This is a genomic window from Serratia sp. HMSC15F11, assembly GCF_001808215.1.
GTDB classification, from domain to species: domain Bacteria; phylum Pseudomonadota; class Gammaproteobacteria; order Enterobacterales; family Enterobacteriaceae; genus Serratia; species Serratia nevei.
The window spans coordinates 1-41,753 of record NZ_KV792491.1 but is presented as its reverse complement, the minus strand read 5'-3'; the positions used below and the strand labels follow the sequence as shown (position 1 = coordinate 41,753).

The 41,753-nt window shown below is 62.3% G+C and carries 38 protein-coding genes; 25 read left to right on the top strand and 13 right to left on the bottom strand.

The annotated features are described in order from the left end of the window. Nucleotides 1–60 precede the first annotated feature (60 nt). The 4 genes from HMPREF3138_RS18125 to HMPREF3138_RS18110 form a co-directional block, all read right to left on the bottom strand. Nucleotides 61–879 carry a MetQ/NlpA family ABC transporter substrate-binding protein gene (locus tag HMPREF3138_RS18125; RefSeq protein WP_038880058.1) on the bottom strand — a complete coding sequence of 273 codons (819 nt, stop codon included), beginning with the start codon at nucleotides 877–879 and terminating at the stop codon, nucleotides 61–63. Between the two features lie 19 nt (nucleotides 880–898). Beyond that, nucleotides 899–1,567, bottom strand: a complete 669-nt coding sequence (locus tag HMPREF3138_RS18120) for a methionine ABC transporter permease (RefSeq protein WP_038880060.1) — start codon at nucleotides 1,565–1,567, stop codon at nucleotides 899–901. Then, the gene (locus HMPREF3138_RS18115) at nucleotides 1,560–2,585 is read right to left on the bottom strand and encodes a methionine ABC transporter ATP-binding protein (RefSeq protein WP_038880063.1); all 1,026 of its coding nucleotides are present in this window, start codon (nucleotides 2,583–2,585) and stop codon (nucleotides 1,560–1,562) included. Before HMPREF3138_RS18115 ends, HMPREF3138_RS18120 begins: the two co-directional genes overlap by 8 nt. A 263-nt stretch (nucleotides 2,586–2,848) precedes the next feature. Beyond that, complete coding sequence (locus tag HMPREF3138_RS18110) at nucleotides 2,849–3,292, bottom strand: acetyltransferase (protein ID WP_038880066.1); 444 nt, start codon at nucleotides 3,290–3,292, stop codon at nucleotides 2,849–2,851. A 241-nt stretch (nucleotides 3,293–3,533) separates the two neighbouring features. Here HMPREF3138_RS18110 and HMPREF3138_RS18105 point away from each other — a divergent pair, with 241 nt between their 5' ends. Together HMPREF3138_RS18105 and HMPREF3138_RS18100 are read left to right on the top strand one after the other, a co-directional pair. After that, nucleotides 3,534–4,406 carry an oxygenase MpaB family protein gene (locus HMPREF3138_RS18105; protein WP_038880069.1) on the top strand — a complete coding sequence of 291 codons (873 nt, stop codon included), beginning with the start codon at nucleotides 3,534–3,536 and terminating at the stop codon, nucleotides 4,404–4,406. 182 nt (nucleotides 4,407–4,588) lie between these two features. Then, nucleotides 4,589–5,692 carry a suppressor of fused domain protein gene (locus tag HMPREF3138_RS18100; protein WP_038880072.1) on the top strand — a complete coding sequence of 368 codons (1,104 nt, stop codon included), beginning with the start codon at nucleotides 4,589–4,591 and terminating at the stop codon, nucleotides 5,690–5,692. Between the two features lie 137 nt (nucleotides 5,693–5,829). Here the strand turns inward: HMPREF3138_RS18100 and HMPREF3138_RS18095 are convergent, their stop codons facing one another. Beyond that, on the bottom strand, nucleotides 5,830–6,705 hold the full coding sequence (locus tag HMPREF3138_RS18095) for an NAD(P)-dependent oxidoreductase (protein ID WP_038880075.1): 876 nt from the start codon (nucleotides 6,703–6,705) through the stop codon (nucleotides 5,830–5,832). Nucleotides 6,706–6,995: 290 nt separating this feature from the next. Here HMPREF3138_RS18095 and trpS point away from each other — a divergent pair, with 290 nt between their 5' ends. The 16 genes from trpS to HMPREF3138_RS18015 all read left to right on the top strand — a co-directional run bounded on the left by trpS (nucleotide 6,996) and on the right by HMPREF3138_RS18015 (nucleotide 28,385). Continuing rightward, nucleotides 6,996–8,003 (top strand): tryptophan--tRNA ligase, encoded by a 1,008-nt coding sequence (trpS, locus tag HMPREF3138_RS18090; protein ID WP_038880078.1) that lies wholly within the window; start codon nucleotides 6,996–6,998, stop codon nucleotides 8,001–8,003. Between the two features lie 117 nt (nucleotides 8,004–8,120). Next, on the top strand, nucleotides 8,121–8,954 hold the full coding sequence (phnC, locus tag HMPREF3138_RS18085; RefSeq protein WP_038880081.1) for a phosphonate ABC transporter ATP-binding protein: 834 nt from the start codon (nucleotides 8,121–8,123) through the stop codon (nucleotides 8,952–8,954). 41 nt (nucleotides 8,955–8,995) lie between these two features. After that, nucleotides 8,996–9,928, top strand: a complete 933-nt coding sequence (gene phnD / locus HMPREF3138_RS18080; protein WP_019454696.1) for a phosphonate ABC transporter substrate-binding protein — start codon at nucleotides 8,996–8,998, stop codon at nucleotides 9,926–9,928. 78 nt (nucleotides 9,929–10,006) lie between these two features. Next, on the top strand, nucleotides 10,007–10,870 hold the full coding sequence (gene phnE, locus HMPREF3138_RS18075; RefSeq protein ID WP_038880085.1) for a phosphonate ABC transporter, permease protein PhnE: 864 nt from the start codon (nucleotides 10,007–10,009) through the stop codon (nucleotides 10,868–10,870). Further along, complete coding sequence (gene phnE, locus HMPREF3138_RS18070) at nucleotides 10,867–11,766, top strand: phosphonate ABC transporter, permease protein PhnE (RefSeq protein WP_038880087.1); 900 nt, start codon at nucleotides 10,867–10,869, stop codon at nucleotides 11,764–11,766. The genes phnE (HMPREF3138_RS18075) and phnE (HMPREF3138_RS18070) overlap by 4 nt, the downstream gene beginning before the upstream one ends. Before the next feature lie 231 nt (nucleotides 11,767–11,997). After that, on the top strand, nucleotides 11,998–12,462 hold the full coding sequence (locus HMPREF3138_RS18065; protein ID WP_004939471.1) for a YehS family protein: 465 nt from the start codon (nucleotides 11,998–12,000) through the stop codon (nucleotides 12,460–12,462). Between the two features lie 187 nt (nucleotides 12,463–12,649). Beyond that, nucleotides 12,650–15,793, top strand: coding sequence for a right-handed parallel beta-helix repeat-containing protein (locus tag HMPREF3138_RS18060; protein WP_038880090.1), 3,144 nt, complete (start codon nucleotides 12,650–12,652; stop codon nucleotides 15,791–15,793). A gap of 253 nt (nucleotides 15,794–16,046) precedes the next feature. After that, the gene (gene atzF / locus HMPREF3138_RS18055) at nucleotides 16,047–17,885 is read left to right on the top strand and encodes an allophanate hydrolase (protein ID WP_038880093.1); all 1,839 of its coding nucleotides are present in this window, start codon (nucleotides 16,047–16,049) and stop codon (nucleotides 17,883–17,885) included. Continuing rightward, nucleotides 17,878–21,498 carry an urea carboxylase gene (gene uca / locus HMPREF3138_RS18050; protein WP_070559207.1) on the top strand — a complete coding sequence of 1,207 codons (3,621 nt, stop codon included), beginning with the start codon at nucleotides 17,878–17,880 and terminating at the stop codon, nucleotides 21,496–21,498. Before atzF ends, uca begins: the two co-directional genes overlap by 8 nt. 14 nt (nucleotides 21,499–21,512) lie before the next feature. Then, on the top strand, nucleotides 21,513–22,232 hold the full coding sequence (locus tag HMPREF3138_RS18045; protein ID WP_038880441.1) for a GntR family transcriptional regulator: 720 nt from the start codon (nucleotides 21,513–21,515) through the stop codon (nucleotides 22,230–22,232). A 26-nt stretch (nucleotides 22,233–22,258) separates the two neighbouring features. After that, complete coding sequence (urtA, locus tag HMPREF3138_RS18040; protein ID WP_038880098.1) at nucleotides 22,259–23,527, top strand: urea ABC transporter substrate-binding protein; 1,269 nt, start codon at nucleotides 22,259–22,261, stop codon at nucleotides 23,525–23,527. A gap of 56 nt (nucleotides 23,528–23,583) precedes the next feature. Then, nucleotides 23,584–25,164, top strand: coding sequence for an urea ABC transporter permease subunit UrtB (gene urtB, locus HMPREF3138_RS18035; protein ID WP_038880099.1), 1,581 nt, complete (start codon nucleotides 23,584–23,586; stop codon nucleotides 25,162–25,164). Continuing rightward, nucleotides 25,164–26,240 carry an urea ABC transporter permease subunit UrtC gene (urtC, locus tag HMPREF3138_RS18030; protein WP_016928582.1) on the top strand — a complete coding sequence of 359 codons (1,077 nt, stop codon included), beginning with the start codon at nucleotides 25,164–25,166 and terminating at the stop codon, nucleotides 26,238–26,240. The genes urtB and urtC overlap by 1 nt, the downstream gene beginning before the upstream one ends. Continuing rightward, nucleotides 26,237–27,043, top strand: a complete 807-nt coding sequence (gene urtD / locus HMPREF3138_RS18025) for an urea ABC transporter ATP-binding protein UrtD (RefSeq protein ID WP_033637599.1) — start codon at nucleotides 26,237–26,239, stop codon at nucleotides 27,041–27,043. The genes urtC and urtD overlap by 4 nt, the downstream gene beginning before the upstream one ends. Nucleotides 27,044–27,055: 12 nt before the next feature. Beyond that, entirely contained in the window at nucleotides 27,056–27,754 is a 699-nt protein-coding gene (urtE, locus tag HMPREF3138_RS18020; RefSeq protein ID WP_038880102.1) for an urea ABC transporter ATP-binding subunit UrtE, read from the top strand. Between the two features lie 118 nt (nucleotides 27,755–27,872). Continuing rightward, nucleotides 27,873–28,385, top strand: coding sequence for a DUF2165 family protein (locus tag HMPREF3138_RS18015; RefSeq protein WP_070559205.1), 513 nt, complete (start codon nucleotides 27,873–27,875; stop codon nucleotides 28,383–28,385). Between the two features lie 22 nt (nucleotides 28,386–28,407). On the opposite strand, the gene HMPREF3138_RS18010 is transcribed toward HMPREF3138_RS18015, so the two are convergent. The 3 genes from HMPREF3138_RS18010 to HMPREF3138_RS18000 all read right to left on the bottom strand — a co-directional run bounded on the left by HMPREF3138_RS18010 (nucleotide 28,408) and on the right by HMPREF3138_RS18000 (nucleotide 30,825). After that, nucleotides 28,408–28,920 carry a GNAT family N-acetyltransferase gene (locus HMPREF3138_RS18010; protein ID WP_038880108.1) on the bottom strand — a complete coding sequence of 171 codons (513 nt, stop codon included), beginning with the start codon at nucleotides 28,918–28,920 and terminating at the stop codon, nucleotides 28,408–28,410. Between the two features lie 41 nt (nucleotides 28,921–28,961). After that, nucleotides 28,962–30,179, bottom strand: a complete 1,218-nt coding sequence (locus HMPREF3138_RS18005) for an FAD-dependent oxidoreductase (protein ID WP_038880111.1) — start codon at nucleotides 30,177–30,179, stop codon at nucleotides 28,962–28,964. Nucleotides 30,180–30,255: 76 nt separating this feature from the next. Then, the gene (locus HMPREF3138_RS18000) at nucleotides 30,256–30,825 is read right to left on the bottom strand and encodes a DUF4865 family protein (RefSeq protein ID WP_038880113.1); all 570 of its coding nucleotides are present in this window, start codon (nucleotides 30,823–30,825) and stop codon (nucleotides 30,256–30,258) included. A 105-nt stretch (nucleotides 30,826–30,930) separates the two neighbouring features. On the opposite strand from HMPREF3138_RS18000, the gene HMPREF3138_RS17995 reads away from it, so the two are divergent. Then, a complete protein-coding gene (locus HMPREF3138_RS17995) occupies nucleotides 30,931–31,806 on the top strand; it encodes a LysR substrate-binding domain-containing protein (RefSeq protein WP_038880116.1) in 876 nt (291 codons plus the stop codon). Here the strand turns inward: HMPREF3138_RS17995 and sseA are convergent. After that, nucleotides 31,796–32,641 (bottom strand): 3-mercaptopyruvate sulfurtransferase, encoded by an 846-nt coding sequence (gene sseA, locus HMPREF3138_RS17990; RefSeq protein ID WP_038880118.1) that lies wholly within the window; start codon nucleotides 32,639–32,641, stop codon nucleotides 31,796–31,798. The two genes, HMPREF3138_RS17995 and sseA, sit on opposite strands and share 11 nt — an antisense overlap. A 106-nt stretch (nucleotides 32,642–32,747) precedes the next feature. Here sseA and HMPREF3138_RS17985 point away from each other — a divergent pair, with 106 nt between their 5' ends. After that, nucleotides 32,748–33,170, top strand: a complete 423-nt coding sequence (locus HMPREF3138_RS17985) for an NUDIX hydrolase (RefSeq protein WP_038880121.1) — start codon at nucleotides 32,748–32,750, stop codon at nucleotides 33,168–33,170. Here HMPREF3138_RS17985 and HMPREF3138_RS17980 read toward each other — a convergent pair. Further along, on the bottom strand, nucleotides 33,158–34,597 hold the full coding sequence (locus tag HMPREF3138_RS17980) for an aminotransferase-like domain-containing protein (RefSeq protein ID WP_038880123.1): 1,440 nt from the start codon (nucleotides 34,595–34,597) through the stop codon (nucleotides 33,158–33,160). The genes HMPREF3138_RS17985 and HMPREF3138_RS17980 overlap by 13 nt on opposite strands. Nucleotides 34,598–34,777: 180 nt before the next feature. Here HMPREF3138_RS17980 and HMPREF3138_RS17975 point away from each other — a divergent pair, with 180 nt between their 5' ends. From HMPREF3138_RS17975 to HMPREF3138_RS17965, 3 genes are all read left to right on the top strand, one after another. Further along, on the top strand, nucleotides 34,778–34,960 hold the full coding sequence (locus HMPREF3138_RS17975) for a DUF1127 domain-containing protein (RefSeq protein WP_038880126.1): 183 nt from the start codon (nucleotides 34,778–34,780) through the stop codon (nucleotides 34,958–34,960). A 9-nt stretch (nucleotides 34,961–34,969) separates the two neighbouring features. Continuing rightward, nucleotides 34,970–35,593, top strand: coding sequence for a glutathione S-transferase family protein (locus HMPREF3138_RS17970; RefSeq protein ID WP_038880129.1), 624 nt, complete (start codon nucleotides 34,970–34,972; stop codon nucleotides 35,591–35,593). Between the two features lie 227 nt (nucleotides 35,594–35,820). Beyond that, a complete protein-coding gene (locus tag HMPREF3138_RS17965) occupies nucleotides 35,821–36,951 on the top strand; it encodes a Gfo/Idh/MocA family protein (RefSeq protein WP_038880132.1) in 1,131 nt (376 codons plus the stop codon). Nucleotides 36,952–37,053: 102 nt separating this feature from the next. Here the strand turns inward: HMPREF3138_RS17965 and HMPREF3138_RS17960 are convergent, their stop codons facing one another. From HMPREF3138_RS17960 to HMPREF3138_RS17950, 3 genes are read right to left on the bottom strand one after another with little or no spacing between them, the layout of a single operon-like run. Then, nucleotides 37,054–38,925 (bottom strand): amidohydrolase, encoded by a 1,872-nt coding sequence (locus HMPREF3138_RS17960; RefSeq protein ID WP_033637616.1) that lies wholly within the window; start codon nucleotides 38,923–38,925, stop codon nucleotides 37,054–37,056. Nucleotides 38,926–38,946: 21 nt separating this feature from the next. Beyond that, nucleotides 38,947–39,492 (bottom strand): antibiotic biosynthesis monooxygenase, encoded by a 546-nt coding sequence (locus HMPREF3138_RS17955; RefSeq protein WP_038880135.1) that lies wholly within the window; start codon nucleotides 39,490–39,492, stop codon nucleotides 38,947–38,949. A 47-nt stretch (nucleotides 39,493–39,539) separates the two neighbouring features. Beyond that, on the bottom strand, nucleotides 39,540–40,184 hold the full coding sequence (locus HMPREF3138_RS17950) for a hydrolase (protein ID WP_004939390.1): 645 nt from the start codon (nucleotides 40,182–40,184) through the stop codon (nucleotides 39,540–39,542). Nucleotides 40,185–40,324: 140 nt separating this feature from the next. Between HMPREF3138_RS17950 and HMPREF3138_RS17945 the strand changes: the two genes are divergently transcribed. Together HMPREF3138_RS17945 and HMPREF3138_RS17940 are read left to right on the top strand one after the other, a co-directional pair. Beyond that, complete coding sequence (locus HMPREF3138_RS17945) at nucleotides 40,325–41,236, top strand: LysR substrate-binding domain-containing protein (RefSeq protein ID WP_033646934.1); 912 nt, start codon at nucleotides 40,325–40,327, stop codon at nucleotides 41,234–41,236. A 44-nt stretch (nucleotides 41,237–41,280) separates the two neighbouring features. After that, a complete protein-coding gene (locus tag HMPREF3138_RS17940; protein ID WP_038880138.1) occupies nucleotides 41,281–41,649 on the top strand; it encodes a cell envelope integrity TolA C-terminal domain-containing protein in 369 nt (122 codons plus the stop codon). Nucleotides 41,650–41,753: the final 104 nt, after the last annotated feature.

Below are 41,753 nucleotides of genomic sequence, written 5' to 3'. Positions count from 1 at the left end.
AAAAATGCCACTCAGGCTTAAGTGAGCGGCATTGCGGTTTTTACCGGGCCGTGTAACCCATTACTGATTGACCGGGATCACCGCGCCCTGGTATTTCTCGCGGATAAAGTCCTGAATCGGTTTGGAGTGCAGTACCTTGACCAGCGCCACGATCTCCGGTTTGTTCACGTCGGCCTTGTGCACGGTGATGATGTTGGCGTACGGGTTGTTTTCGCCGCTTTCGACCGCGATCGGATCTTTGGTCGGATTCAGCCCGGCGTCGATGGCGTAGTTGGCGTTGATCACCACCGCGTCGCCTTCGTCGTTGTTGTACATTTGCGGCAGCAGCGCGCCCTCAACGTTGGCCTGGAACTTCAGGTGTTTCGGGTTTTCCACCACGTCGCTGATGCGCGCGTCCACTTTGCTCACCCCCGGCTTCAGCTTGATCACGCCTTCCCGTTCAAAAATAGACAGGATGCGGCCTTCTTCCGCCACCGCGTCGCGCATGATGATTTTGCCGTTTTCCGGCAGATCTTTCAGGCTCTTGTACTTCTTCGAGTAGATGCCGATAGGCTCAATATGGATCGCGCCGGCGCTGACGAAGTCGTAGCTCTTGTCGTCGGCGTGGTCTTTCAGCACCGAGTTCAGGTAAGGCACGTGCTGGAAGTAGTTGGCGTCGATGTCGTGGCTGGCCAGCGCGGTGTTCGGCAGGATGTAGTCCTGAAAGCGCTTGATCTGCAGATCGATGCCTTCCTTCGCCAGTATCGGCTTGGCCTGTTCGAGGATCTCGGCGTGCGGCACGTTGGAGGCGCCGACCACCAGCTTGGTCGCTGCCGTGGCGCCAAAAGAGGCGAGGGTGGCGACGGAGGCGAAAGCCAACATCAGTAGGTGCTTTTTCATCATCGTTTTCCTTGGTTAATTAACGTTTATCGAGCGTTCTTGTCAGGGTGTCGCCGATGAACTGAATGACGAAAACGATCAGCAGAATCGTCAGCGTCGCCACCAGCGTCACGTCACTGTGGTTGCGTTGGAATCCTTCCAGATAGGCCAGGTTGCCCAGGCCGCCGGCGCCGATCACCCCGGCCATCGCGGTGTAGCTCACCAGCGCGATCAGGGTGACGGTGATGCCGGAAACCAGCGCCGGCGAGCTCTCCGGCAGCAATACGCGGAAAATCAGGGTGCGGTTTTTGGCGCCCATCGAGCGCGCCGCTTCGATCACCCCTTTGTCGACCTCGCGCAGCGCGATCTCTACCAGCCGGGCGTAGAACGGCGCCGCGCCGACGATCAGCGCCGGCAGGGCCGCGTCCGCGCCGAGAATGGTGCCGATAAGCGACTTGGTGAACGGGATCAGCAGCACGATCAGAATGATGAACGGAATGGAGCGGAAGACGTTGACCAGTACGGAGATCAGCGAGTAGACCGCCCGGTTCTGCCACAGCTGGCCCTTCGAGGTTAAAAACAGCAGCACGCCGAGCACGATGCCCAGCACCAGCGTGGCCAAGCCCGCGAAGCCGGTCATGTACAGCGTTTCCCAGGTGGCGTCCCACAGTTGATCCAGACGCAGGTGGGGGAACAGGGATTCAATCATGTTGGATAACCTCGACGGCGATGTCTCTTTCGTGCAGCAGGCTGAGCATGTCGGCGACTTGTTGTTCGTTGCCTTCGGCGTGGATGTACAGTTCGCCGAACGAACCGTTGAGGGTGTGGCTGATCTTGCCGTGCAGAATGTTGATGGTCAGGGCGTAGCGCCGGATCACTTCGGCGATCACCGCCTGGTGAGTTTGCACGCCCACGAAGGTCAGCTTGAAAATCGCCCCCGGCAGATGGGCGGTGAGCAGCGGGTTGAAGCTCTCTTCGGTATCCGCATACTGCGACACTTGTTTGACGAACTGCCGGGTGATCGGTTGCTGTGGCCGGGTGAACACGTCGAGCACCGGGCCTTCTTCGACGATGCGGCCGTTTTCCATCACCGCTACGCGGTGGCAGATTTTGCGCACCACGTGCATCTCGTGGGTGATCAGCACGATGGTCAATTTCAGCTGGCGGTTGATGTCCAGCAGCAGGTCGAGAATGGCGTCGGTGGTCTGCGGATCGAGCGCCGAGGTGGCCTCGTCGCACAGCAGCACGCTCGGGTTATTGGCCAGCGCGCGGGCGATGCCGACGCGCTGTTTCTGGCCGCCGCTGAGCTGCGACGGGTAGGCGTCTTCGCGCCCCTGCAGGCCGACCAGCGCGATCAGTTCCGCCACGCGCGGCGCAATCTGCGCCTTGGGCACGCCGGCGATCTGCATGGAAAAAGCGATGTTTTGGCTGACGGTGCGCGACCACAGCAGGTTGAAGTGCTGAAACACCATGCCGATTTTCAGGCGCGCCTGGCGCAGGTGGCTGCCTTTGGCGCGGTCGATATCGAAGCCGCCTACGTCAATGCGGCCGCTGGTGGGCGTCTCCAGGCCGTTAAGCAGGCGGATGAGCGTGCTTTTGCCGGCGCCGCTGTAGCCGATGATGCCGTAAATTTGCCCGGCCTCTACCGCCAGACTGACGTTGTCTACCGCCACGACGCGGCCCTGTGTGCTGTCAAAAGTTTTGCAAACGTTCGAAAGAACGATCATAGCGAAGCGGATCCTTATCGATACATCACAGCATTCCGTCCAGAGCGTGGTACGCCGGACAGGGATCGTTCGGCTTTTCGGCGGGCACAACCCGGCGGGGAGTGGCGGACGGAATCTCTGTTGCGGGTGAATACCGGGCAATCCTACCGAGGGTTTATAGTGACAGGAAGAATGTAAATTCTATTACTTATTCTGATTTGATATATAAAACGGCGGGTGAAACAGAGGGGAGAAAACCGGCCGCAGGGCGGCCGGCGGGAGGGCTAGCGTTTGTCCAGCTTCATGTGCAGCAGCGGGAACGGGTTGCCCTGGCCGTCGAGCGGCGAGCGGCCGGTGATGACAAACCCGTAGTGGCGGTAGAAGCCGCTGGCCTGCGGGTTTTGCTCGTTCACGTCCAGCTGTAGTTCATCGTGCAGCGTTTCCGCGTGGGTCAGCAGCGCTTTGCCCACCCCTTTGCCGCGCTGATCGGCGTCGATAAACAGCATCTCCACCTTGTTGCCGTTCAGGCCGATAAAGCCGCAGGGGTGCCCCGGCCGCTCTTCGGCCACCCAGACGTTAACCGCCGGCAGGTAGTCGTTCAGCACCAGCGGGAACAGCTGTGCGATGTTGTCTTCGGTTAAAAAATGGTGAGTGGTGCGCACCGAACGCAGCCAGATATCTGCCAATTGCGCGTTGTCTTCCGCCGCGCGTGCTCTGATGGTAATCATCGAACTCTCTGCTATCTAAGTTGGAGGAAAAAAACTAGATAGAGGTTTTGTGGGGTTAGTGCCGAATTAACGTGGGTTAACACCCTGCAAAGCGCCTCTGCAGTGGATCGAATAGGCCCGCCTTTCTGCCAGCGGTATAACAACTGTAATTCAGTAAGTTAATGCTTTCAACCGCCGCAGGGCGCAATGGGGCGTTCGCCACGTGATACACTGGCCGTTGAATGAGCGAGAGGGCAGCAGGATGGAAGCGGTACGCGCAGCGATAGAAAAACAGGTGCTCAGCCTGACCGGGCTGGCGCTCGGCGGCGTCGATTTTGAGAACCCGCCGGGCGACCCGGGCTTGTTCGGCCCGCGGTCGATCATCTGGCAGGTACACCGCGATTTCACCTCGATGCTGTGCGGCGGCGTCAGCGCCTTGCTGCTGCAGATGCTGCACCCGCTGGCGCTGGCCGGGGTGTGGGATCACTCCAACTTCCGCGAAGATATGATTGGCCGCCTGCGCCGTACCAGCCAGTTCGTGTCGGTCACCACCTTCGGCCCGACCGCCGAGGCGGAGCGGCTGATCGCCAAAGTCAAAGCCATCCATCTGCGGGTGACCGGCGTCGGCAGCGACGGCACGCCTTATGCCGCCAGCGATCCGGCGCTGCTGACCTGGGTACACGTCGCGGAGAGCAGCCGTTTTCTGGCCAGCCACCTGCGCTACCGCAACCCCCATCTTTCCCGCGATTTGCAGGATCAATACTACCGCGAAGCCGCGCGCGTGGCCGCCGCGCTGGGGGCGACCGCAATTCCTCAGTCCTGCGCGGAGGTCGAAGAGTACCTGCAGGCGATGCGGCCGCAGCTGGTCTGCGATGAACGCACGCAAGAGGTGGCGCGCATTCTGCTGAAGGCGCCGGCGCCGAGCGCATTGGCGCGCCCGCTCGGCGGGGTGGTGATGCAGGCGGGCATCGATCTGTTACCCGATTGGGCGCAGCGGCAGTTCGGTTTTCATCCGGGCGCGCTGCGGCGGCGGCTGGTGCGAACGGGCGCCGCAGGCCTCGGCAAGGTGCTGGGGGCGTCGATGCGCAACGGCTCCTATCAGCGCGCGGTGCGGCGCATCACTCAGCCGTCATGAGCCACAGCCGCTATCATGAGCCACAGCCGCTATAATTAGTCTTTGTTTATCTTCGTTTACGGCCGCTTTTGAGACTTTTACGGGTGATCCGGCCAGTAATGCGTTTTACACTTGGGGGCAAAGCCACATTCCATTTTTGGCGCGCAGCCGATTCTGCCGCGCCCTGACCCTATTGAGGTGATATGAACGAGTCATACGTACTTGCTGAAGTCAGCAATGAGAACCAGACGCTGGTTGCGGTGGTTCAGCAAGATCACCGGGCAGCCTATTTTTACATTTATCCCGCCGAAGCCTACAGCGATCGCTATCAGGTTCGCGCCTGCTGGCTGCGCAACCTGGCCGCCGCGCCGTTGCAGGAAGATCGCGCCGCGCTGGAACAAGGGCAGCCGCCGATGCTGGCGGCGGAGTATTGCCGCAACCTGGAAGGCGAAGCGCCGCTGAACCCGGAAGGGCTGATGGTGGTGTGGAGCGAAAGCGACGACGGCGCGGCCCTGTGGTATTACGGCCAACTGCTGGCGGTGATCCCCGGCTGGAGCCTGTATATCGACCATTCGGTGTGCTATTCCGCCAGCTGTATCAAGGAGAGCCCGTTGGCTTATCCGCTCGGCTCGGCCTCGACCAACACCCAGTATGCGCAGGCGGAGAGCACCCGCCAGTTCTGGCGCAGCTGGCAGCGTGAAGAGGGCAATCCGTGGCCGAAGATGCAGCGCGATTTTCAGGCGCGCTATGAGCCGCATTTTGGCCCTTCGGTGAAGTACTACGCCATCGATCAGGGCAAGTGGCCACCGATGGCCATCACCCAGCACGAGCGCGACGGCATCTATTACTTCCTCACCATGGGGGTGAGCATCCGGCCGATGCCGTGGGTGGAGATCCTGTTCAACGACGAGGCTTCGCGCTATCGCCGCATGGAGATGGCGATCGCCATCGACAGTCAATACATGACCGAAGACAACGCGGTGCAGATGGCCAGCGCGCTGGCCGGTTTCGCGCACGCGCCGTGGGCGCGGCTGACCTGGATCGGCGAAGGGCATACGCTGGAGTCGGACGTGGCGCCGCTGGGCTACGAGGGTTATATTTTATCGTCGTCCTTCTACCCGCATAGCGCTCACCTGGCTCTGCCGCAGCAGTACGGCGATCCGGTGAACCTGTTCTGGGCCAGCCCGGTGTTTACCGCCGAGCGGCAGCTGGCGCACGCCACGCCGAACGGCGGGCACGATCTGGTGAACCGGCTGCGTGAGCAGGGCGTCGACCATATTTTCCGCCCGCGCCAGCCGGTGTGCTGACGCCACTTATCTTCTCTTCGGGAGCCGCCATGCCCACCACGCTGTTGATTATCGATGTGCAGGAAGGATTGTTTACGCCGCCGCCGGCGGACATCGTGTTCTGAGAACGGAAAAACGGGGGCCGAGGCCCCCGTTCGTTATTTGAGGCCCGCCCGCCGCGCCGCCACCTTGGCCAGCGCGGCCCAGTCCAGATCCGCATCCCCCTGCGCCATCGCGTCGAGGAAGTTGTCTTTCAGCACCCCGGCGAACGGCATCGGCGTATGGCTGTCGGCCCCGGCGGCCAGCGCCAGCCCGACGTCCTTCAGCCCCAGCGCCAGCCGGAATCCGGCGGGGGAATACTTCTCGGCGGCGATCAGCGCGCCATAGCCCTGATAGGCCGGGGCGGCGAAGACGGTGCTACTCAGCATCTGCAGGTAGTCGGCCCCGGACACGCCGTAGTTGCGCACCAGCGCGCTGCCTTCCGCCATCGCTTCAATGGCGCTGGCCAGCGTAAAGTTGGTGGCGATTTTGACGACGTTGGCCTGCGCCGGATCGGCGCCGAAGTGCCAGGTTTTCTGGCCGAGGGCATCGAACAGCGGCTGCGCTTGCTTCAGTAGCTCGCTATCGCCGGCCGCCAGAATATTCAGCTTGCCGGCGGCGGCCACGTCGACCCGCCCCAGCACCGGCGCGGCGAGATAGCCGATGCCGTGTTCTGCATGCAGCGCCGTCAAACGCTTGGCGAGTTCGACTGAGATGGTCGCCATGTTAATATGCAGCGCACCCGGTTTCATCCGTTGCAGCAACCCGCTGTCGACCACCACCTGTTGCGTGGCGGCATCGTCGGCCAGCATGGTGATCAGCACGTCGGCATCGGCCAGCTGTTCCGGCCGTTCGGCCTGCTGCGCGCCGGCGCTCACCAGCGGCTGCGCCGCCTGCGGCGAGCGGTTCCATACCGTTAAGGCGAAGCCCGCCTGCAACAGGTTGGCCGCCATGGCGCTGCCCATCCCACCCAGTCCGGCAAATCCGATCTTCATCATGCGCTCCTTTTTCAGGTTGAAGATTTTACCCTAACGCGTCAGGCCAGGAACGCAAATGCCGGAGTGTAACGCCGTCTTACGCGCCGGCGGCGGGCTATTGACGCGCTGTCGCTGCGGGTATACCTTGATGGCATGAATATATCGATGCACTCCACCCACAATCAGTCATGGTGGCGCCTCTTCTGAGGCGGCACGAGTATTCACATCTCTTTTTAATGCCGCCGGTTTGGCGGCATTATTTTTTGTGGCGTTGATCCGGCGGTCTACAGACCTTCAGGAGCACTGTCATGAGCTACACCATTCTTACCGGCGATCGCGCCACCGGCCCACTGCATTTAGGCCACTTCGTCGGCTCGCTGCGCCAGCGCGTCGAATTGCAGTACCAGCATAACCAAACGGTGATGGTGGCGGATCTGCAGGGCCTGACCGACAACGGCAACAACCCGCAAAAAATCAGCGCCAACGTGCTCAATGTAGTGGCCGACTATCTGGCGGTGGGCATCGATCCGCACAAGACCACGATCTGCCTGCAGTCGGCGCTGCCGGCGTTGGCCGAGCTGACGATGTACTACCTCAATCTGGTCAGCGTGGCGCGGCTGGAACGCAACCCGACGGTGAAAAACGAAATCGCCGAGAAGGATTTCGCCCGCCGCCTGCCGGCCGGTTTTTTGATTTATCCGGTCAGCCAGGCGGCGGACATCACCGCCTTTGGCGCCACCCACGTGCCGGTCGGCGAGGATCAGCTGCCGATGCTGGAGCAAACCAATGAGATCGTGCGGCGTTTCAACCACATCGTCGGCCAACCGATATTAACGGAGTGCCAGCCGTTGTTGAGCAACGTCGGGCGTCTGCCGGGGCTGGATGGGCAGGGCAAGATGTCGAAATCGCGCGGCAACGCTATCCAGCTTGGCGCCGGCGCCGACGAGGTGCACAAGGCGGTGATGAGCATGTTCACCGACCCCGGCCATCTCAACGTCAGCGATCCCGGCCGGGTGGAGGGCAACATGGTGTTCACCTACCTGGACGCCTTCTGCGAAGACGCCGCGCTGGTGGCGGATCTGAAGGCGCACTATCGGCGCGGCGGGTTGGGGGACGTGAAAATCAAACGGCTGCTGGAGGATTGTCTGCAAAGCCTGCTTGAGCCGATCCGCACCCGCCGCGCCGAATTCATCGCCGATAAAGGCGAGCTGACGCGCATCCTGCAGCACGGCACCCGCCGCGCGCATCAGGTCAGCCAACAGACGCTGCAGCAGGTCAAGACGGCGCTGGGGCTGGACTTCTTCACCCTGGCGTGAGGCGAACGCCGGGGCGGCACGCGTCACGCCCCGGCCATAAAACGATCATCCCACTGTCATAAACTTATCCGTTAATAGGTGCCCATAATGATTAGCCACTGAAACCAGAGAAATCATATGGCTCAGGCACTGTTAAAATTGGCACAGCACGACTTTCCAGGGCAGCACGCCGCCGCATCCCGCAAAGTATTATCGGTAAAGGGACTCGGTAAGGCCTACAAAGCGCAGCAGCGCGTGCTGGATGACATCAATTTCGATCTGCACGCCGGCGAATTCGTGGCGGTGATCGGCCGTTCCGGCGCGGGCAAGTCCACGCTGCTGCACACCCTGAACGGCACCATTCCTTCCAGCTGCGGCGAGATGCTGCACTTCGAAGACGATGGCGCGGCGCAGGATATCGCTCAGCTGGCCGGCCGCCAGATGCGCCAGTGGCGCGCGCGCTGCGGCATGATCTTCCAGGACTTCTGCCTGGTGCCGCGGCTGGACGTGATGACCAACGTGCTGCTGGGCCGTCTGAGCCACACTTCCACGCTGAAATCCTTCTTCAAACTGTTCGATGACGCCGACCGCGCTCGCGCCATCGAGCTGTTGCAGTGGCTCAACATGCTGCCGCACGCGCTGCAGCGCGCCGAGAACCTCTCCGGCGGCCAAATGCAGCGCGTCGCCATCTGCCGCGCGCTGATGCAAAACCCGCAAATCCTGCTGGCCGATGAGCCGGTCGCGTCGCTCGATCCGAAAAACACCCGCCGCATCATGGACGCGCTGCAAAAAATCAGCGAAGACGGCATCGCGGTGATGGTGAACCTGCACTCGGTCGAACTGGTGAAAGAGTATTGCTCGCGGGTGATCGGCATCGCCCACGGGAAGATCGTGTTTGACGGGCATCCTTCGCAACTGAACGAACGGATCCTGCACCAGCTGTATGGCGAAGAAGCCAATCAGATCCATTGAAGCACTTTTGACCTTTACCCTTTACACACAAGGCACACCTAATGAAAAAAGTATTGAGTCTGACCACCCTGATGGCCGGCGCGATGATGGTATTTAATGCTGCCGCAGCGGATGCGCCGAAAGAGCTGAACCTGGGCATTCTCGGTGGCCAGAACGCCACCCAGCAGATCGGCGATAACCAGTGCGTGAAGCAGTTCCTGGATAAAGAGCTGAACGTCGATACCAAGCTGCGCAACTCGTCCGACTATTCCGGCGTGATCCAGGGCCTGCTGGGCGGCAAGATTGACCTGGTGCTGAGCATGTCGCCGTCGTCGTTCGCTTCGGTCTACATCAAGGATCCGAAAGCGGTGGACATCGTCGGCATCGCGGTCGACGACGTCGACCAGTCGCGCGGCTACCACTCGGTAGTGGTGGTGAAGGCCGGTAGTCCGTACCAGAAACTGGAAGACTTGAAAGGTAAGGCCATCGGCTTCGCCGATCCGGATTCCACCTCCGGCTTCCTGATCCCGAACCAGGCGTTTAAAAAGCTGTTCGGCGGCACGGTCGACAACAAATACAACAACACCTTCTCCAGCGTCACCTTCTCCGGCGGCCACGAGCAGGACATCCTCGGCGTGCTGAACGGTCAGTTCGAAGGCGCGGTGACCTGGGCGTCGATGATCGGCGACTACAACACCGGCTATACCAGCGGCGCGTTCACCCGCATGATCCGCATGGATCACCCGGACCTGATGAAACAGATCCGCATCATCTGGCAGTCGCCGCTGATCCCGAACGGCCCGATCCTGGTGAGCAACTCGCTGCCGGCCGACTTCAAGGCCAAAGTGGTCACCGCCATCAAGAAGCTGGATAAAGACGATCACCAGTGCTTTATCAAAGCGATGGGCGGCAAACAGCACATCGGTGACACCACCCTGGCGGAATACCAGAACATCATCGATATGAAGCGCGAGCTGACCAAAGGCGACCGTTAATTCCCGGCTGCCTCGGCCGTCCGAATGAAGGGGTTCAGCGTGCTGAACCCCTTGTTCCATAAAGATGGAAGACCTCTTTTGAATACCGATTTCGCACACTATTACCAACGGATCCGCAGCAAGCAAAAGCGCGAAGCGCTGCTGTGGTCGCTCGGGCTGGTGGTGCTGTACCTGGGCGCCGGCAACCTCGCCGAGTTCAACCTGCACACCGTCTGGGTGTCTATTCCGCACTTCTTCGACTACCTGGCCGAAACCATTCCGACGCTGCATTGGCCTCTGCTGTTCGCCGACGGGCGCACCGAGGGCTCGCTGGCCTACTGGGGTTACCGTCTGAATATCCAGCTGCCGCTGATCTGGGAGACCCTGCAGCTGGCGCTGGCGGCGACCATTTTCTCGGTGCTGGTGGCGACCGTGCTGGCGTTTCTGGCGGCCGGCAACACCTATACCTCGGCCTCGGTGCGGCTGGCGATCCGCACGCTGGTGGCGTTTTTGCGCACCATGCCGGAGCTGGCGTGGGCGGTGATGTTCGTGATGGCGTTCGGCATCGGCGCCATTCCCGGCTTCCTGGCGCTGGCGCTGCACACCATCGGCAGCCTGACCAAGCTGTTCTACGAATCGATCGAAACCGCCTCCAACAAACCGGTGCGCGGGCTGGCGGCCTGCGGCGCCACGCCGCTGCAGCGCATGCGCTTCGGCCTGTGGCCGCAGGTGAAGCCGGTGTTTCTCTCCTACAGCTTCATGCGGCTGGAGATCAACTTCCGTCAGTCGACCATTTTGGGGCTGGTGGGCGCGGGCGGCATCGGCCAGGAGCTGATGACCAACATTAAACTCGACCGCTACGATCAGGTCAGCATGACGCTGCTGTTGATCATCGTGGTGGTTTCCGTGCTCGACTACGTGTCGGGCGAGCTGCGCAAGCGCGTGGTGGAGGGGGCAAAATGACAGCGGGCACTCCGGCGTCGGCGGAAACGCTGCGCCAGTTGAAACAACAGCATCCGGCGATCTTCGCGCAGCAGGGGCGCTACCTGCGCACCGTCGGCCTGATCGCGCTGGCGATCGTACTGTATTACGTGTTCTTCTTCCTGGTCTTCGGCATTAGCTGGCCGCAGTTTATCAACGGCTGCCAGCAGCTGGGGCGCTATTTCCTGCGCATGTTCGTCTGGCACGACTTCGTCAACTGGCCGTTCATGTACTACTTCCAGCAGATCGGCATCACCATCGCCATCGTGTTTGCCGGCACCATCACCGCGTCGCTGATCGCGCTGCCGCTGTCGTTCTTTGCCGCGCGCAACGTGATGTCGACGCCGCTGCTGCGGCCGATCTCCGTGCTGGTGCGCCGCTTGCTGGACGTGCTGCGCGGTATCGACATGGCAATCTGGGGGCTGATCTTCGTGCGCGCCGTCGGCATGGGGCCGCTGGCCGGGGTGTTGGCGATCGTGATGCAGGACGTCGGGCTGCTGGGCAAACTTTACGCCGAAGGGCACGAGGCGGTGGACAAATCCCCCAGCCGCGGCCTGACGGCGGTAGGCGCCAACGGGTTGCAGAAGCACCGCTACGGCATCTTCACCCAATCGTTCCCCACCTTCCTGGCGCTCAGCCTGTACCAGATCGAGTCCAACACCCGCTCTGCGGCGGTGCTGGGCTTCGTCGGCGCCGGCGGCATCGGCCTGGTGTACGCGGAAAACATGCGGCTGTGGAACTGGGACGTGGTGATGTTCATCACCCTGATCCTGGTGGTGGTGGTGATGATCATGGATAAGGTCTCGTCGATGCTGCGCAACAAGTACATCATCGGCGAAGATATCCCGCTGTATCAGCAAAAAAGTCAAATCGATTGAGAAACCCCTTGCCGATCCCTATACTGCCGCACATTCAAGGTGTGCGGCCATACCCGTCATACTTGGAGCTGCCTCTTTGTTGGCTGCATTTGCGCGCCCCGGTCACATAGTTAACTATGCTCCGGGGGCTTACAAATTTGCCGCCGCGATGCAACTCCAATTATTTTGGGTATGGGGCATTTTTTTACAATGCGCACGTCCCCGTTAGACAAGTAAAGGCAATGCAATCCCATGATGAACAACGACGTGCTGCGCAGCGTGCGCTATATGCTGAGCATTAACAACGCCAAAATGGTCGAGATTATCAAACTGGACGATTTCGAGGTGGCGGTGTCGGCGATGGACGCTTACGTGATCAAAGAAGGCGAACCGGGCTACGAGAAGTGCCCGGACGAAGTGATGGCGCACTTTCTCAACGGCCTGGTGTTCTTCAAGCGCGGCAAGGACGACAAGTTCCCGGCGCCGGCGGTTGAGCTGCCGATCACCAATAACCTGGTGCTGAAAAAGCTGCGCGTGGCGTTCGAGCTGAAAGACACCGACATGCACCAGATCTTCACCGCGGTGGACTTCCGCATCTCCAAGCCGGAGCTGAGCGCGCTGTTCCGCAAAGAAGGCACCAAGAACTACCGCCCGTGCGGCGATCAGATGCTGCGCTACTTCCTCAAAGGGCTGGCGCAGCGCGTTCGCGGCGAGTAACGCACAGCGTTCACCGAACATCGGGCGCAATCGCAAGGTTGCGCCTTTTTTATTGCCGCTCTCCCGCCCATCGTTGTTGTACAGGCCCTCAGCCATCCGCCATCGATGGAGGGCGGGCCGCCCCTCCGGTTACTTTTTTAGGGTTCGTTCAATGTTGATTGAAACGTAAATCCAGAGGAGTAATTCAATGGCTCAAATGTTAAAAGAAGATCTGCAGTTCAACGCAGGAAAAGCCGCCGATGAGGTCAATCGTGGCGGTGAATTGGTTGAATATACCCCTGAACAGTTTGGCGCCGTAGGCGATGGCCTGGCTGATGATCGAGAGGCTGTCAGCGCTATGTTCGCTAAAGTGGCTATTGACGCTGCTAAATCGATAAAAAAACGCCAGGTCAGAATGGCGAATGTTTATAGATTGACGCTGGGTACGGCTTGGCAGCCTTTGCAGATCCCCAGCAACTGCCATGTTTATGGCGGTGGTGAAATTCACCTGGATGACGATACGCCTCAAATCAACATTTTTAATACCGTTGAACAGTCGAATTTTATCGTAGAAGATCTGAGGATCACGAGAAAGGCGACTCAGAAAGATGCAGATCCTATTTGGTGGTACGCCACTCGCGCGTGTACCGGCATGGCTTTCACCCGTTGTGAAAACTTCACCGTGAGAAATTGCGTCATCAGTATGCATACTGATGCTTTGGGCCTTTCTGACTGTACGTCCGTTACTCTTGAGAACAATTTACTTAAAGATCTGGGAGAGGAACCTATCGCGGTTCGTGGCGGCCGCCATATCACGATCCAGAATAACGAGCTGACGAATCACCAGGGCGACGGGATCCTGCTGAAAACGGGCGTGAACAGAGAGGCTTATGACATCTTAATCGTGAACAATCATATTCACGATGGGCACAAGCCTGCGAAACCGGCAGGGGCAGGGCACACGCAAAGAGGGGGCGGGGTGACGCTCAATAACGAGGTGACCGGCACGCCTCATTCATTCACTAACCTGACCGTTGCCAATAACCATATTGTTAATACCAGCTATGGCATCGCACTGGGTGGAATCAGTGACATTAATATCTCTAATAACTACATCAAAAGGATCGAAAGGTTCGGCATTCAGATAGACTATTCCTTAGTAAATAACCCCACCCAAATTCCTACGAATAATTCACGGATTATTGGGAATCACGTTGAAGATACCGTTGAGAATGGCATCGATTATCACGGCAATAACGATATTTCTGTCGCGGAGTCTGTTATCGCAGATAACTTTTTAAATTTCTGTGGTACCTCCACGGCGTCGGCCTTCAATGGCATTGCCGCAACGGAGGCAACCCTTTCAGGCAATATTATCAATAACTGTAAGGTCGCCCTGTTCGCCAATAGCTGCGTGATGACCGGTAACAAAATAACCCACTCCGGATGGACCAGTAGCCAGGTGTGGATCAAGCTCTATGGCGACCGCACGGTGTTTTCCGGCAATCGGGTAACGGACTCTGATTTTGGTTATATCCGCTTTTTGAATGGGAAAAACGCTATTATCGAAGGGAATGTGATTAAGCTTGCTGCGCCTGCTCGGGCACTGGAGTTAGGCGGGGCATTTGACGAAACGACCCTCATTGGCAAGAACGTCTGGGATTGCGCTTTTAAACCGATTCTCTCTACGATTGCTGGGGTAACGGGCAATCGACTTATTCAATATTCCTTCCCGAATGAAGGCGTGGGTCACATTACCCCTCAGATGTTCGGTGCGAAAGGCGATTGGAATGATACAGCTGGCGTTGGGACGGATGATACGCAGGCGTTTAAACAGGCTATCGCCTATGCGATTAATCAAGGCTACAAGAAGCTCTATGTTCCTGCCGGCAACTATTACATTACGGATACGTTAAATTTAGGGGGGGAAAACTACACCGGAGATAAAGGCATTGCGATAGAGGGTGAAAATTGGATTAGCACGAAATTCTTCTTTAAGCCGACGTCTAATGATCATGCGTGTTTTGAGTCGAAAGGCGGTTCCGGGATCCATACCAACAGATATATCAGCGACGTGACGATTACGCCGGCCAAGGGCGCGTTATATACGGGCACCGGCTATCGGATAAATGGTTCCTGCTTCATGCGGCATGAAAGACTGCTGATTATGAAGTTTTTTGTGAACCTACATCTGTTGAACGGCTATACCGGTGCGTTTACCGAGTTCGTCAGTTTTCACTCTTGCCGGTTCCACCGCGGCCTGTCCAATATATTGATGGAGAGTAATGGCGGGGATAGCTCCTTCCACGGCGTGGGGTTCCACGAAATTCAATGTCAGATAAAAGTCTCCGGCAATCCGGGCGATGGTGGCACAAATACGGATGCCGGCGTAGGGCTGGAGCTGAGAGGAAACGCCAACAGGGTGCGGTGGTACAACGGTTTCTGCTATATCCACCTGTTCGGCGGCGTCGGCGCTACGGCTATTAAACTCACCCGAACCGACACCGATAACATCTTGGGGCAGTTTACTTGCGAAGGTGAAGCTATTCTTCAGAGTGATGGAAGCACTTTTGAATGCCGAGGCGGTTTCTATAATGTGAGTAATACCACTTACAATGTGGCGGCAGAGCCGGTAAACGGCATCGCGGCGGCATTTGTATTTGATAACATGATGAGCAATACGACAAGATTCGCCAACGCGGCAATCGCCGATATGGTTCCGAGGCAGCTTCCGTGGTCCTTGGCGGACAGAGCCAGCAATGGCGCTTATCCAGCCATTTTTCATGGCATCAAGGGTGAATCCGATAACCTGTTCTATGCCGCCAGAGGGGGGAATACCAACTACCATTACTTTGGCGGCATTTCTCCAGGCAATAACCTTCAGGGATTTGAACCAGGCATCAGGTTGGCTCAGGACGGGGCTTCTTTAATTAGTTTTGCACCTAAGTTTACGCTCGGCGCTAATAACAATACGACCAGCAGTGGCGTATCCATCTCCCCTGCGGATTTTTCGCCGCAAAAGGATATCGCGACCGCCTTAGGACAACCTTCATTTAAATGGAGCGGGTTGTACACTAAGCAGTTAACGGTTGCGGATAATGGCATTTACCCGGCCGGCAACGGCGCTTACCCTATTGGCGGGCCGAATAACCAATTCTCCTCTGGCCACATAAAAGTGTTGAATATTTATGATTCAGCAAACGTGAACGGAGATCCCATAGGTGTCAGAGTCGCCGTCCCCGCTTCGGCCACCGCCCCCGGTAAAGTCGGCCAATGGTCGGCAGATTCCGCATTCTTTTATGTTTGTACGGCGGCCAATACCTGGAGAAGGATCGCGTTAGAAAATTGGTAGCAACCTGGCCCGCAACATATTACGTATTGATCCCCATCGGCCTCTGGGGCGGCGAGTGTCGTCGCCCCGGTTTTCCCTCTGTGTCATCCCGCCATTGCACTCTTTTTGTTCTCCCGCTGCGCGCCGCTGGTGCAGGCCGCTCGCCGTCGCTGTCATAAGTTTTAATTATAGTTTATTGAAATCATGAGATTAAAAATTGGCACGCCGGTTGCTCTGTTGAATCCCATCTTGTGTACCAGATGGAATTCAGCCGATGAGCGACCCTGTTGAAGCGTGCGGTTTTACCCTCAGTGAATGGCAGCACCATTATCAAACCCGTCCGGCGGGCGAGCGCCTCGCCTGCGTCAGCGCGACGATCGAAACGCTGATCGCCGGGCTGAACCCGGACGATAACGCCTGGCTGTATCTCGCCACGCCGGCGCAGCGCGAGCAGCAGTATCGGCAGCTCGCGCAGTTGCTGGCGGCGGTCGACGGCGATCTCAGTCGCCTGCCGCTGTTCGGCGTGCCCTTCGCCATCAAAGACAATATTGACGTCGGCGGCTGGCCAACCAGCGCCGCCTGCCCGGCGTTCACCTATCAGGCTGCGGCGGACGCCACCGTGGTCGCCAACCTGCGCGCCGCCGGAGCGATCGCCCTCGGTAAAACCAACCTCGACCAGTTTGCTACCGGGTTGGTGGGCACCCGCTCACCTTATGGCGCGGTGGTCAACAGCTTCGACAGCCGCTACGTCAGCGGCGGTTCCAGCTCCGGCTCCGCCTCGGTGGTGGCGCGCGGCCTGGTGCCGTTCGCGCTGGGCACTGACACCGCCGGATCGGGGCGCGTGCCCGCCGGGTTCAACAACATCGTCGGGCTGAAGCCGACCAAGGGCCGGTTGTCCAACCGCGGCGTGGTGCCGGCCTGCCGGTTGAACGATACGGTGTCGGTCTTCGCGCTGACGGTGGCCGATGCGGCGCAGGTGGCGGAACTGGCGAGCGGCTTTGACGAAGCAGATCCGTATTCCCGCCTCGATCCGCATACCGCGCCGGCGGATATTCCCGCCGCGCCGCGTTTCGCCATCCCCGCCCAGCTGGAGTTTTTCGGTGACGTTCAGGCCGAGCGGGCGTTTCACCGTGCGCTGGCGCAGCTGCAGGCGGGCGGCGCCACGCTGGAACCCCTCGATTTCGCGCCGTTTCGCACCCTGGCGGAGCAGCTGTATTACGGCCCTTGGGTGGCGGAGCGCACGGTGGCGATTGAGCAGGTGCTGGAAGCGAGCCCGCAGGCTATCGACCCGGTGGTGCGCGGCATCGTCGGCAACGGCCTGGGCTACAGCGCCTGCGACGCCTACAAGGCGGAATACCTGCGCGCCGAGTTGGCGCGGCAAATTGCCCAGCGGCTGGCGCCGTTCGACGCGCTGGTGGTGCCGACCGCGCCCACCATCCGCACCCTGGCGGAGATGGCGCAGGAACCGGTGTTGTTCAATTCGCAGTTCGGCACTTACACCAATTTCACCAACCTGGCCGATCTGAGCGCGCTGGCGTTGCCAGGGCCGCTGCGCGAAGACGGTCTGCCGGCGGGCATCACCCTGATTGCGCCCGCCTGGCATGACCGGGCGCTGGCGGCGTTTGGCCTGCGCTGGCAACGGCAAAGCGCCTTACCGCTCGGGGCTACCGGCCGGGCACTGCCGCCGCAGCCCGCGCCGGCGCCGTCTTCGGGACACGTGCGTCTGGCGGTAGTGGGCGCTCACCTCAGCGGTATGCCGCTCAACGTCCAGCTGACGCAGCGCGACGCGGTGCGGGTGGAGCAAACCGTCACCGCCCCCTGTTACCGCCTCTACGCGCTGGCTGATACCGAGCCGCCGAAGCCGGGGCTGGCGCGCGTGGCGCAGGGAGCGGCGATCCGTCTTGAGCTGTGGGACATCCCGCTGGCCCGTTTCGGCGAGTTTGTGGCGGAAATCCCGGCGCCCTTGGGCATCGGCACGCTGCTGCTGGCGGACGGCCGGCGGGTGAAGGGGTTTATCTGCGAAGCCTGGGCGCTGGAAGGCGCCACGGATATCACTGAGTTTGGCGGCTGGCAGCCTTATGTCGCCAGCCTTAAGGGGCACGAACATGTTTAATACCGTACTGATTGCTAACCGCGGCGAAATTGCCTGCCGTGCCATTCGTACCCTGAAACGCCTGGGCGTCACCAGCGTGGCGGTTTATTCCGACGCCGACCGCAATGCGCCGCACGTCACCGAAGCCAATAAGGCGGTGGCGCTCGGCGGCGACAAGGCCGCCGACAGCTACCTGCGCATCGACAAGATCCTTGCGGCCGCCGCTGCCACCGGCGCGCAGGCGATCTACCCCGGCTACGGCTTTTTGTCCGAGAGCGCCGAGTTTGCCGAAGCCTGCGAGGCGGCGGGCATCGCCTTTATCGGCCCGACGGCGGCGCAGATCCGCGAGTTCGGCCTCAAGCACCGGGCGCGCGAGCTGGCGGCGTTGGCCGGGGTGCCGATGACGCCGGGCACCGGCTTGCTGGAGAGCGTTGAGCAGGCGGTTACCGCCGCCGCGCGCATCGGCTACCCGGTGATGCTGAAAAGCACCGCCGGCGGTGGCGGCATCGGCCTGACGCGCTGTGACGACGAGGCGGCGCTGCGCGACGCCTACGACAGCGTCAAACGGCTGGGAGAACAGTTCTTCCGCGACGCCGGCGCCTTTATCGAACGTTTCGTCGATCGGGCGCGCCACGTCGAGGTACAGATTTTCGGCGACGGCCAGGGGCGGGTGGTAGCGCTCGGCGAGCGCGATTGCTCGCTGCAGCGCCGCAACCAAAAGGTGGTGGAAGAAACCCCGGCGCCACACCTGCCGGCGGCGACCCGCCAGGCGCTGCATCGGGCGGCGGTGGCGCTGGGCGAGTCGGTGAATTACTGCAGCGCCGGCACCGTGGAATTCATTTACGATGCCGCGCGCGACGAGTTTTACTTCCTGGAAGTGAACACCCGCTTACAGGTCGAGCATCCGATCACTGAGATGGTCACCGGCCTGGATCTGATCGAAGGCATGCTGCAGGTGGCGGCGGGCGACGCGCTGGATTGGGCGGCGGTGCAACGCGCGCCGCAGGGTGTGGCGATTGAAGTGCGCCTCTACGCCGAAGACCCGCTGAAGAACTTCCAGCCCAGCCCCGGCGTGCTGACCGAGGTGCATTTCCCCGCCGACGTGCGCCTCGACGGTTGGGTGGCGACCGGCAGCGAAGTCTCGGCGTTTTACGACCCGATGATCGCCAAGCTGATCGTGCACGGCGCGGATCGGGAGCAGGCGCTGGAAAAACTGCGCGTGGCGCTGGCGGCGACCCGTTTGCACGGCATCGCCACCAACCTCGACTATCTGCGGCAGGTGATCGCCACGCCGCAATTTCAGCGCGGCGAGGTCTGGACGCGCCTGCTGGACGATGTGCGTTTCCAGCCGCACTGCCTCGAAGTGCTGCAACCCGGCACCTACAGCAGCGTGCAGGATTATCCCGGCCGTCTCGGCTATTGGGACATCGGCGTGCCGCCATCCGGGCCGATGGACGACTTCGCGTTCCGGCTGGCCAACCGCATCGTCGGCAACCACCCGGCGGCCGCCGGGCTCGAGTTTACCCTGCAGGGGCCGACGCTGCGTTTTCACTGCGACGCCACCATCGCGCTGACGGGTGCCAGCTGCCCGGCCGATTTGGACGGCGAAGCGGTCGCTTACTGGCGGCCGATCGCGGTGCGGGCCGGGCAGGTGCTGACGCTGGGGCGCGCCACGCACGGCTGCCGCACCTATCTGGCGGTACGCAACGGCTTTGACGTGCCGGTGTATCTCGGCAGCCGCTCCACCTTTGCGCTCGGGCAGTTTGGCGGCCACGCCGGGCGCACCTTGCGCGTGGCGGACATGCTGGCGCTCGCCCAACCGGCGCTGGCCGCCAGCACCACGCCGGCGCCGATCGCCGCGCCGCAGGCGATGGACGACAGCCTGATCCCGCACTACGGCGACCAGTGGCACATCGGCGTGCTGTACGGGCCGCACGGCGCGCCGGACTTTTTTACCGCCGAATCAATAGAGGCCTTCTTCGCCACCGACTGGCAGGTGCATTACAACTCCAACCGTCTCGGCGTGCGCCTGGCGGGGCCGAAGCCCGAATGGGCGAGAGAGGACGGCGGCGAAGCCGGTTTGCATCCTTCCAACGTGCACGACTGCGAGTACGCCATCGGCGCGATCAATTTCACCGGCGACTTCCCGGTGATCCTGACCCGCGACGGGCCCAGCCTCGGCGGCTTCGTCTGCCCGGTGACCATCGCCAAGGCCGAGCTGTGGAAAGTGGGGCAGGTGAAGCCGGGCGACCGCATCCGGTTCCATCCGATCGGCTTTCGCCAGGCGCAGTCGCTGGAGCAGGCACAGCTTGGCAGCATCGAAGCGCTGGCGGCAGTGAAGGCCATCACCCTGCCGCCGCCGGATCTGGCCCCGGCGGAGACCGTTTCCGCCGCGGTGCTGGCGGCGCTGCCGGCGGCGGAAGGGCGCCCGGCGGTGGTGTATCGCCAGGCGGGGGACGGTTACATCCTGATGGAATACGGCGACAACGTGCTCGATCTGGCGCTGCGGCTGCGCATCCATCTGCTGATGCAGTCGCTGCGGCAGGAGGCGATACCGGGCGTGGCGGAGCTGGCGCCGGGCGTGCGTTCGCTGCAGATCCGCTACGACAGCCGGCTGATAAGCCAGGCCGACCTGTTGCAGCGCCTGCTGGCGCGCGAACGGGCGCTGGGGGACGTCAGCCGCCTGAAGGTGCCGACGCGCACCGTCTGGCTGCCGATGGCGTTCGAGGATTCGGCCACGCTGGGCGCGGTGGATCGCTATCAGCAGACGGTGCGCGCTTCGGCGCCCTGGCTGCCGAACAATGTCGATTTCATCCAGCGCATCAACGGCCTGAGCCGACGCGAACAGGTACGCGACATTCTGTTCGACGCCAGCTATCTGATCCTCGGGCTGGGGGACGTCTACCTCGGCGCGCCCTGCGCGGTGCCGCTCGATCCGCGCCATCGCCTGCTGAGCTCCAAATATAACCCGGCGCGCACCCACACCGCCGAAGGGACGGTCGGCATCGGCGGCATGTACATGTGCATCTACGGCATGGATTCGCCGGGCGGTTACCAGCTGGTGGGGCGCACGCTGCCGATCTGGAACAAATTCCTCAAAAACCCGCAGTTCACCGCCGGTGAGCCCTGGCTGCTGCGCTTCTTCGATCAGGTGCGCTTCTACCCGGTCAGTGAGCAAGAGTTGGACGAACAGCGCGAAGCGTTCCGTGAAGGGCGCATGCAGGTGCGCATCGAAGAGAGCGAATTCGACTTCGCTGCCTACACCGATTTCCTGGCCGACAACGCGGAGGCGATCGCCGACTTCCAGCATCGCCAGCAGCAGGCGTTCAGCGCCGAAGTGGCGCGCTGGCGCAGCGATGACGACGAGGCCGAGGCGCAGCTGTTGCCGCCGGAGGAAGAAGACGCCATCGACGGCGATCTGGTCAGCGCCGATCTGAACGGCAGCGTGTGGAAGATCCTGGTGGAGCCGGGGCAGGCGGTGGCGGCCGGGCAGCCGCTGATCGTGGTCGAGGCGATGAAGATGGAATTGGCGGTCACCGCGCCGCGCGCCGGGATCGTCAAACGCATCAGCTGCCGGCAGGGGCGGCCGGTCGGGCCGGGCGACGCCCTGCTGTGGCTGGAAAAAGCGGTCTGAACGGAGGGGCGATGATGCAAATCACCAACGGGGAGCACAAGGCGCGGCCTGAGGGGCTGGCGGAGCGCATTTATCTGCAGCTCAAGGCCGACATCTTCGAGTTTCGCCTGCTGCCGGGCGATCGCTTCAGCGAAAGCGACGTGGCGCAGCGTATGGCGGCCAGCCGCACGCCGGTGCGTCAGGCGCTGTTTCGGCTGGAGCGCGAAGGCTATGTTGAGGTGCTGTTTCGCAGCGGCTGGCAGGTGCGGCCGTTCGACTTCGCCTACTTCGAAGAGCTGTACGACCTGCGCATCGTGCTGGAACAAGAGGCGGTGAAACGGCTGTGCGAATGGCCGGCCGGGGAAACGCCGGCCGCGCTGGCGGCGCTGAACCGTTTTTGGACAGAAGCGCCGCGTCTGGCGGACGGCCAGGCGGTGTCGCAGCACGATGAGCAGTTTCATCAGGCGTTGGTGGCCGCAGCGGGCAACGGCGAGATGGCGCGCATTCACCGCGAGCTGACCGAAAAGATCCGCATCATTCGCCGGCTGGATTTCACCCAGCAGGCGCGGGTGGACGCCACCTACCGCGAACACGCCGCCATTTTGCAGGCGATCCTGCAGCGGCAAAGCGGGGCGGCGCAAGCGCTGCTCGGCGAGCATATCGCCGTCAGCAAGGCAGAGGTACGAAAAATAACGCTGCACATGTTGCATCAGGCGCGGGCCCAGCAGCCCGCGCGCTCGGCGCAACGATTTTGATTTCACACACATCAGGAGTTTGAACTATGCAACGTCGTCGTTTTATCAAAGCTTTTGCGCTGTCCGCCGCCGCTATCGGCCTGGGCCTGGCCTGGAGCGCGCAGGCCGCCGACACCATCAAGGTCGGCATTCTGAGTTCGCTCTCCGGCACCATGGCGATTTCCGAGACGCCGCTGAAGGATGTGGCGCTGATGACCATCGACGAGATCAATGCCAAAGGCGGGGTGCTCGGCAAAAAGCTGGAGCCGGTGGTGGTGGATCCGGCCTCCAACTGGCCGCTGTTCGCCGAGAAGGCGCGCCAGCTGCTGAGCCAGGATAAGGTGGCGGCGGTGTTCGGCTGCTGGACCTCGGTGTCGCGCAAGTCGGTGCTGCCGGTGTTTGAGGAGCTGAACGGGCTGCTGTTCTACCCGGTGCAATACGAAGGCGAAGAGATGTCGCCGAACGTGTTCTATACCGGTGCGGCACCGAACCAGCAGGCGATCCCGGCGGTGGAATACCTGCTGAGCGAGGACGGCGGCGGCGCCAAGCGCTTCTTCCTGCTGGGCACCGATTACGTCTATCCGCGCACCACCAACAAGATCCTGCGCGCCTTCCTGCACAGCAAAGGCGTGCAGGACAAGGATATCGAAGAGGTCTACACGCCGTTCGGCTACAGCGATTACCAGACCATCGTCGCCAACATCAAGAAGTTTGCCGCCGGCGGCAACACGGCGGTGATCTCCACCATCAACGGCGACTCCAACGTACCGTTCTACAAAGAGCTGGCCAACCAAGGCGTCAAGGCCACCGACGTGCCGGTGATCGCCTTCTCGGTCGGCGAGGAAGAGCTGCGCGGCATCGACACCCAACCGCTGGTGGGCAACCTGGCGGCCTGGAACTACTTCGAATCGCTGGATAACCCGACCAACAAGCAGTTTGTCAGCCAGTGGAAAGCCTACGCCAAGGCGCACAACCTGCCGAATTACGCCACCGCGGTGACCAACGATCCGATGGAGGCGACCTACGTCGGCCTCCACATGTGGGCGCAGGCGGTGGAAAAGGCCGGCACCACCGACGTCGATAAGGTGCGCGCCGCGATGGCCGGGCAAACCTTCGCCGCGCCGTCGGGCTTCACGCTGACCATGGACCAGACCAACCACCATCTGCACAAGCCGGTGATGATTGGCGAGATCGAAGGCAACGGCCAGTTCAACGTGGTGTGGCAGACCGAAGCGCCGGTGCGCGCGCAGCCGTGGAGCCCGTATATCGCCGGCAACGACAAGAAGCCGGATTACCCGGTGAAGGGCGGCAAGTAACGTCACTCAGCGCCGGCGCGGCCCAACGCCCGCCGGCCCAACAGAAGAGGCAGCTGATGCAATCTCCGTTTTTATCTTCTCTGCGCGTCGGGCTGTGGCTGCTGTGCGCCTGGCCCCTGCTGGTGCAGGCCGGGCCGGCCGATGAGTTTGCGGCGGCCAACCGTGCGCAGCAGGCCAAACTGCTGCAGGCCTGGGCGGCTGAGCCGGACGCCGCGCGCCTGCCGCTGCTGCAGGGGCTGCAGCAGGAAACCGTGGCGATCGACGGGGCGAAGCGCGCCTTTATCCGCCAGGGCGATCGCTATCTGCCGCTCGAGGGCGAGGCGGCACCGGTTGGCGAACTGAAGAAGGTGTGGCTGAACAACCGGCTGCGCATTCTGATTGCCAACGCATTGTCGGCGCAGCGGCTGGTCAGCGCGGACGCGGCGGTGCGGCTGCAGGCGGCGAGCGCGCTGCAGCGCGAAGCGAACGGCGAGCAGCTGCCGCTGTTGGCTCGGCAGCTGGCGCGGGAAACAGACCCGCAGGTGCATCAGGCGCTGAGCCTGGCGCTGGCTAACCTGCAGCTGACCGACGGCAATCCGCAGGTGCGTTTCAATGCGGTGCGGCTGTTGGGCGAATCGGGCGAGCCGGAAACCCGCGCCCGACTGCAAGCGTTGACCGACGCCGCCCACGAGCCGGACGCCGCGGTGCGCGCCGAGGCGCAACGCAGCCTGCAGCAGGTGCAGCACCGCCTGATGATCGGCGATCTGCTCGGCCAGGCGTTCAGCGGCCTGTCGCTCGGTTCGATCCTGCTGCTGGCGGCGCTCGGGCTGGCGATCACCTACGGCCTGCTCGGCGTCATCAATATGGCGCACGGCGAAATGCTGATGCTCGGCGCCTATTCCGCCTACCTGGTGCAGGGGCTGTTTCAGCAGTTTGCGCCGCAGTGGCTGGCGCTCTACCCGCTGGCGGCGCTGCCGGTGGCGTTCGCCATCACCGCCGGGATCGGCATGCTGCTTGAGCGCACGGTGATCCGCCACCTGTACGGCCGGCCGCTGGAAACCCTGCTGGCCACCTGGGGCATCAGCCTGGTGCTGATCCAGCTGGTGCGGGTGCTGTTCGGGGCGCAGAACGTCGAGGTCGCCAACCCGGCGTGGCTGTCGGGCGGCGTGCAGCTGTTGCCGAACCTGGTGCTGCCGTGGAACCGCATCGCGGTGATCGCGTTCGTGCTCTTGGTGCTGGCGATGACCTGGCTGCTGCTGAACAAGACCCGGCTCGGCATGAACGTGCGCGCGGTGACGCAAAACCGCGCGATGGCGGCCTGCTGCGGCGTGCCCACCGGGCGGGTGGACATGCTGGCCTTCGGGCTGGGATCCGGCATCGCCGGGCTCGGTGGGGTGGCGCTGTCGCAGTTGGGCAACGTCGGGCCGGAGCTGGGGCAAGGTTACATCATCGATTCGTTCCTGGTGGTGGTGCTCGGCGGCGTCGGTCAGCTGGCGGGGACGGTGGCGGCGGCTTTCGGCCTCGGCATCGTCAACAAGATCCTCGAGCCGCAGATCGGCGCCGTGTTGGGCAAGATCCTGATCCTGGTGCTGATCGTTCTGTTTATTCAAAAGCGCCCGCAGGGGCTGTTCGCCCTCAAGGGCAGGGTGATTGACTGATGAGCCAACCATTGACCGTAACCGGCGTGCAGAAAGCGCCCCGGCTGGCGTTGAGCATCGGCGGGCTGGCGTTGCTGGCACTGCTGGTGATGCCGTTCATGACGCTGTTGCCGGCGGATCATCCGCTGGCGGTGTCCACCTATACCCTGACGCTGGCGGGCAAGATCCTGTGCTACGCGGTGGTGGCGGTGGCGCTCGATCTGGTGTGGGGCTATGCCGGGCTGCTGTCGCTCGGCCACGGGCTGTTCTTCGCGCTCGGCGGCTACGCCATGGGCATGTACCTGATGCGACAGGCGGCGGGCGACGGGCTGCCGGCGTTTATGGCGTTCCTCTCCTGGAATGAGCTGCCGTGGTTCTGGAGCGGCACCCAGCATTTCGCCTGGGCGCTGTGCCTGATCGTGCTGGTGCCGGGCCTGCTGGCCTTCCTGTTCGGCTACTTCGCCTTTCGCTCGAAAATCAAAGGGGTGTATTTCTCGATCATGACCCAGGCGCTGACCTATGCCGGCATGCTGCTGTTCTTTCGCAACGAGACCGGCTTCGGCGGCAATAACGGCTTTACCGGTTTCACCACGCTGCTCGGCTTTCCCATCACCGCCGCCGGCACGCGGGTAGCGCTGTTCCTGGCGACGGTGCTGCTGCTGGCCGCCAGCCTGGCCATCGGCTTTGCGCTGGCGCGCAGCAAATTCGGCCGGGTGCTGACCGCGGTGCGCGATGCGGAAAACCGGCTGACCTTCTGCGGCTACGATCCGAAGGGTTTCAAGCTGTTCGTCTGGACGCTGTCGGCGGTGCTGTGCGGGCTGGCCGGCGCGCTCTATGTGCCGCAGGTCGGCATCATTAACCCCGGCGAAATGTCGCCGACCAACTCGATCGAGGCCGCCATCTGGGTGGCGCTCGGCGGGCGCGGCACGCTGGTGGGGCCGCTGCTCGGCGCCGGCATCGTCAACGGCGCCAAGAGCTGGTTCACCATGGCCATTCCCGAATACTGGCAGTTCTTCCTCGGCCTGATGTTTATCGTCGTCACGCTGTTTCTGCCCAAAGGGGTGATCGGCCTACTGCGCCGGAGGAAAACCTCATGAAAGCGATGCAAGTGACCGACGAGCTGTTTACCCACCCGTTGCCGGCGGATAAATACCGGCAGCAAACCGATCCGGTGCTGCAGCTCGACAACGTCAACGTCAGCTTCGACGGTTTTCGCGCGCTGACCGATCTGTCGCTGCGCATTGGCGTCGGCGAACTGCGCTGCGTGATCGGCCCTAACGGCGCCGGCAAGACCACGTTGATGGATGTGATCACCGGCAAGACCCGGCCGGACAGCGGCAGGGTGTTTTACGATCAGACCGTCGATCTGACCCGGCTGGCGCCGATGCAGATCGCCCACGCCGGCATCGGCCGCAAGTTTCAAAAACCGACGGTGTTCGAGGCGCTGACGGTGTTCGAAAATCTGGAGATCGCGCAGAAAACCCGCAAATCGGTGTGGGCCTGCCTGCGCGCTCGCCTGAGCAGCGAACAGCGCGACCGCATCGACGAGATGCTGAAGATCCTGCGGCTGGGGCATGAACGCCACCGGCCCGCCGGGCTGTTGTCCCACGGGCAGAAACAGTTTCTCGAGATCGGCATGCTGCTGGTGCAGGAACCGCACCTGCTGCTGCTCGACGAACCTGCGGCCGGCATGACCGACGCCGAAACCGACTACACCGCCGAACTGTTCCGCGAGCTGGCGGGCAAGCATTCGCTGATGGTGGTGGAACACGATATGGGGTTTGTGGAAACCATTGCCGATCGCGTGACGGTGCTGCACCAGGGGCAGGTGCTGGCGGAAGGATCGCTGGCGCAGGTGCAGGCCGATGAACGGGTGATTGAGGTATATCTGGGGCGCTGAGGAGGCGTAACGATGCTGCAGGTAGAGGAATTGAATCAATATTACGGCGGCAGCCACATTCTGCGCGGCCTGTCGTTCGAGGCGCGCATCGGCGAGGTGACCTGCCTGCTGGGGCGCAACGGCGTGGGCAAGACCACGCTGCTGAAATGCCTGATGGGGCTGGTCCCGGCGCGCAGCGGCAGCGTCCGCTGGCAGGGCGAAACCATCACCGGTAAAAAACCGCATCAGCGGGTGCAGGCGGGCATCGCCTATGTGCCGCAGGGGCGGGAGATTTTCCCGCGCCTGACGGTGGAGGAAAATCTGCTGATGGGGCTGGCGCGCTTTTCCGGCGCCGCTGCGCGCACGGCGCCGGATCCGATCTATGACTTGTTTCCGGTACTGCGGCAAATGAAGGATCGGCGCGGCGGCGATCTCTCCGGCGGGCAGCAGCAGCAGCTGGCGATCGGCCGGGCGCTGGCCTGCCGGCCGCAGCTGCTGATCCTCGACGAGCCGACGGAAGGGATCCAGCCTTCGGTGATCAAGGAGATCGGCGCGGTGATCAAGCAGCTGGCGGCGAAGGGCGATATGGCGATCCTGCTGGTGGAACAGTTCTATGACTTTGCCGCCGATCTGGCGGACAGCTATCTGGTGATGTCGCGCGGCAGCATCGTGCAGCGCGGCGCCGGCAGCAATATGGAACAGGACGGTGTACGCGGGCTGGTGGCGATTTGAACGAGGCAAAGGGAGCCGCATGTCTGAAAGTCGTGCAGCTGTTTCTCCTTGCGGATGTTATGGACTAATCTAAAAGGCGTTTTTTATTAATCCCTTGCCATGGATAGCTAACATCATCATGAACGAAATCACTGTGTCACGCCTCGGTTGCATCGTCCTGTCCCTGTTTCCGGCCCTGTGGGGGCTGTTCAGCCTGTTGAACAATACGGCGGATTTCACCGGCACCGCGCGCAATGCGGTGGGCCCGCTGCTCGCCATGCAAGATACCTATCAGACGCCGGGGTTGATGTGGCGCGCGATCAGCGCTGACTGGGCCTGCATGTTGGGGTTGGCTGTCATCACCACGCTGGAAACGCTGGCGGGCCTATTCGCGGCCGCAGGCGTGGTGCTGATGATCGGGCGATTGAGAGGCCCTTACGCCGCTTTCGCCAAGGGCAAAGCCTGGGCCATGCTGGGGGCGATTTGCGCAATTGCGGTGTGGGGCGTCGGCTTTATGGTGCTCGCCGGCGACTGGTTCATGGCCTGGCAGGCCAAGAAGGATCCGCTGGCGGGGCAGCTGGGGGCGCTGATCTACCTGGCGCCCAATGCGTTTGCCTTACTGTTCCTGATGCTGCAGCGGGAGCCGCGCTAAACGACGGCGGAGCGGGGCGCGGTTACAGCGCCTTGCTCATATACCAGATGCCTATCGAGCCCTGGGCGCTGGTGTAGCAGGTCTCGCCACAAATGCTCAATCCCTGGCGCTGATAAAAGCGTTGGGCGCCGGTGTTACGTTGCAGCACTTCCAGCCACAGCGTCTTCTGCCGGCGCTCGATGGCCCGCTGTTGCACCTGTTCGAACAGGCGCTGGCCATAGCCGTTGCCGGCATGGCCCGGCAGGAAATAGATTTTCTGCAGCTCTGCGCCGCGGGTTTGCGTTGGCGCCAACAGGCTGTCGACGTTGAGCCGCGCATAGCCGACCAGGGCGTCATCCTCATAGGCCAACAGCCAGCACACGTCGGGATCGCGCAGCGTCCGTTCCAGCGCGGAGACGGAAAAATCCTCGGCGAGAAAGGCCTCGAGCTCGTGCGGGTAGCGCCACAGCTCACCGAAGTGCGCGCGATAGGTGCGGATGCCGATATCGCGCACCTGCGTTAAATCTTCCAGCAATGCCTGACGGACGGTGAACATGAATGAACCTCATCGAAGCGGGAACCGATGAGTATAGCGAGTTAATTTTCAAGATGTCGCGGCGTTTCACGACGAAAACCCAGGCCGATGATGCGGCCGAACAGGCGCGGCAGCCAGCGGCTGTTGCCGACGCGGGCGATCAGGCGCGAACCGCCCGCCGCGCGGCGTTCGCCCGGCTTGCGCTGGCTCATTTTGATCTGCAAAAACTGGATGGCCCGGGTGGGGAATTCGCGCCGGCGCTGCACGCTCAGCAGATGCTTCAGCTGCAGCCGATGCTGGCGCAGCGGCGGGATCAGGGCGTTGGCGGCGGCCACCGCGTCCTGAATCGCCAGGTTGACGCCCACGCCGCCGATCGGTGACATGGCGTGCGCGGCGTCGCCGATGCACAGCACCCCCGGTTTGGCCCAGCGATCCAGACGATCGATGCGGATGCTCAGCAGCTTCACCTGATCCCACTCGACGATCTCCTGCAGGCGATCGTCCTGGAATGGCGCCACCTCGGCGAGGTGCAGCAAAAATTTCTCCAGGCCGCTGCGGCGGATCGCGTCGAAGCTGCCTTTATCGATCGAGTAGCCGCACTGCCAGTAGTCGCCGCGGTCGATCATGATGAAGTTCTGCTTCGGCCCGGTATGGCCCATCGACCAGGCCGGATCGCCCGGCTGCTTGCTGAGCTTCATCCACAATACGTCGCGCGGCGCGCCGAAGGATCGGCTGCTGAGCGCCGCCTGTTCGCGCACTACCGAGTTGCGGCCGTCGGTGCCGACCACCAACTGGCTGCGCACGCGGATCGGGCCTTCTGGCGTGTCGGCCAGCACGCCGCACACCTGGCCGCGGTCGTACAGCAGCTGGTGAACCTGCGTTGAGGTCAGCAGCCTAAAGTTGGGGAAGGCGGCGGCCTGCTGCGCCAAAAAGTTGAGGAACTCCCACTGTGGCATAAAGGCGATAAATTTGCAGCGCGTCGGCAGGCGGGTGAAATCCGCCAGCTTGATGTCGCGTCCGGCGACTTCGGCATGCAGGGATTCGGCGCGCTGGTGTGGCAGCGTCAGCAGTTCGTCGAGCAGGCCCAGCTGGTGCATGACTTCCAGCGTCGACGGATGAATGGTGTCACCGCGAAAATCGCGCAGGAAGTCGGCGTGCTTCTCCAGCACCGTCACGTCGATCCCCGCCCGCGCCAGCAGATAGCCGAGCATTAGCCCGGCGGGGCCGCCTCCCACGATGCAGCAGGTGGTGGCGTAAGGTGTGATCGGTGATGACGGCATGGCGCTTGACCCCAGAGAGCGGCCCGCATCCCGCGAACCGCAAATGAATGTTTAATGTTGATAATGATTATCAATATCAGGTTTGACTGTCAACCCGCGGCGCAGTGTGGTCAAAGGGGGCGGACAGATGGCCGACGCGGAACAGCTGGCCGTTTTGCACGGGGGACTGCGGCGGTTCACGCCATAAATCCAGCCGCACTAATCGCCAGTCGGCGGGATCGAACGCCACGATGGAGGCCAGCGCGCCGGGGGCCGCCTGCTGTTGCCGACGCAGCGCAGGCAGATCGCTGTAGGGGGCGATAATCTGCTCCTGACAGGTCGCCCAGGCGGCCCCGGCCAGATGAGGGCGATCGAAATGCGCCAGCCACGGCAGCCAATGATTGACACGCGGCCAGCCGAACGCCTGGCTGAGCCCCCTGAAACCCTCGTCGGTCAGGAAGTCGCTCATGCCGGCGCTGCTGTTCCACAGGTAGAAGGGAGCGTAGAGGTTCTCGGCGCTGCCTTCGCTGCGCTGCGCGTACAGATAGGCTTTGACGATCAGCTGCGGGCAGGCGTCGAGCCGGTGGCCGAAATTGGCGATGCGGCGGCGGACGATGGCCATGTCGTAATCGGCGGGCAGGGTGAAACGGTATTGCATCGCGAGCATAAGGATTCTCCGCAAAGACATTGACCGGGAGAGCGTGACACGCCATCTTTATCAGTAAAATCGGTATTATTTTGATTGATGGTTCAGAAAATCAGGATGGTCAGCATGGGGCGAATAACGTTCGATCTCGAGGATTTGCGCAGCTTTGTTACCGGCGTCGAACTGGGCAGCTTTGCCAAGGCCGCTGAACGGTTAGGGCGCTCGACTTCAGCGGTCAGCGCCCACCTGAAAAAGCTGGAACAGCAGGTTGGCGCGCCGATCCTGCGCAAGGCCGGGCGCGGCATGGTGATGACCGAGGCGGGGGAAACCTTGCTCGGCTACGCGCGCCGTCTGCTGGAGCTCAATGACGAAGCCGCCGCCGCGGTGCGCGGGTTGGATCTGCAGGGCACGGTGCGGCTGGGGCTGCAGGAGGATTTCGGCGAGACGTTTTTGCCGCAGGTATTGGGCAGCTTCGCGCGCGCCAATCCGAAGGTGCGCATCGAGGCGCGCATCGCCCGCAATGCCGAGCTGATCGACTGGGTGCTGAAAGGCCAGCTGGATCTGTCGCTGGCGTGGGATGGCGGTTTGAGCACGCCGTTTCATCAGGCGCTGGGGCAGCGGCAGCTGCACTGGATCGCCTCGCCCGGCTTCGCGCTGGCACCCTGGCGAGAAGGGGATGAGCCGCTTTCGCTGGTGATGTTCGACGCGCCTTGCCTGATGCGCAGCGCGGCGACGCAGGCGCTGGATCGCGCCGGTATTCCCTGGCGCATTGCCTTTACCAGCCGCAGCCTGAACGGCGTTTGGGCGGCGGTGAACGCCGGGTTGGGCGTTACGGTGCGCACGGCGGCGGGTTTGCCGCCCGGCCTGGCGCCGCTGGCGCCCGAACTGCTGCCCGCTCTCGGCCAGCTCGGCGTGGTGCTGCACCGCGCCGAGGATCAGCCTTCCGCCGCCGTGCAGCGGCTGGCGCAGATCGTGGTCGAGCGGATCGGCACTAATCTTTAGCGATAGGCTGCTTGCCGCTCAGCTGGCCCCATTCGCTCCAGGCGCCGTCATACAGCTTGACCTGCGGCGCGCCGAGCGACAGCAGGCCGAACGCCAGTACCGCCGCCGTCACGCCGGAGCCGCAGCTGGTGATGATCGGCCCGTTGATGTCCACGCCCTTGTCGCTGAAGGTTTGGCGCAGCGCTTCCAGCGATTTGAAGCGGCCGTTCTCCAGCAGCTCGCCGTACGGAATGTTGATGCTGCCGGGAATATGACCGCGGTGCAGGCCGGGGCGCGGCTCCGGCGCTTCGGCATAAAAGCGCGGCGCGGCGCGCGCGTCGAGAATTTGCACCGGCGTGCCCAACGCCTGTTCCACTTGCCGCATATTCACCACCGCGTCGGCGTTGAACCGGGCGTTGAACGTCTGCGGCTCAGGCTGCGCCGGGCCGGTCTCCAGCGCCTGGCCCAGCGCTGCCCAGCCGTTCAGCCCTTCGTCCAACACGTAAACGTGCCGGGCGCCGAAATTGCGGAAGGTCCACCAGCCGCGCGGCGCGGAGAACTGGTTGCCCTCATCGTAAATCACCAGGGTGTCGCGCTCGCTGATACCCAACTTGCCCACCGCCACGCCAAACTCCGCCGCCGTCGGCAGCATGTGCGGCAGCGCGGTGTTTTTGTCCGCCACCTCGTCGATATCGAAATAGACCGCGCCAGGGATATGGCCGCGTTCGAACTCGGCAAGCATGTCCTTCTTCGGCGTCAGCCCGACCGGCGACATCCGGACGTCGATCACCACCAGATTTTCATCGTTGATATGCTGCGCAAGCCATTGGGGAGTCACCAGAAACGGAGAGTTCATCGTCATTGTTCGCCTGTTGTGAAAACGGATTTTCACTATACACCAGGCCGTGCGGGGATGAAGTATGATGTTCAGTCAAAGAGGATGGGCGGGGAGCGGAGAAAACATGACGGTTCAGGCGTTTGGCGGGGCCAAAATCGCGCTGCTGTGCGACGATCGCTTGCTGGTTTACCAACGGGACGACAAACCGGGCATTCCGTGGCCCGGCCTGTGGGATCTGCCCGGCGGCGGGCGGGAAAACGGCGAAACGCCGCTGCAGTGCGTGCAGCGGGAGACGCAGGAAGAATTCGGCGTGGCGATCGCCGAATGCCAGGTGACCTGGCGGCGGCGCTACGACGGCATCCTGCCCGGCTCCCCGCCGACCTGGTTTATGGCCGGCGAGATCGCCCCGGCGCAGATCGCCGCCATTCGCTTCGGCGATGAAGGCCAGCGCTGGCAGATGATGCCGGTGGCGCAGTTTATTCACCATCCGCAGGGCATCGAACATCTGCGCCGCCGGGTGGCGGAGTTTTTGCTTCAGTCCGTCTGAGGTTGCAGCACGCCGCTCGGCATCAGCCGCTGGATGGTGGCGCCGACCCGCTGCACCGCCTGTTCGATCTCCGCCGTCAGCTTAGGCGCATAGTTGATGCGCAGGCAGTTGCGGTATTTGCCGGCGGCGGAAAAGATGCTGCCGACGGCGATCTGCACGCCCTGCGGCTCAAGATGGCGGTTCAGCCGCAGGGTGTCGAACGCCTCGTCCAGTTCGATCCACAGCATAAAGCCGCCGCGCGGCCGGCTGACGCGGGTGCCGGCCGGGAAGTACTTCAGGATAAGGTCGGTCATGCGGTCGCGGTTCTGCTGGTAGCGGGCGCGCATGCGCCGCAGGTGCTGCAGATAGTGCCCGCCGCGGATAAATTCGGCGATCGCCAGCTGCGGCTGGGTGGCGGTGGCGCCGGAGCCGATAAACTTCATGTGCAGCACCCGCTCCAGGTAGCGGCCGGGCGCGATCCAGCCCACCCGCAGCCCCGGCGCCAGCGTTTTGGAAAACGAGCTGCACAGCAGCACGCGGCCGTCTTCGTCGAACGACTTGATGGTGCGCGGCCGCGGGTAGTGATAGGCGATGTCGCCGTAGACGTCGTCCTCGATGATCGCCGCGTCGTGGCGCTGCGCCAGCGTCAGCAACCGCTGTTTGTGGGCGTCGGGCATGATGTAGCCCAGCGGATTGTTGCAGTTGGGCGTCAGCAGGATGGCCTTGACCGGCCACTGTTCCAGCGCCATCTCCAGCGCCGCCAGGCTGACGCCGGTGAGCGGGTCGGTGGGGATTTCCAGCGCCTTGATACCCAGGCCCTTCAGCGTCTGCATGGTGCCGTGGAAGCAGGGCGAGTCGACCGCCACGATGTCGCCGGGTTGGCAAACGGCGCGCAGTCCGGCGGAAATCGCTTCCTGGCAGCCGGTGGTGATCAGCAACTGGTCGGGGCCGATTTGGCAGCCGGAATCCAGCAGCAGGCGGGCAACCTGTTTGCGCAGCGCGGCCACGCCCTGAATGCTGTCGTAATACAGGCTGCGCAGGTCGCCGTGGCGGGCGGCGTTGCGCAGGGCGACGATCAGCGGTTTCATCGTCGGCTCGGCGATATCCGGCATGCCGCGCCCCAGCTGGATCAGGCCCTCGCGCGGCCGGCTGCGCACCAGCTCCAGCACCTGCTCCCATTGCGAAATGTCTACCGGCCGCTGCACCGGCGCCGTCATGGCAGGCAGCTCGGCCTGCGCGCGCTGCGTATGCACGAAGTAGCCCGACTTCGGCCGCGCTTCCACCAGGCGCTGTTCCTCCAGCAGCCGGTAGGCTTGCTGTACCGTACTGATGCTGACGCCGTGCTCCTGGCTCAGCGTGCGCACCGAAGGCAGGCGGTGGCCGGCCGGATACAGCCCTTGCTGAATACGTTGGCTGAGAATGGCGGCCAGGGTGGCGTAGCGTGTCATACAGAGGCCTCTTATCGGGATGAATGATTAAAAAACCGGTACAGATTCTTTCAAAGTAAACCATTCAGCGGTTTTATTGGCGCATCTGTATGAAAAAAATAGCGCCAGCGTGAATCTGTATTGTTTTTCTCCCGGCGAGCATGATGACTGCAACGCGAAAACATCAGGGAGAATAACAACATGGCTCTTTTTGCTGGTATGCCGCTGCGGCGCTCGGTAGGTTGGTCACGCTGGCGTCTCTATCTGCTGCGGCACAGAACGAGAAAGGAGCTGTTATTGTTGAACGACAGGCAGCTGGCGGACATCGGCCTGACGCAGGTGGAAGCCCGGCGTGAAGGCTATAAACCGTTCTGGAGAGAATAAGGAAAGCGAATGCTGAAACTATTGGGCAAGGCTTCATCGATCAACGTGCGCAAGGTGCTGTGGACCTGCCAGGAGCTGGGGCTGCCGCTGGTGCGGGAGGACTGGGGCAGCGGCTTTCGCTCCACGCAGGAGCCGGCGTTTCTGGCGCTGAACCCGAACGGCCTGGTGCCGGTGCTGATCGACGGCGAGCGGGCGCTGTGGGAGTCGAACACCATCTGCCGCTATCTGGCGGGGCGGGAAGGGCGCCGCGATCTGCTGCCGCAGGAACCCGGCGCGCGTGCGGCGGTGGAGATGTGGATGGACTGGCAGGCCACCGATCTGAACGGCGCCTGGCGCTATGTGTTCATGTCGCGGGTGCGTGGGCATGCGGATTATCAGGATGCCGCCAGCCTGGCCGCCGCCGAGCGTGAGTGGAACCGGCTGATGGGGTTGCTGGACAAGCATTTGGCGCAGCACGGCCCTTATGCCGCCGGCGCCGCCTTCACGTTGGCGGACGTGGTGCTGGGGCTGTCGCTGAATCGCTGGCTGATGACGCCGTTCGAGCGGCCGAATTATGCGGCGCTGGCGGCCTATCAGCAGCGCCTGCTGCAACGCCCCGGCTACGTGCAGCACGGCGCTAACGGTTTACCGTGATATGAAATAAACGGTTCATTTTATCTCACCGGATACGGCAAGCCGTGTCTGGGCTTTCTGCGTTGCATCCTCCCGTCAACGTTTCATGAACGGCATCACGAATATGAATTTTATTTTCCCGTGCGCTTGTTATTGAAATTTACATTCCATATAAACCCGTTATCAGACGGCGCGTTTCATTGAGCGGCGCCTGGTTCTACGCAGGATTTCGATCACGGGAGAAAATGATGAAACAGGTACGCGTTGGGTTAATCGGCACCGGTTATATCGGGCGTTGTCACGCTATTGCCTATGCGCAGGCCCCCACGGTCTTTCCTCTGAAAGGGGAGCTGGTGCTGGAGATGTTGGCGGAAGTGACGCCCGAGCTGGCGGCGCAGCGCGCCACCGAGTTCGGTTTCGCGCGTTCGACCGGCGATTGGCGGCAGCTGGTGGCCGATCCGGCGATCGACGTGGTGGACATCTGCGCGCCCAACTTCTTGCACAAAGAGATGGCGTTGGAGGCGATTCGCCACGGCAAGCACGTGTATTCGGAAAAGCCGCTGGCGCTGGGCGCCGCCGACGCGGCGGAGATGGTGCAGGCCGCCCGCGCCAAGGGCGTGAAAACGCTGGTCGGTTTCAACTACATGAAGAACCCGACCAGCCAGCTGGCGCGCGAGATCATCGCCAACGGCGAAATCGGTGAGGTGGTGCATTTTTACGGCACCCACAATGAGGATTATCTGGCCGACCCGCGCACGCCGATTGACTGGCACTGCCGCCGCGCCAGCGCCGGGCTGGGTGCGCTGGGAGATCTGGCGGCGCATATCGTCAATATGGCCCACTACCTGGTGGGCGATATCGTGGCGGTCTCCGGCGATATGCAGACCGTGATCAAACAGCGCCCGGATCCGCAAGACCCGGCGCGCCTGCTGCCGGTGGAAAACGAAGATCAGGCCAGCGCGCTGCTGCGTTTCGCCGGCGGGGCGATGGGCACTCTCGAAACCTCGCGCATCGCCTGCGGGCGTAAGATGGGGCTGACCTATGTGGTCACCGGCACTAAAGGCACGCTGAGCTATACCCAGGAACGGATGGCGGAGCTGAAGCTGTATCGGCACGATGAGCCGGCGGAGCGGCAGGGGTTCAAAACGCTGTTGGTAGGGCCGAAACACCCGGACTACGCGGCGTTCTGCATCAGCGCCGGGCACGGCATCGGCTTTAACGATCAGAAGACGGTGGAGATCCGCGATCTGGTCAACGGCATCGCCGCGGGCGATCGCATGTGGCCGGACTTTGAAGAAGGTTGGAAGGTGTCGTGCGTGCTGGATGCGATAGCCACCTCCGCCGAGCAGCGGCGCTGGCTGGAGATCAACCGCGATTGAAAATGAAATGGCGCTCTCTCGTGGACAGCGCCATTAGGTTGCTATGTTACTAACTTAACATCTTATTAAGCTAGTTGCATAATAAGTTACTGACCTGGCAACTTAGAACGAGAAGCACGAACAGCCGAACGCGCCCCAGAAGGCATTCTCGTCCGACACCGGGATGCTGGAGCGGCGCGCAATGTCATGCTGATGCGCGTGTACGCCACACGGGCCACAGCATTGGTGCGCCTGGCTCAGCACGCCGACTTTGGCCGCCGCCGACGGCGGCGCGGAGCGGTAGTGGCCCGGCACCTGGGTGACCGGCGACCACTCCGGCAGCACCGGCAGCGGCGGCGGCGCCAGCGGCGAGAAGCTGCCGGCGGCGTAGACCACCTTGCCGTCCACCACCGTCATTACCGACTCGATGCCTTTGATCTGCTCTTCCGGCACGCTGAAATAGTCCTGCGACAGCACCGCCACATCCGCCAGCTGGCCGACCTTGATCTGGCCTTTCTTGCCTTGTTCGGTGGAGAACCAGGCGCTGCCTTGCGTCCATAGCATCAGCGCCGTTTCGCGATCCAGCCGGGCGCTGTCGTCGTACATCGCCATGCCGCCGACGGTGCGGCCGGAAACCAGCCAGTACAGCGCCGTCCACGGGTTGTAGCTGGCGACGCGGGTGGCGTCGGTGCCCAGTCCGACCGGCAGCTCAGCCGCCAGCATTTTCGCTACCGGCGGCGTATGTTTGGTGGCTTCGATGCCGTAGCGGTCGGCGAAATATTCGCCCTGGAACGCCATGCGGTGCTGCACCGCAATGCCGCCGCCCAATGCCTTGACCCGCTCGATATTGCGCTCGGTAATGGTTTCGGCGTGGTCGAACAGCCAGTGCAGCCCGTTGAACGGAATGTCGCGGTTCACCTTCTCGAACACGTCCAGCATGCGGCTGATGGATTCGTCATAGGTAGCGTGCAGGCGGAACGGCCAGCGGTGCTCGACCAAATGGCGCACCACCCGCTCCAGCTCGTCTTCGGTACCCGGCGGCAGATCCGGGCGCGGCTGCAGGAAGTCTTCGAAGTCGGCGGCGGAAAACACCAGCATCTCGCCGGCGCCGTTGTGGCGATAGAAGTCGGTGCCCTGACCCGGCTTGAGCATGTCGGTCCACAGCTCGAAGTCTTCCAGCTCCTGCTTCGGCCGCTGGGTGAACAGGTTATAGGCGATGCGGATGGTCAGCTGCTTTTTCTCGTGCAGCTCGGCGATCACCTGATAATCCTCCGGATAGTTCTGGAAGCCGCCGCCGGCGTCGATGGCGCTGGTGAGGCCCAGACGGTTCAGCTCGCGCATAAACTGGCGGGTGGAATTAACCTGCTGTTCCAGCGGCAGCTTCGGCCCTTTCGCCAGCGTGGCGTACAGGATCATGGCGTTGGGCTTGGCGATCAGCATGCCGGTCGGGTTGCCGTTGGCGTCGCGCTGGATCTCGCCACCCGGCGGGTTCGGCGTGTCTTTGGTGTAGCCGACCACCTTCAGCGCCGCGCGGTTGAGCAGCGCGCGATCGTAGAGGTGCAGAATGAACACCGGCGTGTCCGGCGCCGCCTGGTTGATTTCGTCCAGCGTCGGCATGCGGCGTTCGGCAAACTGGAACTCGGTCCAGCCGCCGACCACCCGCACCCACTGCGGGTTCGGCGTGCGCAGCGCCTGCTCTTTCAACATGCGCAGGGCGTCGGCCAGCGAAGGCACGCCTTCCCAGCGCAGCTCCAGGTTATAGTTCAGGCCGCCGCGGATCAGGTGCAGGTGCGAGTCGTTCAGGCCCGGAATGGCGGTGTGACCGTGCAGATCGATCACCTGGGTTTCCGGCCCGGCGTGCTGCATGACTTCGCTTTCGCTGCCGACCGCCAGAAACTTGCCGTCGCGGATGGCGACCGCCTGTGCGGTGGGATTTTGGCGATCGACGGTGTGAAACTTGCCGTTGGTGATGATCAATGAAGCGTGGTGGTTCATAACATTCTCCCGGCGAACCGCCTAGCGGCGGGTCAGCCATTGATGAAAAACGCGAGTCACGATAGGCATCCACAGGTACACCACCAGGGCGACCACGGTGGCGTCATTGAGAAAATGGCCGAGCAGCGTGCCGTCCAGCTGCGGCAGCACCAACCCCCAAAACCAGGGCACCAGATTGGTGGAAGGGAAGATCACCAGCAGGGTGATGATGAACTGCTTCCACTGGGGCGGCTGGCGCACGCCGGGGTTGGGCGGGGTAAACCAGAACTCCGCGCCGGGGCGGATCTCGATATGGTCGCTCTCCAGCAGCAGCGGGGTGACTTCTTCGATGTATTGCTTGCGCAGCGGCGAGTGGATCCAGCGGTACAGGTTGTCGAGGTTGTCGAAGCGGACCAACACCGTATAGGCCTGTTCGTCGCCGGAAGGGCGGATGACGTTGACGCCCAAATGGCCGGTGAAGCCCGCGGCGTCGGGCATGATGCGGTTCAGCCAGGCCTCATAGGCCTGCTCGTTCCCCGGCGCCAAACGGTGGGTGATCACCAGCGTGACATGCTGCGGATGGGCCATAAAACCGACTCCTGAAAATACCCCGGCGCAGGGCCGGGGCAAGGGGATTATTTCACCGTGCGAGCCGGTGCGTGGTGCACCATGGTGTAAGCGTAGTCGACGCCCATGCCGTACGCGCCGCTGTGTTCGCGCACCAGCGCCATCACCGCGTCGTAGGTATCTTTGCGCGCCCAGTCGCGCTGGTACTCCAGCAGCACCTGCTGCCAGGTCACCGGCACGGCGCCGGCCTGCACCATGCGGTCGATTGAACGCTCGTGCGCATCGACGGAGGTGCCGCCGGAGGTGTCGGTCACCACATACACTTCATAGCCGGCTTCCAGCGCCATCAGCGCCGGGAAGGTTAGACACACTTCGGTCCACAGCGCGGAGATCACCAGCTTTTTGCGGCCGGTGGCTTCCACGGCTTTAACGAAGGCCGCGTCTTCCCAGGAGTTCATCGAGGTGCGTTCAATCGGGGTGATTTCAGGGTGTACCGCCAGCAGTTCCGGCCAGATATAGCCGCTGAAGCTTTCGGTTTCTACCGAGGTGAAAAGGGTTGGCACGTTGAAAATCTTGCCCGCCTTCGCCAAACCAACAACGTTGTTTTTCAGTTGCTGACGATCAATATTAGCCACGCCGAAGGCCATTTGCGGTTGATGGTCGATAAAAATCAGTGCGGAGTTGTCTTTATCAAGCAGTTGAAACTTGGACATAATTTACCTTCCCAGTGATATTTCGGTTGAACATCTGATGAGTGTAACGCCGATAAAACGCATGGTAGGCAGAGGGCGATTTCAAAGATACCGCAGAATTTTTGCCGACTTGTTGAGTTTTTTTATACACGGGAGAAAGCATGAGATTAAACCTGGAAGCGCTGCTGATTTTGGACGCGCTGGACCGGCACGGATCTTTCGCCGCCGCAGCCGCCGCACTGTTTAAAACCCCTTCGGCACTCAGCTATATGGTGCAAAAGCTGGAGAACGATCTCGACATCACCCTGCTGGACCGCTCCGGCCACCGGGCGAAGTTCACCGATACCGGCAAGCTGATGCTGGAAAAAGGCCGGGTGCTGCTGCGGGCGGCGCAGGATCTGGAGCAGCAGGCGCGCTACGTGGAGAACGGCTGGGAAAGCGAGATCACGCTCGGGATCGACGCCTCCTTCCCGTTCGCCCGCCTGTTGCCACTGATCGACGAGTTCTATCGGCAACATCATCATACCCGGCTGCGCTTCAGCCACGAGGTGCTGGCCGGCTCCTGGGAATCGCTGGTTTATGGCTGCGCCGACATTATTATCGGCGCCATCTGCGAGCCGCCGTCGCGGGTGGGCTATGCGTTCAGCCGGCTGGGGCAGCTGGATTACGTGTTCGCCGTCGCGCCGCAGCATCCGTTGGCGGCGCTGCCGGAACCGTTGCCGAAGGACGAAATCCGTCAGCACCGGGCGGTGGTGGTGCGCGATACCTCGCGGGTCAACGCGCCGCAGAGCCTGAACCTGCTCGAAGAGCAGGATACGCTGACGGTCTTCGGCTTCGACGCCAAGCTGCAGGCGCAGTTGGCCGGGTTGGGCTGCGGCTATCTGCCGCGTTCTCTGGCGGAACCTTACCTTAACAGCGGCGAACTGGTGGCGAAACGCGTTGAATCTGAGCGCTGCAGCGACGTTGCCTATTTCGGCTGGCGGGAAAGCGCCAGCGGTCTGGCGGCCAAGTGGTGGCGCGAGCGGCTGCAGCGTTACGCGGATGACGGCGAGGCTTACCCGGCGGCGCAGTGAGGGCCGCGCGATAAGGATAAATCCCCCCAATAAGGACATAGGGAATGAAAAAGACACTAAGCTTGTTGGCGCTGTTGCTGCTGAGCGGCTGCGGCGCCGGGCGTCAGGCCGGCATCCCGTTGCCGGAGCCGCAGGCCGAGGCGCAGGCCACGGCGCCGCTCAGCTATCCGGTGCGGGTGCATAACGCGGTGAGCCGCGAGCTGCGTTTGCCCGAGCATGCGCGCGGCCAACGCTGCACCATCAGCATTCGGCTGCGGCCGGACGGCAAGCTGGCGAGCAGCAAGATCGTAAGAGGCGACGCGCCCCTGTGCGCAGCGGCGAGCGCGGCGGTGCAGCACGCGCAGTTTCCGCCGATGGCCACCGCCACCGAGTACGCGCTGTTCAACGCCGTGGTGCTCGATTTCGTTCCCTGAAGGGAGGTAACGGACGGGCCGCCTGCGCGATTAATGCTTGTCAGTTAGCGTTTTTTTTGAAGTACTCGTGACGTTTTCGGTCGATAAATGAGAGGTGCATCATG

Excerpts from the sequence above, each read along its gene's own strand:
- HMPREF3138_RS18125 (WP_038880058.1), bottom strand. The coding sequence starts at position 879 with ATGAAAAAGCACCTACTGATGTTGGCTTTCGCCTCCGTCGCCACCCTC.
- HMPREF3138_RS18120 (WP_038880060.1), bottom strand. The coding sequence starts at position 1,567 with ATGATTGAATCCCTGTTCCCCCACCTGCGTCTGGATCAACTGTGGGAC.
- HMPREF3138_RS18115 (WP_038880063.1), bottom strand. The coding sequence starts at position 2,585 with ATGATCGTTCTTTCGAACGTTTGCAAAACTTTTGACAGCACACAGGGC.
- HMPREF3138_RS18110 (WP_038880066.1), bottom strand. The coding sequence starts at position 3,292 with ATGATTACCATCAGAGCACGCGCGGCGGAAGACAACGCGCAATTGGCA.
- HMPREF3138_RS18105 (WP_038880069.1), top strand. The coding sequence starts at position 3,534 with ATGGAAGCGGTACGCGCAGCGATAGAAAAACAGGTGCTCAGCCTGACC.
- HMPREF3138_RS18100 (WP_038880072.1), top strand. The coding sequence starts at position 4,589 with ATGAACGAGTCATACGTACTTGCTGAAGTCAGCAATGAGAACCAGACG.
- HMPREF3138_RS18095 (WP_038880075.1), bottom strand. The coding sequence starts at position 6,705 with ATGAAGATCGGATTTGCCGGACTGGGTGGGATGGGCAGCGCCATGGCG.
- trpS (WP_038880078.1), top strand. The coding sequence starts at position 6,996 with ATGAGCTACACCATTCTTACCGGCGATCGCGCCACCGGCCCACTGCAT.
- phnC (WP_038880081.1), top strand. The coding sequence starts at position 8,121 with ATGGCTCAGGCACTGTTAAAATTGGCACAGCACGACTTTCCAGGGCAG.
- phnD (WP_019454696.1), top strand. The coding sequence starts at position 8,996 with ATGAAAAAAGTATTGAGTCTGACCACCCTGATGGCCGGCGCGATGATG.
- phnE (WP_038880087.1), top strand. The coding sequence starts at position 10,867 with ATGACAGCGGGCACTCCGGCGTCGGCGGAAACGCTGCGCCAGTTGAAA.
- HMPREF3138_RS18065 (WP_004939471.1), top strand. The coding sequence starts at position 11,998 with ATGATGAACAACGACGTGCTGCGCAGCGTGCGCTATATGCTGAGCATT.
- HMPREF3138_RS18060 (WP_038880090.1), top strand. The coding sequence starts at position 12,650 with ATGGCTCAAATGTTAAAAGAAGATCTGCAGTTCAACGCAGGAAAAGCC.
- atzF (WP_038880093.1), top strand. The coding sequence starts at position 16,047 with ATGAGCGACCCTGTTGAAGCGTGCGGTTTTACCCTCAGTGAATGGCAG.
- uca (WP_070559207.1), top strand. The coding sequence starts at position 17,878 with ATGTTTAATACCGTACTGATTGCTAACCGCGGCGAAATTGCCTGCCGT.
- HMPREF3138_RS18045 (WP_038880441.1), top strand. The coding sequence starts at position 21,513 with ATGCAAATCACCAACGGGGAGCACAAGGCGCGGCCTGAGGGGCTGGCG.
- urtA (WP_038880098.1), top strand. The coding sequence starts at position 22,259 with ATGCAACGTCGTCGTTTTATCAAAGCTTTTGCGCTGTCCGCCGCCGCT.
- urtB (WP_038880099.1), top strand. The coding sequence starts at position 23,584 with ATGCAATCTCCGTTTTTATCTTCTCTGCGCGTCGGGCTGTGGCTGCTG.
- urtC (WP_016928582.1), top strand. The coding sequence starts at position 25,164 with ATGAGCCAACCATTGACCGTAACCGGCGTGCAGAAAGCGCCCCGGCTG.
- urtD (WP_033637599.1), top strand. The coding sequence starts at position 26,237 with ATGAAAGCGATGCAAGTGACCGACGAGCTGTTTACCCACCCGTTGCCG.
- urtE (WP_038880102.1), top strand. The coding sequence starts at position 27,056 with ATGCTGCAGGTAGAGGAATTGAATCAATATTACGGCGGCAGCCACATT.
- HMPREF3138_RS18015 (WP_070559205.1), top strand. The coding sequence starts at position 27,873 with ATGAACGAAATCACTGTGTCACGCCTCGGTTGCATCGTCCTGTCCCTG.
- HMPREF3138_RS18010 (WP_038880108.1), bottom strand. The coding sequence starts at position 28,920 with ATGTTCACCGTCCGTCAGGCATTGCTGGAAGATTTAACGCAGGTGCGC.
- HMPREF3138_RS18005 (WP_038880111.1), bottom strand. The coding sequence starts at position 30,179 with ATGCCGTCATCACCGATCACACCTTACGCCACCACCTGCTGCATCGTG.
- HMPREF3138_RS18000 (WP_038880113.1), bottom strand. The coding sequence starts at position 30,825 with ATGCTCGCGATGCAATACCGTTTCACCCTGCCCGCCGATTACGACATG.
- HMPREF3138_RS17995 (WP_038880116.1), top strand. The coding sequence starts at position 30,931 with ATGGGGCGAATAACGTTCGATCTCGAGGATTTGCGCAGCTTTGTTACC.
- sseA (WP_038880118.1), bottom strand. The coding sequence starts at position 32,641 with ATGAACTCTCCGTTTCTGGTGACTCCCCAATGGCTTGCGCAGCATATC.
- HMPREF3138_RS17985 (WP_038880121.1), top strand. The coding sequence starts at position 32,748 with ATGACGGTTCAGGCGTTTGGCGGGGCCAAAATCGCGCTGCTGTGCGAC.
- HMPREF3138_RS17980 (WP_038880123.1), bottom strand. The coding sequence starts at position 34,597 with ATGACACGCTACGCCACCCTGGCCGCCATTCTCAGCCAACGTATTCAG.
- HMPREF3138_RS17975 (WP_038880126.1), top strand. The coding sequence starts at position 34,778 with ATGGCTCTTTTTGCTGGTATGCCGCTGCGGCGCTCGGTAGGTTGGTCA.
- HMPREF3138_RS17970 (WP_038880129.1), top strand. The coding sequence starts at position 34,970 with ATGCTGAAACTATTGGGCAAGGCTTCATCGATCAACGTGCGCAAGGTG.
- HMPREF3138_RS17965 (WP_038880132.1), top strand. The coding sequence starts at position 35,821 with ATGAAACAGGTACGCGTTGGGTTAATCGGCACCGGTTATATCGGGCGT.
- HMPREF3138_RS17960 (WP_033637616.1), bottom strand. The coding sequence starts at position 38,925 with ATGAACCACCACGCTTCATTGATCATCACCAACGGCAAGTTTCACACC.
- HMPREF3138_RS17955 (WP_038880135.1), bottom strand. The coding sequence starts at position 39,492 with ATGGCCCATCCGCAGCATGTCACGCTGGTGATCACCCACCGTTTGGCG.
- HMPREF3138_RS17950 (WP_004939390.1), bottom strand. The coding sequence starts at position 40,184 with ATGTCCAAGTTTCAACTGCTTGATAAAGACAACTCCGCACTGATTTTT.
- HMPREF3138_RS17945 (WP_033646934.1), top strand. The coding sequence starts at position 40,325 with ATGAGATTAAACCTGGAAGCGCTGCTGATTTTGGACGCGCTGGACCGG.
- HMPREF3138_RS17940 (WP_038880138.1), top strand. The coding sequence starts at position 41,281 with ATGAAAAAGACACTAAGCTTGTTGGCGCTGTTGCTGCTGAGCGGCTGC.